45 protein-coding genes, 1 pseudogene and 2 other annotated features are annotated in these 48,161 nt (G+C 37.3%); of the genes and pseudogenes, 25 read left to right on the top strand and 21 right to left on the bottom strand.

Features of this window, described 5'->3' with window-relative positions; genetic code table 11:
- Nucleotides 1-296: 296 nt before the first annotated feature.
- Nucleotides 297-452, bottom strand: a complete 156-nt coding sequence (locus JUJ52_RS11950) for a DUF1540 domain-containing protein (RefSeq protein ID WP_080668733.1) — start codon at nucleotides 450-452, stop codon at nucleotides 297-299.
- Between the two features lie 82 nt (nucleotides 453-534).
- Nucleotides 535-1,230: a DUF421 domain-containing protein gene (locus tag JUJ52_RS11945; protein ID WP_026682387.1), complete on the bottom strand. Its 696-nt coding sequence runs from the start codon at nucleotides 1,228-1,230 to the stop codon at nucleotides 535-537.
- A 165-nt stretch (nucleotides 1,231-1,395) separates the two neighbouring features.
- On the opposite strand from JUJ52_RS11945, the gene JUJ52_RS11940 reads away from it, so the two are divergent.
- On the top strand, nucleotides 1,396-1,596 hold the full coding sequence (locus tag JUJ52_RS11940) for an SHOCT domain-containing protein (protein WP_026682388.1): 201 nt from the start codon (nucleotides 1,396-1,398) through the stop codon (nucleotides 1,594-1,596).
- Between the two features lie 265 nt (nucleotides 1,597-1,861).
- Here JUJ52_RS11940 and trpA read toward each other — a convergent pair whose 3' ends face one another.
- The 11 genes from trpA to JUJ52_RS11885 form a co-directional block, all read right to left on the bottom strand.
- Nucleotides 1,862-2,635: a tryptophan synthase subunit alpha gene (gene trpA / locus JUJ52_RS11935; protein WP_205389519.1), complete on the bottom strand. Its 774-nt coding sequence runs from the start codon at nucleotides 2,633-2,635 to the stop codon at nucleotides 1,862-1,864.
- A gap of 1 nt (nucleotide 2,636) precedes the next feature.
- The gene (gene trpB / locus JUJ52_RS11930; protein ID WP_026682390.1) at nucleotides 2,637-3,833 is read right to left on the bottom strand and encodes a tryptophan synthase subunit beta; all 1,197 of its coding nucleotides are present in this window, start codon (nucleotides 3,831-3,833) and stop codon (nucleotides 2,637-2,639) included.
- Complete coding sequence (locus tag JUJ52_RS11925; RefSeq protein WP_026682391.1) at nucleotides 3,811-4,443, bottom strand: phosphoribosylanthranilate isomerase; 633 nt, start codon at nucleotides 4,441-4,443, stop codon at nucleotides 3,811-3,813. The genes trpB and JUJ52_RS11925 overlap by 23 nt, the downstream gene beginning before the upstream one ends.
- Nucleotides 4,433-5,224: an indole-3-glycerol phosphate synthase TrpC gene (gene trpC / locus JUJ52_RS11920; protein ID WP_205389520.1), complete on the bottom strand. Its 792-nt coding sequence runs from the start codon at nucleotides 5,222-5,224 to the stop codon at nucleotides 4,433-4,435. Before trpC ends, JUJ52_RS11925 begins: the two co-directional genes overlap by 11 nt.
- Complete coding sequence (gene trpD / locus JUJ52_RS11915; protein WP_026682393.1) at nucleotides 5,225-6,250, bottom strand: anthranilate phosphoribosyltransferase; 1,026 nt, start codon at nucleotides 6,248-6,250, stop codon at nucleotides 5,225-5,227. It lies immediately after the preceding gene.
- On the bottom strand, nucleotides 6,234-6,833 hold the full coding sequence (locus JUJ52_RS11910; protein WP_026682394.1) for an anthranilate synthase component II: 600 nt from the start codon (nucleotides 6,831-6,833) through the stop codon (nucleotides 6,234-6,236). Before JUJ52_RS11910 ends, trpD begins: the two co-directional genes overlap by 17 nt.
- Nucleotides 6,814-8,220, bottom strand: coding sequence for an anthranilate synthase component I (gene trpE / locus JUJ52_RS11905; RefSeq protein ID WP_205389738.1), 1,407 nt, complete (start codon nucleotides 8,218-8,220; stop codon nucleotides 6,814-6,816). The genes JUJ52_RS11910 and trpE overlap by 20 nt, the downstream gene beginning before the upstream one ends.
- Nucleotides 8,221-8,507: 287 nt before the next feature.
- Nucleotides 8,508-8,775 (bottom strand) — a binding site (T-box leader).
- A gap of 57 nt (nucleotides 8,776-8,832) precedes the next feature.
- Nucleotides 8,833-9,082 (bottom strand) — a binding site (T-box leader).
- A 118-nt stretch (nucleotides 9,083-9,200) separates the two neighbouring features.
- The gene (locus tag JUJ52_RS11900; protein ID WP_121604462.1) at nucleotides 9,201-9,905 is read right to left on the bottom strand and encodes a hypothetical protein; all 705 of its coding nucleotides are present in this window, start codon (nucleotides 9,903-9,905) and stop codon (nucleotides 9,201-9,203) included.
- Between the two features lie 835 nt (nucleotides 9,906-10,740).
- The gene (locus tag JUJ52_RS11895; protein WP_161629283.1) at nucleotides 10,741-10,884 is read right to left on the bottom strand and encodes a hypothetical protein; all 144 of its coding nucleotides are present in this window, start codon (nucleotides 10,882-10,884) and stop codon (nucleotides 10,741-10,743) included.
- 58 nt (nucleotides 10,885-10,942) lie between these two features.
- Nucleotides 10,943-11,359, bottom strand: a complete 417-nt coding sequence (locus tag JUJ52_RS11890) for a M67 family metallopeptidase (protein ID WP_205389522.1) — start codon at nucleotides 11,357-11,359, stop codon at nucleotides 10,943-10,945.
- 1 nt (nucleotide 11,360) lies between these two features.
- Entirely contained in the window at nucleotides 11,361-12,386 is a 1,026-nt protein-coding gene (locus tag JUJ52_RS11885; protein WP_205389523.1) for a hypothetical protein, read from the bottom strand.
- Between the two features lie 304 nt (nucleotides 12,387-12,690).
- Between JUJ52_RS11885 and JUJ52_RS11880 the strand changes: the two genes are divergently transcribed.
- From JUJ52_RS11880 to ddlA, 4 genes are all read left to right on the top strand, one after another.
- Nucleotides 12,691-13,365: a BMQ_0737 family morphogenetic spore coat protein gene (locus tag JUJ52_RS11880; protein ID WP_121604466.1), complete on the top strand. Its 675-nt coding sequence runs from the start codon at nucleotides 12,691-12,693 to the stop codon at nucleotides 13,363-13,365.
- Between the two features lie 64 nt (nucleotides 13,366-13,429).
- The gene (locus JUJ52_RS11875; RefSeq protein WP_121604467.1) at nucleotides 13,430-13,999 is read left to right on the top strand and encodes a hypothetical protein; all 570 of its coding nucleotides are present in this window, start codon (nucleotides 13,430-13,432) and stop codon (nucleotides 13,997-13,999) included.
- Nucleotides 13,992-14,303, top strand: coding sequence for a hypothetical protein (locus JUJ52_RS11870; RefSeq protein ID WP_162986353.1), 312 nt, complete (start codon nucleotides 13,992-13,994; stop codon nucleotides 14,301-14,303). Before JUJ52_RS11875 ends, JUJ52_RS11870 begins: the two co-directional genes overlap by 8 nt.
- A 793-nt stretch (nucleotides 14,304-15,096) precedes the next feature.
- Nucleotides 15,097-16,197, top strand: a complete 1,101-nt coding sequence (ddlA, locus tag JUJ52_RS11865) for a D-alanine--D-alanine ligase (RefSeq protein WP_026682401.1) — start codon at nucleotides 15,097-15,099, stop codon at nucleotides 16,195-16,197.
- 180 nt (nucleotides 16,198-16,377) lie between these two features.
- Here ddlA and JUJ52_RS11860 read toward each other — a convergent pair whose 3' ends face one another.
- Nucleotides 16,378-16,932: a nitroreductase family protein gene (locus tag JUJ52_RS11860; RefSeq protein ID WP_026682402.1), complete on the bottom strand. Its 555-nt coding sequence runs from the start codon at nucleotides 16,930-16,932 to the stop codon at nucleotides 16,378-16,380.
- Between the two features lie 445 nt (nucleotides 16,933-17,377).
- Here JUJ52_RS11860 and JUJ52_RS11855 point away from each other — a divergent pair, with 445 nt between their 5' ends.
- The 4 genes from JUJ52_RS11855 (at nucleotide 17,378) to JUJ52_RS11840 (ending at nucleotide 20,999) form a co-directional block, all read left to right on the top strand.
- Nucleotides 17,378-18,415: a PTS sugar transporter subunit IIC gene (locus tag JUJ52_RS11855; protein WP_205389525.1), complete on the top strand. Its 1,038-nt coding sequence runs from the start codon at nucleotides 17,378-17,380 to the stop codon at nucleotides 18,413-18,415.
- Nucleotides 18,416-18,745: 330 nt separating this feature from the next.
- A complete protein-coding gene (locus JUJ52_RS11850) occupies nucleotides 18,746-19,561 on the top strand; it encodes a fructosamine kinase family protein (RefSeq protein WP_205389526.1) in 816 nt (271 codons plus the stop codon).
- Between the two features lie 115 nt (nucleotides 19,562-19,676).
- Nucleotides 19,677-19,994, top strand: coding sequence for a DUF2269 family protein (locus tag JUJ52_RS11845; protein ID WP_255637650.1), 318 nt, complete (start codon nucleotides 19,677-19,679; stop codon nucleotides 19,992-19,994).
- Nucleotides 19,995-20,462: 468 nt separating this feature from the next.
- Entirely contained in the window at nucleotides 20,463-20,999 is a 537-nt protein-coding gene (locus tag JUJ52_RS11840) for an HD domain-containing protein (protein WP_166530533.1), read from the top strand.
- Between the two features lie 74 nt (nucleotides 21,000-21,073).
- On the opposite strand, the gene JUJ52_RS11835 is transcribed toward JUJ52_RS11840, so the two are convergent.
- Nucleotides 21,074-22,096, bottom strand: coding sequence for a D-alanyl-D-alanine carboxypeptidase family protein (locus tag JUJ52_RS11835; RefSeq protein WP_205389528.1), 1,023 nt, complete (start codon nucleotides 22,094-22,096; stop codon nucleotides 21,074-21,076).
- 304 nt (nucleotides 22,097-22,400) lie between these two features.
- Here JUJ52_RS11835 and JUJ52_RS11830 point away from each other — a divergent pair, with 304 nt between their 5' ends.
- Entirely contained in the window at nucleotides 22,401-23,591 is a 1,191-nt protein-coding gene (locus JUJ52_RS11830) for an MFS transporter (RefSeq protein ID WP_205389529.1), read from the top strand.
- A 125-nt stretch (nucleotides 23,592-23,716) separates the two neighbouring features.
- Here the strand turns inward: JUJ52_RS11830 and pepT are convergent, their stop codons facing one another.
- Nucleotides 23,717-24,946 (bottom strand): peptidase T, encoded by a 1,230-nt coding sequence (gene pepT / locus JUJ52_RS11825; RefSeq protein ID WP_026682408.1) that lies wholly within the window; start codon nucleotides 24,944-24,946, stop codon nucleotides 23,717-23,719.
- 500 nt (nucleotides 24,947-25,446) lie between these two features.
- Here pepT and JUJ52_RS11820 point away from each other — a divergent pair, with 500 nt between their 5' ends.
- Nucleotides 25,447-26,292 (top strand): sulfurtransferase, encoded by an 846-nt coding sequence (locus JUJ52_RS11820; RefSeq protein ID WP_026682409.1) that lies wholly within the window; start codon nucleotides 25,447-25,449, stop codon nucleotides 26,290-26,292.
- A complete protein-coding gene (locus tag JUJ52_RS11815; protein WP_026682410.1) occupies nucleotides 26,289-26,852 on the top strand; it encodes a DNA-3-methyladenine glycosylase I in 564 nt (187 codons plus the stop codon). Before JUJ52_RS11820 ends, JUJ52_RS11815 begins: the two co-directional genes overlap by 4 nt.
- Nucleotides 26,853-27,471: 619 nt before the next feature.
- On the opposite strand, the gene JUJ52_RS11810 is transcribed toward JUJ52_RS11815, so the two are convergent.
- A complete protein-coding gene (locus JUJ52_RS11810; RefSeq protein ID WP_166530530.1) occupies nucleotides 27,472-29,253 on the bottom strand; it encodes a methyl-accepting chemotaxis protein in 1,782 nt (593 codons plus the stop codon).
- Between the two features lie 170 nt (nucleotides 29,254-29,423).
- Between JUJ52_RS11810 and JUJ52_RS11805 the strand changes: the two genes are divergently transcribed.
- The 5 genes from JUJ52_RS11805 (at nucleotide 29,424) to rsgA (ending at nucleotide 35,797) form a co-directional block, all read left to right on the top strand.
- Entirely contained in the window at nucleotides 29,424-29,936 is a 513-nt protein-coding gene (locus JUJ52_RS11805) for a GNAT family N-acetyltransferase (RefSeq protein WP_121604480.1), read from the top strand.
- 166 nt (nucleotides 29,937-30,102) lie between these two features.
- Nucleotides 30,103-31,521 carry a glycoside hydrolase family 18 protein gene (locus tag JUJ52_RS11800; RefSeq protein WP_121604481.1) on the top strand — a complete coding sequence of 473 codons (1,419 nt, stop codon included), beginning with the start codon at nucleotides 30,103-30,105 and terminating at the stop codon, nucleotides 31,519-31,521.
- Nucleotides 31,522-31,947: 426 nt separating this feature from the next.
- Nucleotides 31,948-33,573 carry a ribosomal protection-like ABC-F family protein gene (gene abc-f, locus JUJ52_RS11795; RefSeq protein ID WP_205389531.1) on the top strand — a complete coding sequence of 542 codons (1,626 nt, stop codon included), beginning with the start codon at nucleotides 31,948-31,950 and terminating at the stop codon, nucleotides 33,571-33,573.
- Nucleotides 33,574-33,663: 90 nt separating this feature from the next.
- Nucleotides 33,664-34,488: an aldo/keto reductase gene (locus JUJ52_RS11790; RefSeq protein ID WP_026680695.1), complete on the top strand. Its 825-nt coding sequence runs from the start codon at nucleotides 33,664-33,666 to the stop codon at nucleotides 34,486-34,488.
- A 241-nt stretch (nucleotides 34,489-34,729) separates the two neighbouring features.
- A complete protein-coding gene (gene rsgA / locus JUJ52_RS11785; protein ID WP_121604483.1) occupies nucleotides 34,730-35,797 on the top strand; it encodes a ribosome small subunit-dependent GTPase A in 1,068 nt (355 codons plus the stop codon).
- A gap of 240 nt (nucleotides 35,798-36,037) precedes the next feature.
- On the opposite strand, the gene JUJ52_RS11780 is transcribed toward rsgA, so the two are convergent.
- Together JUJ52_RS11780 and JUJ52_RS11775 are read right to left on the bottom strand one after the other, a co-directional pair.
- Entirely contained in the window at nucleotides 36,038-36,583 is a 546-nt protein-coding gene (locus tag JUJ52_RS11780) for an HD domain-containing protein (RefSeq protein WP_026680697.1), read from the bottom strand.
- Nucleotides 36,580-37,188, bottom strand: coding sequence for a TetR/AcrR family transcriptional regulator (locus JUJ52_RS11775; RefSeq protein WP_205389532.1), 609 nt, complete (start codon nucleotides 37,186-37,188; stop codon nucleotides 36,580-36,582). Before JUJ52_RS11775 ends, JUJ52_RS11780 begins: the two co-directional genes overlap by 4 nt.
- An 84-nt stretch (nucleotides 37,189-37,272) precedes the next feature.
- Between JUJ52_RS11775 and JUJ52_RS11770 the strand changes: the two genes are divergently transcribed.
- Entirely contained in the window at nucleotides 37,273-37,815 is a 543-nt protein-coding gene (locus JUJ52_RS11770; protein WP_026680699.1) for a hypothetical protein, read from the top strand.
- 202 nt (nucleotides 37,816-38,017) lie between these two features.
- Here the strand turns inward: JUJ52_RS11770 and glpT are convergent, their stop codons facing one another.
- A complete protein-coding gene (glpT, locus tag JUJ52_RS11765; protein ID WP_026680700.1) occupies nucleotides 38,018-39,379 on the bottom strand; it encodes a glycerol-3-phosphate transporter in 1,362 nt (453 codons plus the stop codon).
- Between the two features lie 652 nt (nucleotides 39,380-40,031).
- Between glpT and fni the strand changes: the two genes are divergently transcribed.
- Nucleotides 40,032-41,087: a type 2 isopentenyl-diphosphate Delta-isomerase gene (gene fni / locus JUJ52_RS11760; RefSeq protein ID WP_205389533.1), complete on the top strand. Its 1,056-nt coding sequence runs from the start codon at nucleotides 40,032-40,034 to the stop codon at nucleotides 41,085-41,087.
- Between the two features lie 277 nt (nucleotides 41,088-41,364).
- On the opposite strand, the pseudogene JUJ52_RS11755 reads toward fni, so the two are convergent.
- Nucleotides 41,365-41,961 (bottom strand): annotated as a pseudogene (locus JUJ52_RS11755) (transposase); the annotation flags it as partial.
- A gap of 252 nt (nucleotides 41,962-42,213) precedes the next feature.
- On the opposite strand from JUJ52_RS11755, the gene JUJ52_RS11750 reads away from it, so the two are divergent.
- The 6 genes from JUJ52_RS11750 (at nucleotide 42,214) to JUJ52_RS11725 (ending at nucleotide 48,089) form a co-directional block, all read left to right on the top strand.
- Nucleotides 42,214-43,083: an MBL fold metallo-hydrolase gene (locus JUJ52_RS11750; RefSeq protein WP_166531026.1), complete on the top strand. Its 870-nt coding sequence runs from the start codon at nucleotides 42,214-42,216 to the stop codon at nucleotides 43,081-43,083.
- An 83-nt stretch (nucleotides 43,084-43,166) separates the two neighbouring features.
- The gene (locus JUJ52_RS11745) at nucleotides 43,167-43,883 is read left to right on the top strand and encodes a DsbA family oxidoreductase (RefSeq protein WP_026683095.1); all 717 of its coding nucleotides are present in this window, start codon (nucleotides 43,167-43,169) and stop codon (nucleotides 43,881-43,883) included.
- Between the two features lie 303 nt (nucleotides 43,884-44,186).
- Nucleotides 44,187-45,140, top strand: a complete 954-nt coding sequence (locus tag JUJ52_RS11740) for an ABC transporter permease (RefSeq protein ID WP_026683096.1) — start codon at nucleotides 44,187-44,189, stop codon at nucleotides 45,138-45,140.
- Nucleotides 45,130-46,080, top strand: coding sequence for an iron chelate uptake ABC transporter family permease subunit (locus JUJ52_RS11735; protein ID WP_121604488.1), 951 nt, complete (start codon nucleotides 45,130-45,132; stop codon nucleotides 46,078-46,080). Before JUJ52_RS11740 ends, JUJ52_RS11735 begins: the two co-directional genes overlap by 11 nt.
- Nucleotides 46,074-46,829 (top strand): iron ABC transporter ATP-binding protein, encoded by a 756-nt coding sequence (locus tag JUJ52_RS11730; RefSeq protein ID WP_026683098.1) that lies wholly within the window; start codon nucleotides 46,074-46,076, stop codon nucleotides 46,827-46,829. Before JUJ52_RS11735 ends, JUJ52_RS11730 begins: the two co-directional genes overlap by 7 nt.
- Nucleotides 46,830-47,120: 291 nt before the next feature.
- Complete coding sequence (locus tag JUJ52_RS11725) at nucleotides 47,121-48,089, top strand: siderophore ABC transporter substrate-binding protein (protein ID WP_121604489.1); 969 nt, start codon at nucleotides 47,121-47,123, stop codon at nucleotides 48,087-48,089.
- The last annotated feature ends 72 nt before the right edge of the window (nucleotides 48,090-48,161 follow it).

Here is a 48,161-nt window from a genome sequence, read left to right as displayed (position 1 = left end):
AGAGACAAATGAAAAAGCAAGTTTATCCCACAAATAATTGGCAGTAAGCCCCCGCTTCCAGCAATAAAGGGAAGCCATTATGGATAAATAGGGGGTCTATTGCCAGTTAATGTAATGTCCGATTGGTTCAAAGGCCTAGGTCATACCCTTGTGGTACGAACAATCAGTGAGATAGAAACCAAACTGTTTATGACAAAAATAAATAACAGGGAGTCTCATTAATCCAGTTGCTGTATCTAAACGAATTATATGAGACATCCCCGGTCATACTTGTTCTTCTCTAGAGGTGAAGATGCTTAGCTTTTGGCGACAAATGTCTTACAATCCGTTTCTTCCGTTGTTTTTGCTTTCGTTTGTTTGTGCGTAACCACGTAGATTCGATCAGCATTACAAACATTTCCTTCGCCCCAATACGTGCAATTGTTTACTTCGCAAAGCACATCTTTTGCCATTTCACACACCTCCCTCTCTCTTAGCATTGACAATAAGCTCTAAAAAAATAATAGGAAGCAAATACCTGCTGTATTATGGAGGCTATTTTCCTTGTTGATGCACTTCAAGGATGCCACTACCATTATCAATGGTTAATAAATGATCTGTATCACGAACAGCAGCATAAAAAATTGTTTTTTGGTCTGGATAACCAACAGCTTCTAGCCTATTTTTTAACCATTGTTCACTTTTGTTCATAAGCTGCAAATTATGATATTGTACGGTTCCTTCGATAATGACAGCTATTGGTAGACCTTGGTATTTCGTTTCCATGTTTAAGTGCATTGGAGTGACAGGTGAAAATTCTTGTTTTAGAAGGATGCTGATTTCTCCACTAGGTTCAATAATGGCATAGTCTATATTGGATATATCGGAATACCCCTTTTCTCGAATACTTGACAATAAACCAGTTAAGGTGAAATGAGAGCGCTTTAGATTAGCTTTAATTAGTTTTCCATGTTTGATGACAATTGTTGGCTGACCGATAAAAAATTTATTTAACCAATTAACAAGTGTAAGCTTTGAAAGGATAATATGAATTGTACCAATAACAAGAAGGCCTGTTATTGCATTAGTGAAGCTATTTGTAACTAGAGGACCAGCAGCTAGTGACACAACGAAAAAAACACCGGCTAAATCATGTGCAGTTAATTGAGCAAAGGCTGATTTACCCATTAGTCGAATGATGATAATGGTAAGGAGATATAACATAATGATTTTCCCAATATATACCACCATAAAAGGCCTCCTCATAATCTTCTGGTTACGTAGTATGGATAAATATAAAAAATATATAAGTATTCACATGGTATTTTCAAAATATTAGTAGCTACATTAGAGAATGAAATGAATGTTCTCTTGGAATGATATTTAAAATAAAGCAAATAGGGTAGAGGTGGTTAAATGTATACAATTTTTATTGATCCAACCATTCGTTTTTGGTTGTCGATTGGCTTAGTACTTATCATTATCGTAATTATTATTCGCTTTCGTGCCAAAAACAATCTGAAGAGTGATTCCCTCGAGCTTTTAGAGAGGCGCTATCAGCGTGGAGAAATAAGCCAAGAGGTCTACGAAAGGGCTCGTAAGCGTAGAGGAAAATAAAATGCTAAAGGAATGTCCTTTCAGTGAAGAGCTGCGAATACTAGGAGATTCCTTGAAAAAGAAGAGTGCTTTTTCTGCTTGCGATGTATAGCTACAGAAGGCTACAGAAGCCTTCCCTTATCCTGTAGAAAGCGGGCGATCCGAGATCACACAGTGTGGTTTTTACGGGGAAGACGCGGGCGTTCACTCACACCACGCACAAAAAATGCTTGTAGAAAACACTGGGGTTTTTCTACAAGCTAAGAAATCGTGAAGACCGATCTACTTAAATACTTGCTTGGATCAGTTGTTTAATTTCTTCTGTTTTTCCTTCGTGAAAAAGGTCGACAATCTTACTTCCAACAACAACGCCATCGCAATAAGAACTAAGCTCTTTTGCTTGTTTGCTAGTGGACACGCCAAACCCCGCTAAAACAGGAACAGGGCTTTGTTGTTTTAGTTGGTGTAGATATGTCTTTACTTTAGTTTCATAAGATGTTCTTACGCCTGTTGTACCTGTAACGGTGACGGCATAAAGAAACCCTTCTGACCGATGAGCCAACGTTTTAATTCGCTCCCTAGAGCTAGTTAACGCTGCCAGCCGAATGAATGCAACAGAACTTTGTTGGAGCGCATCTGTTACCATTTTTTCTTCCTCTAGTGGGAGATCTGGTATAATTAGTCCATCTATCCCAGCATGAACACAGGATGCAGTAAAGCGTTCAATACCATACCGATATATAGGATTACTATATGCCATAATAATTATTGTTACGGTACGCTCATCCTTAAAGGATTCGAGTTCTTCTAGCACTGCTGTTAACGTCGTATCATTATCAAGTGATCGTTTTCCAGCGTTCTGTATCGTTGGTCCATCTGCGACAGGGTCAGAAAAGGGAATCCCAACTTCTATCGCAGCTACACCGCAATTTTGCAAAAACAACGTACGCTCCTTTAGCTTATTCAGTCCACCGTCACCAGCCATGATATAGGGTACAAAAAGATTTTTATTTTCATTTTGTAATTGATTGAGGTAATTAACCAGTCTCTCTTTTCCCATCCTATTTATCCTCCAATACGTGTTTTATTTGCTCAACATCTTTATCTCCGCGGCCAGAGAGGCAAATTACTAGGGTTTGTTCCGAATCCATTTGCATGGCGAGTTTTTCAGCAAAAGCAATCGCATGTGCACTTTCTAATGCCGGAATAATGCCTTCGGCTTGGCATAATGTTTGAAATGCAGTTACCGCTTCATCGTCAGTAATAGATACATATGCTACACGCCTCGTATCATTTAAATGACTATGTTCCGGGCCGACGCCAGGATAATCAAGTCCAGCGGATATCGAAAAGGCCTCTTGAATTTGACCGTGTGTATCCTGTAGTAAATTCGTCATCGTTCCATGTAATATCCCAGGGCTTGGATGTACTAATACAGATGCATGCTGGTTTGTATCTAATCCAGCTCCTCCGGCTTCGACACCATACAGCTTTACTTGCTCATCCTCAATAAAAGGATAAAACATTCCCATCGCATTACTGCCTCCACCTACACATGCAATAATAGCATCTGGTAATGAACCATCTTGCTTGAGGATTTGCTGTTTTGTTTCCTTGCCAATAATCGACTGAAAATCACGAACAATTTTCGGGAATGGATGAGGGCCAACAACAGAACCAAGAATGTAATGTGTATCCTCAACATTTGCTACCCAATATCTAAGTGCATCATTGACTGCATCTTTTAAGGTGCCACTTCCATTTTTGACGCTACGTACCTCTGCACCTAAAAGTTCCATCCGAAATACATTCAGCTTCTGTCTCCGCATATCCTCTTCACCCATAAATACAACACATTCGAGACCAAGCAAAGAGCAAACCGTTGCAGTAGCTACTCCATGTTGTCCAGCACCTGTTTCTGCAACAACCTTTTTCTTTCCCATTCGAAGTGTTAACAGAGCCTGCCCGATCGTATTATTGATTTTATGTGCCCCTGTATGGTTTAAATCTTCACGTTTTAAATAAATCTGTGGCCCCGCTAACTTCTTTGTAAGGTTCTCTGCATAATATAAAGGGGTTTCTCTACCTATATAGTGGGTTAGATAGTCGTTTAATTCCTTACAAAATGTTGGATCATTTATTGCCTCTTCATACGCCTCTTCTAACTCGAGCAAAGCAGGCATCAATGTTTCCGGAACATATCTTCCACCGAAATTTCCGAATCTCCCATGTGAATCAGGCATTGTGTAGGTTATCATGAAACTCATCCTTTCGTTTTGCATTAGCTATAAATTGTTTTATCTTTTCTGGATCTTTGTTACCGTTCGTTTCGACTCCACTTGATACATCAACAGCATATGGATGAAGTGTTCGAATGGCGTCTCCAACATTTTCCGGTGTAAGACCACCTGCGATCATGATTCTGTCTTTTGGTATTGGTAAATGATTAAATAAATTCCAATCAAATGGAATGCCATTACCACCTGGGCTTTTCTGTACGGGTCCATCTAATAAGAAGAAATCGCATGGATAGGCTTCGATACGAGATACGTGTTGAGCATCCACTGGATATGCTTTAATGATTTTGCTATTTAATTTGTTAGCAGCAGCAGCGGATTCTTCACCGTGGAGCTGGATATAATCAAGTGGCACTTGTGAAGCTATCGTATTCATTGTTTCAAGCCTTTCATTTACAAAGACACCAACCGTTTTAACTGAACGAGGAAGGATATTTACAATGTCAGCAGCAGCTTCTGGAGTGATGGACCGCTTGCTTTTGGCGAACACGAAGCCAATGAAGTCAGCCCCAGCATCAACAGCTGCTAGTGCAGCCACAACAGACTGAATGCCGCATATTTTAACGTGCATGCTTTGTACTCCTTTCCTTTGCAACTTTTAATTCATTAAAGGCTTTTGATAAGTTAGTAGCGCGCATTAATGTTTCACCAATAAGTAACACCTCTGCACCAGCATCGCGTGCCAAAAGCGCATCAGAACGGGTACGAAATCCACTTTCACTAATAATCAATGTATCTCTATGTGGAATAAGAGCTGCTAGTTTTGCTGTTGTTTGTAAATCGACCTCAAAGGTTTTTAAATTTCGGTTATTAATCCCAATTATTTCAGGGTTTAACTCTAGTAAAACTTCCAATTCTGTGACTTGATGTACTTCGCAAATAACCTCAAGCCCTTTGTTTATAGCATAATGATATAGATCGTGTAATTGTTGCTTAGATAATGCGGCAACAATTAACAGGACGATGGAAGCACCAGCGGCTTTAGCGCGATCAATTTGGATGGGATGAATAATAAAATCCTTACATAATACGGGTATTCGAACCGCTTCAGAAACTGCTTGCAAATCTTCCATCGAACCCTTAAAAAAGGTTGTATCTGTTAAGACAGATATGGCTGCTGCACCACATGCTTCATATTGTTTTGCTTGTGCAACTGGATTAATCTCTGTTCTTATATCTCCTTTGGAAGGGGAGGCACGTTTTATTTCCGAAATAATCTGTACCTCGGAGGAAGTAGCTATTGTGTCCTTAAAAGGGATCGGTTGTTTGGCAGCATGGAAGGGGATAGATACTTGCAATAGCCGCTCTACCTCGATTTGTTTGCTTGCTATAATATTCTCTAAAACAGTCATTCATACCACCTCACTTGCGTATTTCTTACTAAAGTCAATTAAGCTTGTTAAACATGCTAACGCTTTGCCAGAGCGAATACTCTCTTTCGCTAACTCTACTCCTTGCTGAATAGAGGATGCTGTCCCATGTGCATAGAGTCCAAGCCCTGCATTTAAAATGACTGTATCTAAATAAGCGCTTGAATGACCTTTTAGCACGTCTTTCGTAATCGCAGCGTTTTTCTTCGCATCCCCACCTTGAATTTCTTCATAAGAGTAAACAGGTAACCCTACTTCTTCTGGGTGTAAGCTAAAGGATTTTAGTTTTCCACCTTCAAGCAAGATAAGATGGTTTTCGCCTGAAAGTGATGCTTCATCCATACCCCCAGCACCGTTGACAACAATTGCTCGTTCTCTACCTAAGTTACGTAATGCTTGAGCTACAATCTCCAGTTTGTCTTTACGGTAAACGCCGATAAATTGCGAGTTCAACGTAACTGGGTTAGTCAATGGGCCAATGACATTGAAAATGGTCGGTAATCCTAAGTCTTTGCGAACCTTTGTAAATGGCTTTAGTGCGTTATGCACATGTGGGGCGAATAAAAAGGCGATGTTATTTTTATACAATGATTCTTCTACTTGTGCGCGTGTTAAAAATAAAGAAACACCAAGAGATTCTAAAACATCTGCACTCCCAGTTTTACTAGAAACACTACGATTTCCATGTTTAGCAACTGGAACTCCTGCACCAGCAATCACAAATGCAGAAGTGGTACTAATATTAAAACTTCCCGACATGTCACCTCCAGTTCCACAGTTATCCATGACATTTTCAATCGTTGTTGTATGATATGATGATTGAGAGCGGATGACTTCTACCAAGCCAGTTATTTCATCAGGAGTTTCTCCTTTCACCTGTAATGCGGTTAATAACGCGGCGATTTCAGATTCTGTTATCGAATTACTCAGGCAGGAAAGCGCCACCTTTTTCATTTCATCAACGGTTAAATGGTGTCCATGAAATAATTTTTCAAGATAAGTTCTCATAGGGATTCTCCTTTCTTATTCCTTGAATAAAGTTATGGATCATTTTCTTACCGACGGCTGTACCGATGGACTCTGGATGAAATTGCACCCCGTATACTTGGTAAAAGGGATGCTGTATAGCCATCACCTCTTTGTCCTCCAATGATGTTGCCACTAGTTCAAGCTGCGGAGGAAGTGATTCTTCAGCAAGGACGTACGAATGATAGCGCATGACTTCAAGCGGCTGTGATAAATATTGAAAGATACCAGCTCCATTATGTGTAACTAGTGATGTCTTTCCATGCATAATTTGGTTGGACTGCCGAAGTGAAGCACCCAATGCCTCACCGATAATTTGATGCCCCAAACAAATGCCTAAAATGGGAATTTGCTGATAGAATGCGTTGACTATTTTCAGGCAGACACCAGCTTGATCTGGCAGGCCAGGACCTGGAGAAATAATGATTGCCTGTGGTTTGAGGGCTTTTACTTCATCAACGGTAACGCAATTATTTCGGACAACTTTTACCTGGAAACCTTCTTCAGATACATATTGGTAGATGTTATACGTGAAGGAATCATAATTATCCAGTAGTAAAATCATTAGTAGACACCTCCATAAGTGATTTAGCCTTAAACAGTGTTTCCAAATATTCTTTATCAGGTTCGGAATCATGTACAATTCCAGCCCCAGTCTGTAGGTAAGCATGCTTCTCCTTGACTACAAGTGAGCGAATTGCCAGCGCCATCGTTACGTCATGATTATAATTAATAAAGCCTATGCCTCCACCATAGACACCTCTTTTTGTTCCTTCTAATTCATTAATGATCTGCATCGCCCTAATTTTAGGTGCTCCAGATACCGTTCCTGCGGGCAGACAGGATATTAATGCAGTAAAGGAGCTACAACCTTTTCGAAGCTTTCCGTGCACCTCTGAGACGATGTGCATGACATGCTGATATTTTTCAATGGTCATGTAGGTTGGAATGTGAATACTTCCAATCTCACATATACGACCAAGATCATTTCTACTCAAATCGACGAGCATACGATGTTCGGCAATTTCTTTATCATCCTTTAATAGTTCCTTCATAAGCCGCTCATCTTCAACCGGTGTTTTCCCACGAGGTCTTGTTCCTGCAATTGGATTCGTCATTACATTCCTACCGCGCGTTTCTATTAAGCTTTCTGGCGATGCTCCAAGAATTAAATACTCACCAAAATCGATATAAAACATATACGGAGATGGATTTACTTTCCGGAGCTGACGATAAAAGGAAAAGGTATCACCCTCGAATGTTGCCTTCATGCGTTGAGATAACACAACCTGGAAAATATCACCCTGCTGAATATGCTTTTTTGCTGCTACAACTTGTTGCTGAAAAGCTTCTTTTGATATTTCAGGATAAAAGGTAAATGGTGTTTCTTGCTGATTACTAGTAGGGTTCGTTTGCTGAATCTGTTTTCGTAAATGCTCCAATTGATAATCCAAATCATTTGCTTGATCTGCATCGACCCGGATTGCGATCACATAAAGAATTTCACTAGCATGATCGAATACAAGGATATTTTTATATAGCATAAAATGAATGTCCGGCATGGCTAAATCATTCGTTAACGTTTCACCAATATCTTCTATCGATCGAATCGCATCATAGCCAACATAGCCAATTGCTCCGCCGTAAAAGGGAAGCGGTAAATCAATGGAAATGTGAGGTAAATGTTCCTCCAAGTAGGTTAAAGCGTTTTGATCGATTGTCTTATCTGTATGGTTGATATAATCAATATGTTCTGTTGTATCATCATAGCCAATAATCTCTCCGTATGGATGACAGCCAATAAAGGAATACTTTCCTTTCGTTTCATGTTGAAAGGTACTTTCCAGTAGGAATTTTTTCTCACCTGTTAATCGTTGGAATAATTCAATAGGGGTTAATGTATCTGCATTTAGTTTCATAAGCTTATACGTTGCTTCTTTTTTCAAAGCCATTTCATCCTTTCTTAGATTAATCATTCGTTTTGTTGTGATTAGATCATGCATCCCTAGATGATGAAGTAAGCACAAAAGCGTAAGCGCTCAATTAGAAACGTAGCGACTGGAGTGAGTCAACCGAGATAAAGGAATCACGGTGAGCTTACGAGCTGATGATGACTTAGCTTAGGGCGAGTCGCCTAGTTTCTGGGTACTGGAGCTGGACATGGCTCAACACCACATGGACAAATTTTATACTTTCCTAGACTATAAAAAAATCCTCTATAAACACATGATTTGTGTTTATAGAGGACGATAGGGGACCGCGGTGCCACCTCTGTTAAAAAGTGTAGACTTTTTATCTTTATTCGAATACGGGAAAATGCTTTCGAAAAATTGAAATGCTTGATCCGATATTCTATCCGTATAACGGCGGAGCTCCGTGCATCCCTACTTCTGTTCAGGAGGCCTCTTGTAAGTCCATTCAGCACAGTTCCACATACTAGCATCCCACCACCGCTAGCTCTCTTTAATGCTTTTACAATGCTTACTTCTCTTACGCAACGATTTCCATTCTATTTACTTTTCAACAGCAGTTTTCCATTTTAAATGCAAAAAGTCCCTCATCCGACAAAGGACGAGGGACCGTGGTACCACCTTTATTAGCTGAAATACAGCTCACTTTAGCAATATCAAGCTTTACGTAGCTTCATATATGTATCTCAGATAACGATGAGATTAATTCGCCAAAGCCTACTGCACGTATGGTTCGGTTTGGAAGCTCAGAAGTCCATTCATCTAATGAAGCACACTGATTCTCACCAGCCATCAGCTCTCTTCTGTGTTCGATTAGATTACTACTCTTCATCATTGCTAGTATTCATGGTTATTGGAATTAATATTAAGAGAAATTAGGTTGGAAGTCAACCCTTATTTTATACAATAGATGAATCGGTGACACTATTTTGTCACCGATTCTGTTGGATGACTAGTTTTTATTAGCCTCCTCCATTACCATTTGGTGGTGTTGGTAGCATAAATGATGGAGGAGTAGCTGTTTTCTCGCAGCGATTAGGATCTACATCACAGAAGTTCCCCTCCGGATCTTTGATGACCTGGCGTGTAACGGTAATCGTTGTACGTAATACAATCTTTACTAATATACCTTCGATAAGTCCTGTACCAGTGGCATCGACAACTTCAACTCCTGGTTGCGTGAAGATGCCTTCGACTTCAAGTGGCGTTTCCTGTAGCATATCCTGTGGACAAGCTCCTGGGAAGTCCGTATGCGCTTGGAATGGGATAGTTGTAGTAAGAACGTCAGGTAAAGCTACACCGGCAATCGAGACAGAAATAGTTGCTGGTACAACGCCAATATTTACTACTTTATCCTTGATTATTCTAGCGTTTTGCGTAATATTATCTAAATCTGGTACAACAGTAATTGACACAATATCACCTATAACAGGTAAGTTAGGGAATAATGTGATCGGAAGTGTTGTCTCTGCTACCTTCTGAACGGTTTTTGAACCTACCAAGGAATTCACTACGAAACAATCACTGTTTAGTTTAGTTACTTTAGGTTCTGGTTTCTTGAAATTACATTTACAAGTTTCACGTTTACAGCATGAATGATGTTTTTGTGGTTTGTGCTTTTTCTTTTTGTCAACCACTACAACGTTTTTGAAACATTTAGAGGACATTACATCCCCCCTCCTTTCACGAATTCTGTTTCGAAAATAAAATATTATTTTCAAGATTATACTATTAGCTAAAGGTGCTTTGTGATTGGACTTTTTAATTATTAAGTCATCTCCCCAGCATACATATAATTCGAGGACTTGGAACATAGGTGGTTGTATGATGTACTGCAGATCTTTTGGTCTATTTATCCCACCTATAACTGGCAGTAAGACCCCCGCTTCAGGCAATAAAGGAAAACCACTATTGGTAAGTGGAGGGTCGACTGCCAGTACATGTCCGATTGGTTCAAAGGCCTTTAGGTCATACCCTTTTGGTACGAACAATCCGTGGGGGATAAATAAAACCCCCACGGATGGAGGGTTCACTTTATTTATCACATTAGCGGTTATGTTAAAGGGCTGTCCAAAGTTATGATTTCCTGTAATCAACATATGGTCTAACTGGAGAATTCTTTGGAGTCTTGTTAATAATAACCACGGATGTTTTAGTTATGTAGATAAGGAGCGGACTTTTAGACCAGCTCCACTTTTTTAAGCTCATGTTTTCGGAGAGGTATATATAATAGGCATTTGATAAATCTGTCTTTGCTGTTTCAAAAGAGTGATTTGGGTTATGAAAATATAAAGAAGGAGGCTCCTTAGAGAAATAGGGTTATCGTCTAATCGTGTATATAGATAAATAATAAGTAGGTACTATATACATTTCAATGTACTATAACCCTAGTTTCCAATAAGGTAGCCTCTAGAAATAAGTGTTATTTAAATGAGTGTAAAATCTTTATTCTAGACCGTTCTTATAACCTATTCGGAGGATGTAATAGGTTTTCTCGTAAATTTATTTTATTTTACCGCAACAGCCGCCTCTTCGAAACATTCCTCTTTTAATTGATGAAGATGAATTTAATACAATTGGCTTCGTTGGCGTCTTTAATTTTTTATAGCTGCTTTTTGCTTTCTTTATTTCTTTTGCCTTCAACATATCTCAACTCCTTAGGTTTTATAATGTATTATAGTATTATTTTGTGGGAATGGTCGGGCTATCGTGAGGATTCTATGCGAAAAAGGCATTCTTCATAGTTCGTATCACGTATTCGATACCATCTCACAGTGGGAGAACCTCTTTTAAAGGATATAATGATCATTTTTATATCGGTATCGGGGTGGTTAATCATATCTAATGTGGAAGGTATTGGTGCTGTAAAAGGGTGAGAATGATAGATAGCTAAAACATCTTGCTTTTCTTCATTAATTCTGTTCAACGTACGTTCAACATTATGCTTACTTACAAAAAAACGTCTATCAGACTTACATTCATTTTTTAATTGCCAAATAGATTGAACGTTCGTCTGATTTCCTGCTAACAAGCCACATGCCTCATAGGGTAAGGTTGAGACGCCGTGTTCAACCATTTGATTGTGTATGGATAGTGGGATAATGATCTGCTTACAGTTCATCTCACCCTCTTTTGAAAATGGAAAGAAGTGAAGTGAAGTCTGATTTTTTAGTTGATTCGTCTGATTGCTCTGAGTTACTTTTCGTTGCCTCTATTGGCATTTCTTCACTGGATTCTGTAATACTTTCTAGTGGCTCTTTTTCTATTTCCGTACTTGGTATATTTTCTTCTGTTACGTTATTTTCAATGGATAGATTATTTTCAACAGGAGTAGTGTCTTCAGTAGTAGGTAAGGTGCTGTCTGTATCGAGGCTTTCTTCTTTTTGCTCTTGTGATTTATTTTTGGGAGTTACTGTGCGAGTAATAATATTTTTATTTAATTCGTATTGAGCATTTCGGTACGTCTTCTTTGCCTTACTCATGGATATTGTTTCAGATTCCTGTGAGTTAGCATGTGTATAATAAGATTTTTCGTTGTTTGGTTTTGTACGACTATAGTGCTGTCTATTTACTTGGTTATTTTTTTTTTTGTTTAAGGGTTGCTCGACATTGTTGGGGAATTGTAGTATGCCCTGTAATTGTTTGTAGTCTGACCTCTTAGCTGAACGATTATTTTTAGCAGTATTATCCTCCTTAGGCTTCAATAATTCTTTGATTTGCGAGATTTCTTCTTTCAAACGTTCCAGTTCTATTTTCTGTTCCATGGCATTTGTGTTTTGGTTACTTATTAATTGATTTATCTTTTCCGAAAGCTCGACAAATGGCAGTTGTTCAAATTGCTGTTTAATCAGTCGTGCGTCTTGCCTTAATTGCTGTAAGAAATCAGTAATAGATGTAAGCTGGTTAGTGAGATGCTGCTCTTCCATTTGATGATTGGAAATTTCTTCTTGATAATTATTTTCCATAGCCTTCATGTCTCCTTCTAATTCAAAAATTTTCATCTTTAAATCGTAAAAGTCATCTTTCGTTTTAAAATAATCTTCAAATAATTTTCCCTCTGTCATGGCTCTAACTGTTTGTTTGTAGGCATCGAGCTCCTTTTTTAATTGATCAATATCATCAACATTATACAGTTCATATCGATACATTTTCATTCACCCTTTTACAGCACATTAATATACTATTTATGAAACATCAATATGTGACAAATGTGCATTTTTGAAATAGCAGAACATAATTGTTTTGACATACTCATTTTATGCACAACTTTCACGATTTAAGCTAAATACAGTCACATTTGATGTTTAAATTGTACGGATGCCGTTATGATTATGACATTTACCTAAATCCACGATTATCATGACAATTCCGCTATATCACTATACCGTTTGGGGGCTTTATTCATAGGCTACCAGTGAAAGAAATTAATCTTATTCGGAGGTGTTTGCAATAATGCAAGCAAATAATTTATCTGGAGGTCAGGAACTCCTATGTATTAATACAGAGAAGGTATATGACTGGATTCTTAATGAAGCAACATTTGATTTAAACCTAATGGATTTGGAATTGCCGCATAATCCAAATACTGGGGAGCAATTAACATGTGAGGATATCGATATCGATACAGTAACATGTACAGTTACGCCTGCTGCTATGGAGCCAATTGTCATTTTGGATCGAGTAGATCAGGAGTTAGTCATTGATGGCACGGAGGTAACCTTACAACTGGTAAACATTCGTAAAAACTTTGAAGTAACTGTTTTTGTTGATCTAATACCAGAACTTGGAGGAGGGACAGTAGAGGTAACGGAGGCAGAATTCACTCGTTGTGAACAAGTGATTCTTTGTGCACCAGAAGGAACAGATATTGATGTAAGTTACACAGATTTAGATTGCTTTGTATGTACAGCTTGTTGTGACGATACAATGCATCCTAATGAGCTTGATGTCACGCTTACTGTTCGTTTATGTCAAAGCATTCAATCAACATTTGATGTGACACTTGAAATTGTTGCTGAATTCTGTGAACCGAGAGATATGCTTCCAATTCCTCCATGCCCTGCACCAACAATTCCGCCGCAGTGTCCAGTAGTGTTTCCAAACAATGATGATGGTGATAACGATTAAGTTTCCAGCATAGTTATAAAGAGAGGAGCAGCTCCTCTCTTTAACTTTTTTGGAGGTGATCGGATTGGGGAGCATAGAAGAAGTAAGGCAGCTGATTACGGAATGGAAAGAAATGAATCATTCATACATGAAGGAAATAAAATGGTTGGCTTCCGAGGCAAAGAAAAATGTAGACTTGCGCGTTATTAGTTATTTTACCTATTCCTTAAATGTTCAACATGAAATGGGATTCGATAATTTTGCACTTGGGTCGTATCATATTCAAAATGTGGGAGAGAAACCGTTAACTAATCTCTATATTTGTCTAAAGGTATCTCCTAATAATGTGTTTGACTTTTCAGGAAAATATGTATATAAGGACTCAAAGCAGAAAATGAAATTAGCCAATGCATGGGAGCGAATAAATGACCCTACCGATAAACAAGAATTTTGGCTTAAGCCGATTCAATCACAAGCATTAAATCCAACAGAGACGCTGTCATTCGCAAATTTTCAAGTGAAGTGGAATCCGCAATCCTCCTACACAGGAAGTATGATGGGATTCACTTATGGTGATGAAATCGAAGGTGGGATGGAGGCTCTTAACCATATAAATATTAGTGGTAAGGTAGAAGGGGATGATGAAAGTGAATAATCAAGAAATGCATACACATTTTAAACGATTTCTTCAACAGTATATAAAAGAGAACATGGAAGAGTTAAGTGTAAACAGGGAGGATCAGAATAATAGCTTTATTTTTTTAGAAGATCGTACACTTCAATTGATCATAACGTATATGTTCATGAAACTAGATAGTGGCCTGTATAGGGGCGATAGGAATGAGAAAGTTGAATCAGCCAAGATCGATGAGATCATTTCCGAGCTTGATGTAGGATTGGCGGAAAGTAGAGAGGGGTTTGAAGAAGTTATTCGCGTTTTAAGGGAAGGGAGCTCATGAGAATGAGAGAGTTTTGTGTAATGGTAGATTTTACGATGAATACCTAACTTTTCTCCGTAAACGATCATTCATTTATTATATAACTAGCAGTAAAACCCCCACAGATTGAAGTTTCACTTTATTCATCTTCCATTCTACCCCGTGTAGGTAACTACATACTTCAAATAAAGCAAAGCCAATACTATTTTCAATTGAAATACAAAATGCTATGGAATCCAGATCTATAGAGAAGTAATAGCAATGGTGAACAGCTAAAGATGAATTTTAAGCAATCCAATTCTGCAACACTTAAGGAAACGTACTTGTTTAATGAATACGATTAGTAAAGGCATAAACAATAAATCCGTATTGCGATTTAATACAATTTTAGTAGTAAAACTTCTTATCCAAGCTAATTTGTGCTATTTTTATTATATCGCTATAATCCTAGTATATGATAGAATTATTGACCATATCCCTTACCTCCAAAGCAACATTTTGAAATTGAAGGGATAGCTGTCAGTAATTAATTTAGTTTATTCAAGTCTACATGGATTTAGGTTATAAAGGCGTTGCCACCGATGTGGTGAAGTTTTTATCCCGCATATAACTGGCAGTAAGACACCACACTCCAAGCAAAAAGTGAAACCAATATGAGTAGATGTAGGGTCGACTGCCAGTAAATGTCCGATTGGTTCTAGGGCCTTTAGCTCATACCCTTGTGGTACTAACAATCAGTGGGGAATAAACAAAACCCCACAGATTGAAGTTTCACTTTATTTAAAGTTTTGTATGCAGGAAAGGACGGAGGAGAATGGTAAAGAAAAAGGTAGGTATCATATTTGGCGGAAAGTCTGCTGAACATGAAGTATCCCTTCAATCAGCTAAAAATATTGTTGAGGCAATTGATAAAGATAAGTATGACGTAGTGCTAATTGGGATTGATAAAGAAGGGAAATGGCATTTAAATGATCAGTCATCCTATTTACTTCACGAAGAAAATCCAAAGCTTATTCAATTAAATAAATCGAACGATACCGTGGCTATAGTTCCTGGTGAACGAGATAACCAATTGATTCACGCATCAAATGCAATCCAAATTGATCAACTCGATGCAGTTTTTCCAATCGTTCACGGTACTTTAGGTGAAGATGGTAGTCTACAAGGAATGCTGAGATTAGCTAATATTCCTTTTGTTGGTTCCAGTGTATTAGGTTCTTCCGTTTGTATGGACAAGGATATAGCAAAGCGCCTTTTAAAGGCTGTAGGAATAAATGTAGCTAAAGGGCTTGTTTATTCCAAAGCTAAGAAACAGCAAATCTCTTATTCATATGCAGTAGAACAATTGAGTACGCCAATTTTCATCAAACCGGCTAATCAAGGTTCGTCTGTTGGGGTAAGTAAAGTAACAACAGAGGAAGAGTTTTATAAAGGGATCGAAGAAGCCTTCCAGTATGATCATAAAGTGATCTTGGAAGAAAATATTATTGGCAGGGAAATTGAATGCTCTGTCTTAGGAAATGCAGAACCAAAGGCTTCATTGCTAGGAGAAATCTTACCGCAATCCGAATTCTATTCCTATGAATCAAAATATATCGATGAAAAAGGGGCAGAATTAGCCATTCCTGCTGATGTACCTAAGGAAACGACAGAACGTGTGCAGGAAGTGGCGATAAGGGCATTTGAGGCACTGGCTTGTGAAGGGTTGGCTAGAGTTGATTTCTTCATAACCGAGGATGAAGAAATTTATGTGAATGAGGTGAATACATTACCAGGTTTCACGAAAATAAGTATGTATCCAAAGCTTTGGGAAGTAAGTGGGCTTCCATATAAGGAGTTAATTCATACATTAATTGAGCTTGCCATTGAACGGCATGAGCAGGATAACCAATTAAAGAGTACGAAATGGGATTAATAGGATGGTAGATGGGGATATCAAAAAAAGATATCTTAATATAGGCACTTCTTGTGGAGAGCAATGTATGAAGACACTGGAATAGCAGGATATTGCTCACGACAAGGGGAGGCTGAACCATTGTCGGTGAAACAAGCTGTATAGAAAAAAGGGCTGTCTTTTGCGACTGCCCTTTTTATGTTAGTATGTGGTGAATTTTTCTGCTATCGGTGTTCGTTCTTTGATAGCTGGTTTTTCATCAAAATAACCTAAATGAAGGAATCCGATGATCTTTTCATTTTCTTTCAGTTTTAATATATCCTTAACAGCTGGATCATAGATATGTGGGTTGGTTTTCCAAACGACGCCGAGCTGTTTTTCCCAAGCTAATAACCAAAAGTTCTGGATCATACAAGCAACGGCACCATAATTCTCTTCCCATTGCTTCTGTATTTCTGCTTCTTCCATGACAACCACCAAAATTGCATTTGGTTCATTCAAATAATCTTCCCGATTTTGTTGTTTTTCTTCAGGATAAGTGGAAGCAACTTTTTTTGCGAAGTCAGGCCGCCTATCTTGTCCAACAAAGATAAAGCGCCATGGCTGCCGCATGCCGTGGTTTGGAGCCCAGATAGCATCTTGGAGCAAAGCAAATACCGTTTCTTCTTTTACTTCTTCATGGTTATAGCCTTTTTTAACTGCGCGACGCTCCCGAATAACTTTGGCAAGCTGCGATTTAGTTGCAGTAAATTCCATGGTTTACATCTCCTTATATTTGTGTTGCATTATTCTCAGTTAATTGATAATTATTTTCAGTTAAATTGTAGCCGATTAAAAGAAGAAAAGCAAATTAGCTCAAAAATTGCAGTATTTTGTTCAGTAATCAGTTTATCCCGCATATAACTGGAGACCTCCACTCCAAGCAAAAGTGAAACCAATGAAGTTCCACTTTATGAAGCCATCTTTTATACTTCAATGCGAAATAAGGCATGAACAATCATTATCATTTCTATTGGTTTTTCTTTGAATAAATATTTTTGCTCAGTCCTATTAGCTTTGTTTTCTAATCTGTTGTTTCGTTGCTAGAATATTTCTACTTGATACGAGAAACGTTTAACGCAATAATAGATAGTGAATTAAACAGCAAAGCTGTCGTTCATTGGAAAATATGTGAATTAATTCACAAAAATGGGAGGTCAGCATGAAAAATTTTCTGACGCGTAAAGGGGTTTCGCTATCTGGAAAAACGTATTTTATAACAGCGTTAAGTTATATGGCATTAGGTTTGTTTTCGTCTCTAATTATTGGGCTCATTATAAAAACAGCAGGAGAAAAGATTATTATTTTGGCTTCTCCTGATTTGGCAAATGCACTAATTGAGATGGGTAATTTTGCAATGGATACGAAAGTAATGGGAGGTGCTATAGGGGTAGCGATCGCCTATGGATTGAAAGCGCCACCGCTTGTTTTGTTCTCAGCATTATTCGCAGGTGCCTTTGGTGCCGAATTAGGAGGACCAGCTGGGAGTTATGTTACTGCGCTAATAGCTACAGAGTTTGGTAAAATGGTATATCAAGAAACGCGTGTAGATATTATAATAACACCTTTGGTAACAATTATATCTGGCTTTGCAGTTGGTACATTTATTGGTCCTGCTATCAATAAATTTATGGTAGGATTTGGCGAGATGATAAACTGGTCCACAGAACAGCAGCCGTTCATTATGGGAATCTTAGTAGCTGTGCTAATGGGACTTGCCTTAACGGCGCCCATATCATCAGCGGCGATTGCAATTATGCTATCTTTGGATGGTGTAGCGGCTGGAGCGGCAACGATTGGTTGCTCTGCCCAGATGGTCGGTTTTGCAATTGCTAGTTATCGGGATAACGGTTTTGGCGGAGTTATAGCTCAAGGAATTGGAACATCGATGCTGCAAGTTGCTAATATTTTAAAAAAACCAATTATCCTGTTGCCACCAACAATTGCTGGGGCAATACTCGCACCATTTGCTACGGTATGGTTAGAATTAACGAATAATCCTTCTGGAGCAGGGATGGGTACAAGCGGCTTTGTAGGTCAGATTATGACTTTTGAATCCATGGGCTTCTCCATGCATGTGGTTTGGAGTGTCATTGTTTTACATATTATAGCCCCAGCTTTTATCAGTCTACTGAGTGCTGAATACCTAAGAAAGAAGGGTTTGATTAAACCTGGTGATATGAAGATTACGTATGAATAGATTCAAAGAATAAATAGGTTTTAGAGGCTAGTTATTGTAATTCAAGCTTGTTTTGGCTATTAAATTTATCGCCACATATGACTGGCAGTAAGCCCCCGGTCAAGCAATAAAGAGAAACCGAAATGGGAAGTGTGGAACAACTGCCAGTAAATGTCCGATTGGTTCGGGCCTACATGGAAGTAGGTCACAAAGGCGTTGCCACAGGACGTGGCGAATGAAGCCTTTGTACGTATTTGTTTCAGTAAAAACCGGATGGAAGCTTCACTAAACATGAGATTTGATAAATCACATGTTTAGTTTTACACAACGTTTTTGCAAAGGGGGATTACAATGAATCCATTATTGAAAGAGGCAGTGAAACAAGCAGGAGATGAAAGTTCTATCTATAAGATTAAGCGCGTAGCAGGTGGGTCTATCAATGAGAGCTATTTTGTAAAAACAGATCGAAACAACTATTTTATTAAATATCATCCAAATGCCCCAAACCGTTTTTTTGAGCTGGAAGCCAAGGGTCTTCAATTGATAAAGGATACAAATACCATTGATGTACCAAAAGTAATTGCTTATTCCGATCAACAAGAGAGAGCATACTTAGTATTGGAGTGGGTTAGTGGGCAAGAACATAAGGATACGGAAAGACTATTGGGTGAACGATTAGCAAGCATGCATTGTCATAAAGGAGACAAGCATGGGTTCTCTAGTAATACTTATGTGGGAACACTCTCGCAAGTAAATGGCCTTTATACAAGTTGGCAAGCGTATTATCGAGAATGCCGTTTATATAGCCAACTAGAACTGGGGATACAGCGAAATCAAATTACCGGTAAACGAAGAAGACAGTTGAATAAATTAATAGATAAATTAGATTTGTTTGTTCCCGATCATGTTACTCCATCTTATTTACACGGTGATTTATGGGGAGGGAATTGGATTGTAGGAAGTAATGGATCTCCATTCTTAATTGACCCTTCGTTCTTATTTGGGGACAGGCATTTTGAATTAGCATTTACTGAGCTATTCGGCGGGTTTTCGAATTCATTTTACCAAGCTTACGAGGAAAGATTCCCAGTGAGTAGTTATTATGAGGATTGTAAAGCCATTTATCAACTTTATTATTTACCGGAGTGGTGGTCAAGCAAGCAGTAGCTATTATTCCATAATAGCTACTAGAGGAAGCGTAAATCTGAGCATTTAGTGATAAGGACTGAGCGAATTTTACTCAGTTTTTCTTATGATATCGGTTGTTTCAAGGGCAAAGACCATGGAAGAGCTACGCCATGCCTATGAAATTAGAAGTATGTTGCATCGGTTCGTGATGATAGGCGGTACGCTTTTGTTAATAACAGGCCTCGTAATGGGAGTAATTAGGCCATATTTATTTTCGCAAGGCTGGTACGTGTTGAGCCTTGTTCTTTTTATAGTTGGATTAGCATTTGGATCGCTTGTATTATCTCCTCGCTCTAAACCAATTAAAGCATTGCTGGATACATATGTGGGTGTAGCTATACCGCCTGTGTATCTAGAGCTATCGAGAAAGTTATTTTTCTTTGAAAGAATCGAAAATATCTTTTTCTACTAATCATTGTCCTGATGATTGTAAAACCATTCTAAATCGAACATGGCAACATCAGCTCGGAGAGAGAAACGAATCTTTCTTCTAGAAGAAAAGGATATTTGCTTTCTATGGCAACATTTCAGCTTCCTCAGGAGTAAAACCTGCTCGTTGTGCGAGCTAACGCTGTTGCTGTAACTGGTTTAAGTCGACAGTTCATTTTATCCCACATATAACAGGAAGCAAGACCCCCACTGATTGAAGTTTCAATGTATAGGTGGCTTAACAAGCTTTGATAGGAAAATAATGAAAAAGGCTGAAAATCGTAAAGACCGGGTGAAGCAGGTGTTAAGATATGTTTAAGAATTGAAAAAAAGGGAAATATCTATTGCAAAGTGTAGGTAATTTATGCTATATTCAATAAAATTTATCCTGCATGCTTATTTATAAAAGGTGGGGATAGATTCAAATAAATTTAGAAAGGAGAATGATCTAATGAGAAATGTCACATTAGAAGATGTATTTACACACCCCGTAACACAAAGATATTTAAAACGATCAGGTATCGCTCATGCTATTTCCGTAGCGGAATATGCATTTATGCTTGCTAAAAAACATGATGTAAATCCTGATCACGCAACAAAAGCGGCATTACTACATGATATTGGTCATTACACGTGGTATCGTGAGGGGAAATGGGATTATGAGCTTTATAAGGAAAATGATATTCATGCTATCAAAGGTGCAAGTCGTGCGCATAAGCTTTTAATTCGAATTGGAGAAGATCGCCAAGCAGCAAAAGAGATTGCTGTAGCTATATTACTTCATACGGATTCGTATCTTCCTAAAGGGGAATTGCAATTAAAACCACTACAGCAAGTAGTGAACATGGCTGATGAAGCAGATGAAGAAATTGGTGGTAATCATCACTATAAGGTGATAGAGGACCACGTTGCATTAGAACGTATCCGTGTTTTAGATATGCAAATAGATGAATATATAAATAAAAACCAGACAAAAGAAATTGTCTGATTTTCTCTTTAATTCCTCATTATAATCTTCGTGCAATCCTTCCTTGGGAGTCCTTCTTTCCCCTGCAACCTTGATTAATTCGATAAATATTCCTCTAAAGTTAAGTCATTATTCATTATGTCTTCGGCTGCTTTTTTGCCTACATAACGAATGTGCCATGGCTCGTATTGGTAGTGGGTTATTGCTTCTTTACCTTCTGGATAACGAATAATAAACCCAAAGTCAGCAGCATGTTCTTTTAGCCACTTGCCTTCATCTGTTTCTCCGAATTCGATGATCAATTGATAGTTTACATCAGGACTTGTTACATCCATTGTTAAACCAGTTTGATGTTCACTTTCCCCAGGACGAGCACTGAAATTATTAGCAGCTTCTTCACCATGTTCATTCACATTTGCTGTAAAAATCGACACTTGTCTATCATAGGAACGATATCCTGATTGGGCAAATAAATCAAGTCCTGCTTTATCAGCAGCGTGGAATAGCTTCTCTAAAGAAGATGCAGCAATTTCACGCATCTGCTTCTTGGGTAGGTCTTCTGTAAATGGGAATCGAACATCCGGAATCACGAGATCTTCAGGTATATAATCTTCGGGGAGGGCATGTTCTTTATTTACTAATGCCAGTTGTTCATAAGGATTAGCTAATATTTCTGAACCATGCTTTGTTGCTGCAGGCTCTGCTTTAAATGGCAACCCTTCTCCCGGAACATATTCCTTCGAATCTTGCAGAAGCGAATGAACAACTTCAGCTGTATCCTCTGAATAAATACCAGTTATAGGTAATGATTCATGCTGTAATTGGATATCTGTAATTGCCCATATCGTAGATTCATCAAATTTTCCAGTATTTTTAATATCATAGCCGATGGCACTTAAGACTTTTTGTAAAGCTTTAACAGACTCACCGCTGTCTTTCTTTTGCATTTCAGTTTTTGGAACCTGTAAAGTTCCACTATCGGATTTCTTCGGTTGCTCCTTAGCCTGTGTCGCTGTATCTTCTTCATTTGATTTCTCTTTGTCATCATTAGTACATGCTGTAATTACTAACGATATAATTAGCAGTGCACTAATAATTATAAATGTCTTTCGTTTCATGATGCTTTTCTCTCCCTGCATGATAGTTTACTGCTTGTTCTAAAACAAGGCAATAGCCTTGAGGTTGTCTCATAAGGATGGTCTATAGATTAATTACAATAACGCTTTTTATACCGATGGTACGAAAGGAATTATTCCATTTTCATATTGTACAACTTTGCAATTTAACTAACCTATATTTTCTCATAAATGATAAGAATTCGCCAATACAAATGATAATATATTCATAGAATGCAGATAGGCACAATTTACAACAGACTTTCATATAAATACATGAGGTGAAGAGGAAAGCGAGTGTACTATCATGAAAGATCTACTTGTTTCAGCAGCAACAAGATATTATTTATATACCATGATCTTATTTTGGTGTGCACTGATCGTCGTTTCTAGTGTGTATGTCAGTACCCCACTATCGCATACATTTTCCATGTATTTTCATATTTTATTAAGTGAGGCAGCGTGGATAAGTAGTAGTTTTTCTATGTTTTATGCAATCGGCTTCTTGTTTTTTACACCTTTTACGAATCGAATTGGTGAAAAACAAATGATTGTCTTTGGTTTAGTTATGCTTACAATATGTACAGTATCGATTGGTTATAGCGATAATTTTCAAACACTCTTAGTTCTTAGAGCTTTACAGGGATTCTTTGCAGCTACGTTTGCGCCAACAGCACTTTCTTATGTATTTGAAGTTTTTCCACCAAGCAAACGGATAATGGTTATTGGTTATATTAGTTTTGGATATGTACTAGCTGGAATTATTGGACAATCGTTATCTGATGTTATTAATCAAACGCTTGATTGGCATGCTGTATTCTATTTTTTTGCTTGTATTTATGGTCTAAGTGCAATACTGGTAGCTTGGTTACTGCCTGCAACGTCTCCATCCAAAAAAGACGGTATGATGAAGAAATATATCAAGCAGCTATCACGTATTTTTAGGCGGAAGCAATTATTATATTGTTACTTGATAACAATTATGCTGCTACTAACATTTCTGGGTATGTATACCGTATTAGGAGACTATTTACGGTCCTCTCCTTATCATCTCACTACTCAGGAGGTATTTTATGTGCGGGTACTTGGTGTGATTGGTATGCTATGCTCTCCATTTGCTGTTAAGGCTGTAAAAATTATTGGGGAACTAGCTATGTTACGCTGTAGCTTAGCAATGGCCAGCTCGGGATTACTGTTGTTGTCTCTTAGTAACCATTTGATAGTAACTATATTAACAAGTATCTGGTATGTTGCTGGAATATCTTTTACCTTCCCTATAATTATGATGATTATCGGGAACCTTGGTGGGAAGGAACGTGCAGCCGCTTCTTCGATGTATGCTTTTATCCTATTTGTAGGTGCTTCGCTAGGTCCCATCATTTCACTAAAGTTATTAGAGATAGGCGGATATATACTTACATTCCTTATACTGTCGTGCTGCTTACTTATTGCATTAGGTGCGGGATTTTTATTGAAAATATCAAGACCAAAAGCGTAAGCACCCGATTAGAAACGTAGCGACTGTCAACGGAGATAAAGGAAGCATGGGCTAATTTTATAATTTCCTAGACTATAAAAAAAGCCAGTTACCATGTAATGGACCTGGCTAATTATCGCTATCGTTTAACGTTGTTCGAAAAGTTTACAGATTTCAATAATCGTTTTTGTTGATTGAACCATATTATCCACTGAAACATATTCAAATTTCCCATGGAAATTCTCTCCTCCAGTAAAGATATTTGGTGTAGGTAAACCCATGTAGGATAGCTGAGATCCATCGGTACCTCCACGGATTGGTTCCACAATTGGTTTAATGTTAAGGTTTTCCATTGCCTGGTAGGCAATATCAACAATCTCTTTGACAGGTTCAATTTTTTCTCGCATATTATAATATTGGTCTTCCATCTCTATAGTAATGCATGCTTGACCATATTTTTTCTTCATTTCCTTCGTGAACGTTCTGACCATATCTTTTCTTTGTTGAAATTTTTCTTTATCAAAATCTCGTATAATATAAGTTACTTCTGCTGCTTCAACATCACCATTGACTGCAATGAGATGAAAGAAGCCTTCATAGTTTTCGGTGTGTTCAGGTGCCTCTGCCTCTGGGAACTTACTTATAAATTCAGCGGCCATTTTTCCGGCGTTTTTCATTTTATCTTTAGCTGTTCCTGGATGAACACTATTGCCTTTGAAGGTAATTCGTGCTTCAGCAGCATGAAAGCTTTCATATTGTAATTCGCCTAAAGGACCACCATCTATCGTATAGGCATAGGTTGCGTCAAATCGTTCAACATCGAATTTTTCTGGTCCCTTGCCAATCTCTTCATCAGGAGTAAACCCTACACGGATTCTACCGTGTTTGATTTCAGGATGTTGAATCAGATAATCCATCGCAGTCATAATTTCTGCAATTCCTGCTTTATTATCAGCACCTAATAACGTAGTACCGTCTGTCGTAATGATAGTATGTCCCTTGTAGTTAGGAAGCTCAGGGAAATCTTTTGCAGATAATACAATATCTAGTTCTGGATTTAATAAAATGTCTTTACCATCAAAGGATTCAATTACTTGTGGGTTCACATTTTTTCCAGTGAAGTCAGTAGCAGTATCTATATGTGCTAGGAAGCCAATCGTAGGAATATCTTTATCAGTGTTTGCTGGTAATGTAGCCATTACATATCCGAAATCATCAACCATTACGTCAACCATTCCGATCTGTCTAAGCTCTTCGACTAATTGTTTTGCAAGTACCAACTGTCCTGGAGTAGAAGGTGTTTGACCCGTCCCCGCTTTAGATTGTGTATCCATTTTTACATAGGTTGTAAAACGTTGTATTAACTCTTCCTTCATCTCGAATTTTCATCTCCTATTTAACAAGATAACCAAAGCTAATGTCGAAATATGGTTGTTTCTAATTAGTGTTCTTATTATTATAGCTTATTCATTAATTTTTTCTAAATAAAAACTTTTTTGATTATGTGCTAAAGGAGAGTATATCACCGTTAGAAAGGGATATGGACGATAGTTGCTTTACGGAAATAATGGGTAGGAATACAAAGTAAGATCGTTTAAAATAAAAATAATACGTGGTAATTTATCCCGCATATAACTGGCAGTAAGCTCCCACTTTAAGTAATAAGGTGAAGCTAATATAGGATAAGTGGGGCTCAACTGCCAGTAAATGTCCGATTGGTTCGGGCCTACATGGAAGTAGGTCACAAAGGCGTTGCCACAGGACGTGGCGAATGAAGCCTTTGTACGCATTTGTTTTAGTAAAAACGGATGGAAGTTTCACTTTATTCTATGCTTACAATTAAAATACATCTTATTTCAGAATGGAGGGTCTAGAGTTGTCTTATGTAATCAGTATCCAGCGTTTGAAACATCGTTTGAATAATAGTCAGGATAATACCGTAATTATTGACACACGTTTTGATCTAATGAATTCGGATGCAGGTAGAAAAGCTTACTTAACTGATCATATTCCTGAAGCAGTGTATATGGATTTGGAGAAGGATCTATCTGGAAAAAAACAAAAGCATGGTGGAAATCATCCGCTGCCAGATGTTGAGATGTTGTCAGCTAAAATTGGGAAAATTGGTATCGATCATACGACGACAGTTATTATTTATGATCAGAAAAATGATATGTTTGCTGCTAGAGCATGGTGGTTATTTCATTATTTGGGACATGAAAAAGTGTATGTGTTAGATGGTGGTTATGAGCGATGGAAGGAAGAAGGAAATGAGACGACAGATGTTATCCCTCAGTTAACGGAAAAACAGTTTATCCCTAACATTCGATCTGACCAAACAGTTGATATGGAAACGGTGAAAGAAAAAGTGATGAGTAAATCAGCCGTGCTTATCGACTCACGTTCTAAAGATCGTTATTTAGGTGATAGTGAACCTCTCTATGCAAGAGCAGGGCATATTCCTGGAGCAGAGAACTATTTTTGGAAGGATGTGCTTTCGGCAGATGGAAAATGGAAAAATAAAGAAAGCTTAGAAAAGCAATTTGCCAATATAGCAAAGGACGAAGAAGTAATAGTTTCTTGTGGGTCGGGAGTATCCGCTTGTCCAAACATACTTGCCTTGAAATCGCTTGGTTATAAAAATGTAAAATTGTATCCAGGAAGCTTCAGTGATTGGATATCATATGAAAAAAATGAAGTTGCGATAGGAGAAGAATCATGAACAAATGTCGTTGTGAATGGGTAACCGATGATGATATATATATCCACTATCATGATAATGAATGGGGCAAGCCAGTATATGATGATAAAAAATTATTTGAGATGCTTAGTTTAGAGGGGGCACAGGCTGGCTTAAGTTGGATAACTATATTAAAAAGGCGTGAAAATTACTTGGCAGCATTCGATGAGTTTGATCCTGTCAAAGTAAGTGCGTATAATGAATCGAAAATAAATGATTTAATAGAGAATGAAGGCATTATTAGGAATAAGCGAAAAGTTAATTCGGTTGTAACAAATGCCCAAGCTTTTCTTGAAGTGCAAAAAGAGTTTGGAAGTTTTAGTAACTATATTTGGTCATTTGTTCAAGGTGAGCCTTTAATAAATAACTGGAAAGAACATAAAGATGTTCCTGCTACTACGAGGGAATCGGAACAAATGAGTAAAGACTTAAAACGTCGTGGCTTCAGCTTTGTAGGTCCAACTATTTGTTATGCCTTCATGCAAGCAACTGGGATGGTAAATGATCATACGAAGGATTGCTTTCTTTATCAAGGGAAGTAAATAAAATGCAACAAAAAATCGCTTCAACCTTTACTGAAGCGATTTTTTATAGTTTTAGCGTGTTGAGCCGTGTCCAGTTCCAGCACCCAGAAACTAGGCGACTTCACGAATCGCCCTAAGCTAAGTCATCATCGGCTCGCAAGCTCACCGTGATTCCTTTCTCTCGCTCTAGTCGCTATGTTTCTAATCGGGCGCTTGCGCTTTGTTCTAAGTTAAGAAAGTATAAAATCAGTGCAATGACTGCGTTAAGCCAAGTAGTTATTTTGAAATGGTTGATGTATATTGGCAATGCTCCGACTAATTACTTCGCTTTCCGCGGGCACGGCCTCAACTAACTTTGCAAAGAAGAACACGTTGCAAAGTTAGCTGAAGGACAAACCCCACGGAAAGGGAAGTGGGCAGCCGGAGTGGTGGTCAAGCAGTAGCTATTATTCCATAATAGCTACTAGAGGAAGCGTAAATCTGAGCATTTAGTGATAAGGAATGAGCGAATTTTGCTCAGTTTTTCTTAAAAGATAAGAAAGTATAAAAATTTGGCTATACCAGAGTGTTTCTTAGCTTATCCTTGTCTATCCCGCATATAATTGGCAGTAAAATCCCACTGATTGCTAGTCAAACTTTATAGTTTAAACGTATTTATTTCTTCATTTAATTTTTCAGCTAGTTCTGCTAGCTCATTTGCATTAGAAGATACTTCTTCCATAGAACTAGATGTTTGTTGGGCAGATGCGGCAGCCTGTTCCACGCCAGCAGCAGATTCTTCGGAGACAGAGGCAATCTCTTCAATTAGCTGATTCATATCTACGCTATTTGCTGCAATTTCCTTTAAATTTTCAGAAATTGTATTTATCTTATTTGTCATATCTCTCACTGCATGATTGATGGTAGTAAAGTTCTTACCAGTAGTTTCAATTTGTGCAGTTCCTTCTTTTACTTCATGATAGCCACTATTTAATGACCCAACCACTTGGGTGGTTTCTGATTGGATATTTTGAACAATCGTAGTTATTTCTCCAACTGATGATGCAACTTGCTCGGATAGCCTACGTACCTCATCAGCTACAACTGCGAATCCTTTTCCGTGTTCACCAGCTCTAGCTGCTTCTATGGCAGCGTTTAAGGATAGCAAGTTCGTTTGATCTGCAATATCTTTAATAACAAGAACTAGCTTGGAAATCTCGTTTGACTGATGATCGAGCCCTTGGACTTTTTCTACTGCTTCCGCAACAATCGAGTCTATTTGCTTCATTTGTGATACGGATTGTTTCATCAGTTCTGTACCTTCAGAAGTTAACTGTTGAACTTTCTGAGAGCTTTGCATCACTTCTTGACCATTTGCTTCTGATGATTGAACTTTTCGTACAAAATCATTCATATTTTCCGATAAATCGCCTGCACTTGTTGCCTGTGTCTCCGCACCTGAGGACAGTTCTTCCATTGTGGATGCAATTTGATTACTTCCTTCTCTTACCTCGTTAGCTGATTGAGTCAATTCCTCACTGCGAGATGAGACAGAATTGGAAGCGTTTTGAACTTTGAAAAGGATCCCTTTAATATTGTCCTTCATTTGATTAACTGACTGTGCAAGTTGCCCGATCTCGTCTTTTCCTTGATAATTCATCGATGTGGCTTGGAGGTTTCCATTTGCTACTTCTGAAGTAATTTTTACAACGTTGCTCAAATGGAGGGATGTCTTCTTACTAATTAGAATCATAAGTAAAATTCCAACGATAATAGCTGTTAAATTGGCTATCATTAATACTATTGTACTATAATTCATTGTTTCTGAAGCTTGATTCACAGATGTTTCTTGTTCTTGGCGAACGATCTTGCTTAAATCATTAACGAGCTGGATTGTTTCTGTTCGTAGTCTTGTTGAATAAGAGCGTAATGAATTTGCCATCGTATCTTCTCCACTTTGTACGGAAGCAACCATCTCATTAAAAAACGTATCATTTATACTAGCATCATTTTCTACAATCTTTTTAAATATTTCTTTTTGCTTGTTTGTTTTCATCGTGGGTTTAATTTTCTTAACAAGTGCATCAAATTCCGCTTGGTATTCTTTGAACATGTTTACATATTTATAATCCTCGGAAAGTAAATAGTCCGCAATTTGTACATCTTTTCCTTGGATCAGAGAAGATAGCTGAGTCATCTCGTTCACACGTATACTTTGCTCGCTGATTTGATCCATATTCTTTTGTCCTTTCGTTAATTGTACATAAACGATCGTGGTTGCAGCGATAAACAGAGCCGCTGTTATAAGAAAAATAGCTACATACTTTTGACCTATTTTTACATTTTTCCAATTAATAGGGCTTTTGTTCTTTTGTTTAATTGTCTTTTCTTTCTTTTGTTTTACTTTAGGTTTTATTTTTTTGACCTTATTTTTCTTCATATATATCCCCCAGTTATATTAAGAAAAGCATTTTCTTTCATTATCGACATAAAAGAACTGAGTATGAAGTACTATTTAAAATTTTTTAACATTTGCTTCATTTAATGCGTATCATGTAAAATGTGAAATTGTGGTTTGAATTGAAATAACTATAAATACAGGTGATATATATGAACTATTCAGCTTTTTTAACCGTGGAGAAGGATAAAAATGAATTAAAGCAAGAGCTAGACTCATTAGAAGTCCAATTATTTCGCATGCAAAATAGTATAAAAGAAATAGCTAAAAAGTCTGACGTTATTAGTATTGACCAAACACAAGATGACAATTGGGTTATCATTTATGCAGATAAACAATCAAATTCTTTCCAAATTATGCTCCATGAATGTACCAAGCCTTTTCGAGGTAATTGGGATTCAGCTATTCAAGCAGAATATAAAAATACAAGTACCCTTCATATTTCAGATATAAAAGGGGAACAGAACAAGGGATTTGGCTCTGTATTAATGAGGCATTTAAAGGAAATAGCTAGAGATGAGAATAAGCAGTACATCACTGGTGACATTGTTCAGCGGGATTTTGATCATGTAAATCGGCTGAAGCATTTTTATAGTAAACATTATTTTGATGTGAAAATAGATTATCAAGAACAATATGGTGAAATACTTTGGATTAATAATTGATGCTGTTCCGTAAAAACGGAGCAGTTTTTTTGAAATAAACACAGTTTGTAATAACAGGACAAACACCTAATGAATAAGATAGTCAATAGAAACAATGAGACTATATTCATGGGGTCTTGCTAATTTCTATGAATAGTAGTTACTTGAATTGGGAGCGTATATACAAATGCAAATTCATGTGATTAAACGAAATGATACATTATGGAACATTGCGGAGCGTTATGGTTCTGATTATCGACAAATAGCTGTATTAAATCAATTGAATAATCCAAATATATTAGTGATTGGGCAAGCACTTGTCATTCCAGATCCACGTAGAGAATATGTTGTGCAGTCTGGAGATACATTGTGGATGATAGCCCAACGATATCAAATACCTGTACAGGAGATTGCGGCAGTCAATCAAATAACAGACCCTAATTTGTTATTTGTAGGACAGATGTTAGAAATACCTTATTATCCATATATCGTACAGCTTGGAGATTCGTTATGGGAAATAGCCCAACAGACTGGTGTTACAGTTAATGAATTAATGAGGATGAATGCAATTACCAATCCATCGCTTATTTATCCAGGTCAAGTATTAAAAATTCCTCAACCATCCAGGCCGGTTAAAGAAATAAATGCATATGCTACAAAAACGGGAGCACAAGGTGCTCAGGAAATATTGGCCTATGGAAGGCTACTAACGTACGTAACACCATTTACGTATAGTATTCGATCAGATGGTACGATTACCGAGCTAAACGATTTACCTATTCTTGAAGCGGCAGAGGCAACAAATGTGCTGCCACTTTTAGTATTAACAAATTTCGTTGAAGGGGACTTTGACTCTGATTTAGCAGCAACATTATTACGGAGCCCTGAGTTACAAGAGAAGTTAATAACGATTCTATTAGAAGAAATGCAAGAAAAAGGATATCAAGGAGTAAATTTTGATTTTGAATATGTTTATCCTGAGGATCGAGAGAACTATAACAACTTTTTACGGCGTGTTGTAGCTCGCCTTCATCCTAATGGATATCTGGTTACTACGGCTCTTGCTCCCAAAATTAGAAGTGATCAAGAAGGATTGCTCTATGAGGCTCATGATTATAAAACACAGGGAGAAATTGTTGATTTTATTGTGCTCATGACTTATGAATGGGGATGGGCAGGAGGAAGACCATTAGCGATAGCGCCAATTAATGAGGTACGTAAGGTACTAGATTATGCAATTACAGTCATACCTCGTGATAAAATTATGATGGGAATACCGTTGTATGGAAGAGACTGGAGAATTCCGTGGCAAGAAGGTACTGTAGCTCGAACAGTTAGTTCACAAGAAGCCATCCAACTAGCTGCAACTTATGGAGCGGAGATCCAATATAATGATACCTATCAATCACCATACTTCCGTTATACGGATGGAGATGGTCAGCAGCATGAAGTATGGTTTGAGGATGCAAGAAGTATCCAAGCAAAATACGATATACTAAGAGATTATGATATAAGAGGGGCTAGTTACTGGGTATTAGGTATTCCATTTCCCCAAAATTGGCCTGTTTTGCAAAATAACTTTATCGTAAAAAAAGGTGACGTTTAGCATTGACACCTTTCTGAATTTTTAAGTATACTAGACATAATTAAAAAGGAGGTGGGTTAGATGAATCATACTGGTAGTGTAACGAAGATTAAAGAATATCTTTGGTTTCGTTATGCGATTTTTTCCGGAAATGTTGCTTGAGGGATAAGTATGCCCTTTTTTACTACAACATTAGGAAAAATACCAGTAAGAGACATCTACCTACAAGCGGATTCGTATGGAAAATCGTTGGCTTCCTCTGAAGTGGAATAGACTAACGCTTCCATATATCTAGTGAAAAAGGCGTGTAAGGGGAGAACTCTTTGCGTCTTTTTTTGGTGTTTTTAAAAGATTGTTCTTTATGATGTAAAAATTGAATAGCAATCTAATAAAAATACTTCTTTCTATGTGTAGTAAGTGTCTCTTCGGCAAACGGAGGAAGAGAAGATGATTATTAGCAGTTTACAGCAAGTGACGCAAATATTAGGTGCAAATATTATATTTAAGGATATTACAGTTGAAATTAAAGAAGGAGAACGAATTGGGTTAATTGGAAGGAATGGAGAAGGAAAGACAACCTTACTAGATTTATTGGCAAAGAAGTCGGAGCCAGCAGAAGGTACGATTACATGGAAAAAGAATTTATCCGTTGGTTTATTACAGCAAGCCCCATCTTTAGAAGCTGAAGCTGAGGTTGAATCACTGTTATTTCAAGTTTTTACAAAGCTTAATCGACTAAAATCACAAATGCTTGAATTGGAAGCTAGTATGTCTTCGGAAACGGAAGCTGATCAATTAATGCTTCTTATTGAAAAGTACGGAAAGCTTCAAGAGCAATTCCAGGATCAAGGTGGTTACGAAATGGATGCTCAAGTAAGGCGTGTAATGAATGGCTTACAAATGGAGCATTTAGCCAATAAGAAGTGGAAGAACCTAAGTGGTGGAGAAAGAACAAAGGTTGGTTTAGCGCAGCTATTATTAACAGCGCCAGATCTTCTGCTGTTGGATGAGCCGACGAATCATTTGGATTTCCTTGCGATTGAATGGCTAACAAATTTTATAAATCAATACCATGGAACAGTTGTCATTGTTTCTCATGACCGTTATTTTCTAGATGAAACAGTAACTACTATATTAGAGATGGACCAAGGAGAACTGTTGAAATATCATACGAATTATACGGATTATGTAAAAGAAAGAGAAACGCGTTTACTGCAAGAATTCCAGCAATACCAGGATCAACAGAAAAAAATAAAGAAGATGAAGGAAACGATTAAACGTTTAAAAGAGTGGGCAAATCAAGCAAATCCACCAAATGATGGCTTGCATCGTCGAGCCAAAAGTATGGAAAAAGCTTTAGAGAAAATGACTGTCTTGAAACGTCCGATTTTGGAGAAAAAGCGTATTAATTTGGATTTTCAAATGGAAAAACGTAGTGGGAAGGATGTTATTCTGCTGGATAATGTGTATAAGCGTTTTCCGAGTAAACCATTATTTTCGGCAGCCAATATGCATATTCGCTTTCAAGATCGTGTTGCTATTATAGGTGAAAACGGAACTGGGAAATCAACTCTGTTAAGAATGTTATTAGGGAAAGATGAACCAGATCAGGGTGCGATCCAACTAGGAAGCAATTTATCTATTGGTTTCTTATCACAGCATATGTTAGAAATGGATGGATCTCGATCTGTTCTGGAAGAATTTCGTGATCAAGTACCTGTTACAGAGGGAGAAGCGAGGGGGATTTTAGCAAGGTTTCTTTTCTTTGGTCCGAGTGTTTTCCGTAAGGTTAAGCAATTAAGTGGTGGAGAAAAAATGCGTCTACGTTTGGCGGAACTTGTGTACCAGAATCATAATTTGCTTATTTTAGATGAGCCAACGAATCATCTTGATATTGAATCCAAAGAGGTTCTAGAAGAAGCATTAGAACAATTTGATGGAACAATTATTGCAGTATCACATGATCGATACTTTTTAGATAGACTCTTTCCTGTAACCTATTTAATTGATCAGGAACGCTTATCGAGATATGAAGGAAATTACACGTTCGCTCGGAGAAAATGGAGAGATTAAGGATGGTCATTACGAATGCATATTGATTAAATCCAATAAGCAGCTGTGATAATATAAGAATAATATTCCAAAATGAAAGGGAGTTAAAAGATGCAGTATATAACACTTAACAACGGTTTGAAAATGCCACAATTAGGATTTGGTGTTTGGCAAGTACCGGATGAAGAAGCGACCCCTGCAGTGGAAAAGGCACTAGAAATTGGTTACCGCTCTATTGATACGGCAAAAGTTTATGAAAACGAAAATGGTGTTGGTAAGGCACTAGCAAACAGTAATGTTGCACGTGAAGACCTTTTTATCACTACTAAAGTTTGGAATTCGGATCAAGGCTATGAGAATACGCTACAGGCATTTGACAAAAGCTTAGAACGATTAGGCTTAGATTATGTTGATCTTTACCTTATTCACTGGCCGACGCCTGAGTATGATGACTATGTGGAAACATATAAAGCTTTGGAAAAGCTATATAAGGATGGTCGTGTGAAAGCGATTGGTGTTTGTAACTTTAATGTGGAGCACTTGCAACGATTAATAGATGAATGTGATGTTGTTCCTGCGGTTAATCAAGTAGAGTGTCACCCATACTTGCAGCAAAAAGAAGTAAAGGAATTCTGTGAAAAACACAATATATATCTTGAAGCTTGGAGTCCATTAATGCAAGGTGGCGAAGTATTAAAAAATGATGTAATTACTAGTATTGCTGGTAGTTATAGTAAAACACCTGCTCAGGTAATTCTTCGCTGGCATCTGCAATATAATAATATTGTAATACCTAAATCAGTTACACCATCTAGAATGGAAGAGAATTTTAACGTGTTTGATTTTGAACTAACGACTGATGATATGAAAAGGATCGAAGGATTGGATCGAAATGAGCGTAAAGGCCCGGAGCCGAGCGAAATGAATATTAGATAGGCAGAGAAGCCAGACGTGTTTTTTACGTCTGGCTTTTTGCTGAATTGTACAGAAGAACTTTACTAAGTAAGTAATATAGGGTATAACTATTGTAGGTTAACACCGATAGGTCCATTTTGAAAGGAGTGATGTTTTATGAGTGCAACTGTAAAACGAAATTTATGTACGTACACATCAAACAAAATGGAGGAACGGTCGGTATAATGAGGGTGCTTTCTCCATTATAGGAGGAATTTTCATAGTGAACGATTTGGTAAAGTTAGGATGGGAGGAATCATCTTCACCATCTGTCAATTTGAATACAATTGCACGTGTTATTACGGTGCAACGGAATAGCTATCGCATATCTGATGGTCGATATGAGTATATAGCGCATGTTAGTGGGAAATTCTTTAATGAGGTTAATTCATCAATGGATTTTCCTGCTGTTGGTGATTGGGTGGTTGTGGAGAAACTAATTGATGAGAAAAAAGCAGTAATAAAGGAACTATTACCACGTAAAACTCAATTTGTTCGCCAAGCGGCTGGTGATAAGACAGAAGCGCAGTTAGTTGCTGCAAATTTGGATACTATTTTTATCGTAGGTTCGTTAAATGATGATCTTAATGTACGAAGGATGGAAAGATATATTATCTCAGCCTATGAGAGTGGAGCTTCACCAGTTATAGTGCTTACGAAAAAAGATATGTGTAAAGCTGATGAAATAGCTACGATCATGTCTGAGCTTGAAGAGGTTGCAATTGGGATTCCGATTGTTACATTGAGCAGTATAACGGGAGAAGGTATAACGGAATTTATGTCTTATTTGCCTCCACGTAAAACTGCAGCGCTTTTAGGTTCATCTGGCGTAGGAAAATCAACATTGGTAAATGTGCTACTGGAAGAACAGGTTCAACTTACAAATGCTATACGGGAGAATGATAGTAAAGGTCGTCATACAACAACACATCGTGAAATGTTTTTATTGAAAAATGGTGGATTACTTATTGATACACCTGGTATGCGTGAGCTGCAGCTTTGGGAAGGTGAACATGCTATTGATACGGCATTTGAGGATATTGAAGCCTTCGTTACCGCATGTTATTTTACCGACTGCAAGCATGATACGGAGCCTGGCTGTAGAGTGAAGGATGCCCTTAATTCAGGTGAATTGTCTGAAGCACGTTTCCAGAGCTATCTAAAATTACAGCGTGAGTTAGCTTATGAAAAGAGAAAGCAGGATCAAAAAGCACAACTCGAAGAAAAAAATAAGTGGAAGCAGCTTACCAAAAATATGAAGACAAGATATAAAAATCGTAGATATAAATAAAAGAAAGACAGCCTCCATTCCTCATTGGAAATCGGAGGCTGCTTTATTATCTATAAAAAATGAAGTGGAAGTCGAGTAATCATCAAGAACAGTACTGTATGCGAGTCAAGGCATATAGTTGATTGCCACTCTTTCCGGAAGATTATAATATATCCCAGATGTAACAGACAGAAAGAGCCTTACTAAAGCAATGTTTTCCTCAAGAATTCTGTGGAAAAAACACAATGGAATACTACTTTATTATTTTCCTTCAAACACTCTAGCAACAGTTTCTTCATATAATCTAAAGTAATTGGGGATTTCTTCAGAACGTAAACCATAGTACATTACTTCAACTAATGACTGATTGTACCATTTTTGCTTTTCGAAAGGAGCGTTAAAATGGTCCCAAACAATTGCACCTTGACCTCTCAAGTCCTGTTCTAAGCTTAGTAAATTATCTAGTTTATCAGCAATAATTAAATATTTTATCTCCTTTTCCGCAGATTTCAAGTTGTCAATTGTATGCTGTTTTCTTTCCTGCCAACTTAGAGATTTATTTTCTGTATTGGCTGCAACCAAGTGAGCTATTGAATCACCAAATTGTTCCTTAATATCCTTAATAGTATAAGAAGTGTCTTCCGCCACATCGTGTAAATATCCAGCACTAATTAATTCATCACGAAAACCAGCTGCTGCTAACCTTGCTGCTACACGGATGGGATGAGTGATATAAGGATCATTGGAACTCTTTCTTCGTTGTCCATCATGTGCCTTTGTTGCGAACGCTTTAGCTTTTTGTCTCATTTATCCAAAACCTCCTGTTTACATAAACTCTTTAGATGATGTTGGATCACAGAGGTCATCATTTCTTTAGACAGGCTATCTGGTTGTAGCAAATGATGAATAGCAAGTCCATCAATGAGTGCATATAACCGTTCAGTTTCAATCTCAGTAGCAAACTGATCAGGTACGAATTGCAGGGAGATAAGATGATCAATAACAGCAATAATAACACGTCGTAAGTCATGATATACCTTTTGATTCAACTGCATTAAATCTGGGTCAACAAGACTTCTTGCTGAAAAACTTAACCATACCTCCATCTCTATTTTTCTGTCTTTATCTAAAGGTATAAATTCAAAAAGAACTTCCTCCATGACTTGTAGTGGTGGACCATCGTACTGTTGACTGGCCATTCTTTCTCGAGCTCTATCGGAGACTAGTTGCATGGAATAAAGCAACAACTCCGATTGGGTTGTGAAATAGTGCCTTAAAGCGCCTACTGATAAATCAGCAGCATGAGCGATATTACGAACGGTTGCTTGCTCTATTCCTTCTTCTACAATTATTTTCCATGTTGCTTCTGCTATTATAATTTTTCTTTTTTCATGATCTACTTTTTTTGGCATGTCATTATTATAACACAGTTGTATTATTTAAATAAGTAACGTATAATTTAATTAATACGATTGTACTAAAAAGAGGTGGATTCTTTGATTGGTTGGTTAATTATTGCTTGTGAGATCGGTTTTTGGATATTTGTTTTAGCTGGTTTAATCGCAAGATATGTATTTAAAAAGAGACGGCTTGGGGCTATATTACTTATCCTTACTCCAGTTGTTGACTTTATCTTGTTAATGGCAACAGTAATTGATTTGAAAAACGGGGCAATTGCCACAACAGTTCACGGTATTGCTGCTATTTATATTGGTGTAAGCATAGGCTATGGTCATAGTATGATCAAATGGGCGGATCAACAATTTGCCTATCGGTTTGCTGATGGTGAGAAGCCGTCTAAAAAGAAAAAGTATGGAAAGGAATTCGCTAAAAGCGAACGAGTTGGTTGGTATCGTCATTTGTTAGCTTGGTGCATAGGGAGTGTATTTTTAGGAGGTATCATTTTATATATAAATAATCCGGAACAGACAAATGCGTTATTTGAAACCTTTCGTCTCTGGTCACTAATATTGCTGATTGATTTTGTTATTAGCTTTAGTTATACATTATTTCCAAAGAAGTCTAGTTCTCACGTTTAGCACGATATTATATTTTTTTAGGTTCCTGTTGTTCCACTATATTTACACGATACAAGGATGGTCACATTAGGTAAAATAAATCAGCTATAGGTGTCCTGTTCTAGCGTTTGACAAAGGATTGTTTCATTTGAACTTTAGATATATAAAAAGGGGAGCCCTTTAGCCATTTTCCATAGCTTTTGGAACTCCCTATAATTTATTATTAATGCTTAACTACTTCTTGTCCGCGAACATTCCAAGTTAACGTAAATAATAGAATGGCTAATATGCAAGAACCAGTTAATAAAAGGAAACCTGCATTCCAGCCTGCATGTTGTACAATAAATCCCATAAGTGCATTTGCCATTACAGCACCACCAAGATAGCCAAACAAACCTGTTAGGCCAGCAGCGGTTCCGGCAGCTTTCTTTGGTACAAAGTCTAATGCTTGTAAGCCGATAAGCATAACCGGTCCATATATAAGGAAACCTATTGCTATAAGTGCTAAGTTGTCAATTAAAGGGTTTCCTGCTGGATTAAGCCAATAAACAACAACAGAGAGTAGAACTCCTACCATGAAGATGACACCTGCAGGACCACGACGCCCTTTAAATACCTTATCGGAAATATATCCACATAATAATGTCCCAGGGATTCCAGCCCACTCGTATAAGAAATAGGCTAAACTAGATTCTTCCATATTAAAGGATTTTTCTTCACTTAAATACGTCGGTGCCCAGTCAAGTACACCATAGCGCACAAAGTATACAAACACATTTGCTAATGCAATTGTCCATACCCATTTATTATTTAAAACATATTTAAACAATATTTCTTTTGTAGTTAGTTCTGTTTCGTATGTTTTTTTATCCTTGCTTTGATAATCATTACGGTACTCCTCGATCGGTGGTAAACCGACGGATTGTGGCGTATCTCTCATTAACAAGAACGCAATGATAGCAACCACGATTGCAACAAGAGCTGGTAGAATAAATATTCCTTCGTAGCCGACAAACACAGCACCAAAATAAGTAGTGCAAATGGATACACCTGCTATCGCTAGTGGTGCCATTAACCCGCCACCAACGTTGTGTGCTACATTCCAAATCGAGGTTTTCGTGCCTCTTTCACTAACGCTAAACCAGTGTACTAATATTCTTCCGGAAGGTGGCCACCCCATACCTTGTGCCCATCCATTTAAAAATAGCATTATAAACATGATAGTCACTGTTGAAGTAAAGAATGGCACGAAGCCAATTAGTAAGTTGATAATAGCTGATAATATGAGTCCAATGGTGAGGAAATATCTAGCATTACTGCGATCTGATACAGTCCCCATCACAAACTTACTTACACCATAAGCAATGGAAATTGCTGCTAAAGCAATCCCTAATTCCCCTTTGGTAAAGCCTTCCTCTGTTAAATAAGGTATCGCAAGCGAAAAGTTTTTACGAATTAAATAATATCCTGCATAGCCAATAAATATTCCTAAAAATACTTGCAACCGAAGCTTTTTATAGGAAGAGTCGATTTTTTCTTCTGGCATCCTTTCTTTATGAGGTGCAGGCTTTAAAAATTTGAACATTTGTTCTCCCTTCTTTCCCTATATTTAAGTTAAATGAGTCAAGTTTATAATGGTAGCCTAATCCGAGTGATCTTGAATGTGAATAGTGAATACAGTAAATTTCATCTACAGGCACACGCTTACCGTGAGTCATCTCATCGATTCATGCCAATTAAGTCTCATCTGAGCACTCTTCCTGTAGAGTCACCACCATATGTTACAATCGATGAAATCAGCATCTTTCAATCACGAGTTATTTTAAATTTACCCGAATAAAATCGCTAATATTCCTCCCCTGGTTGAAGCTTCCCTTTTTATAGATTGTTCGGATAAGCACTTATGAAATTGATTCCAATAGGCATGGGTGTAAATTACGAAAAAAAAAGACATGCTTAAACGCCTCTTCTATAAAAGAAAAGAGGAATAAAGCTGTCTCTCCATTATCTCCGACCCATATATTAACTTATTAATTTAATGTAAACTGTAATGCAATCGCTGTCAATATATTTTTGGAAGAAAGCATTTTTTCATTAGCCTCGTATTTGGAATTAACCACTCAAAATAAGCGATTAGCTGAGTCTGCAAAATTATTAAAGAAAGATCATTACAATACGAACAATTGGTCAAGGTATGTTATGATATGGATGGAGTTCTAAAATTGGAGGTCTATAAAATGGAAGAAGGAATTAACCGTAGAAAGACAGAGCATATTCGACTTTGTTTAACCGAAAATGTAGAAGGCATCAATAAATCAACAGGGTTAGAGGGAATTTCATTTATACATAATGCACTTCCAGAAATTAATTTTGATTCTATCGAGACAACTACTACGTTTTTACATAAATCACTGCAGGCCCCATTCTTAGTAAGTTCAATGACTGGAGGGTCTGAGCTAGCAGCACAAATTAATCAAAACTTATCATTAGCAGCGGAAGAAAAAAGATGGGCGGTGGCACTTGGATCTACAAGGGCGCTATTGGAAAGTGACTCGCATAAGGATTCTTTTTTAATACGTAAGCAAGCACCAACTGTTCCATTAATTGCTAATTTAGGTGCTGTTCAATTAAATTATGGGTATGGTGTCGAAGAAGCACAACGAATTGTAGATTTGACGGAGGCGGATTCTCTCGTTCTGCATTTAAATAGCTTACAGGAAGCAGTACAAGATGAAGGGGATCTGAATTTCAATGAACTATTGCCGAAAATCGAGAAGATATGTGAGCGTCTAGATGTTCCAGTTGGAGCGAAAGAAGTAGGATTTGGGATAGATGGTACGGTAGCTAAGCGACTATACGATGCAGGGATTTCGTACATTGATGTAGCTGGAGCTGGTGGCACATCATGGAGTCAAGTCGAAAAGCTAAGATCTCAAGATTCACTTAAGAAGGCTGCAGCAGAAGCATTTAATAACTGGGGAATACCTACAAAGGATTGTATTGTGTCCGTAAAAAGTAAGCTACCGAACATACCACTCGTAGCAAGTGGTGGTATGAAAACAGGCGTAGACGCAGCAAAAGCAATTACGATTGGAGCCGATGTGATTGGATTTGCTAGGCAATTATTGCAAGCTGCAACAGAATCAGTGGAATCTGTAATGCAAACAATGGAACAAATCGAATTGGAATTGAAAATGGTGATGTTTGGAATTGGTGTTACTTCTTTAAACGAGTTAAAAAATACAAAACGTCTAACGATTATGGGGAAATCCTTGCTTGATGAAAGCAGCTAAGCCATTAGGTTTTAGCTGTTTTTATTTTAGTCTAGGAATTATAAAATTAGCCCATGTGGATAAAAATGGGCGAGTTGAGCCGCGTCCAGCTCCAGCGCCCACAAACTGGTCGATTTCACGAATCATCTTACGATAAGTCATTATCGGCTCGCAAGCATACCATGATTCTTTTATCTCCGTTGACTCGCTCCAGTCCTAATCGGGCGCTTGCGCTTTTGTTCAAAGATAAGAAAGTATAAAAATTTGGCTATACCAGAGTGTTGGTATCTTTTCTTCTTCATGACACATGAAACAATGATAGTTGACGTAGGTCTTCTTTGGACGTAAGTGGTCGGTTCCTTTTTTCTTCTTCCCTTTTTTGCGTCGTTTGTTGGTCTGTGCGATAGTGAATCAACCTTTCTAAATAATTCCTTGCTTCTTTTGTTAATGCAATCTTTATTTCTAATTTCCCATTCTCTAGACACACTTCTCCCTTGTATTCATAGTAATTGTCGCAATGCGAGCACACAAGGGGATCTTTTTGACCACTAGAAATAATACGCTCTCTCCAGGTTTGGCGGCGTAATGTCTTCTTCACTTTTACTATCCATTTCCTTGTACCTTGTTGCCATGTAGCTAATAGCTTTTTGCTTAAGCTCTTACTCCTTCTAGAATACACCCCATAGTGACGAATTGTCTTGAACTGTTCATTAGGAATATGACGTATTAATCGAATAATAAATTCTTCTACCGTTACGGTCTCATGTTTTTCTTTACCGTCTACTTTATCCATATATTTGAATGTCACATGTTGACCATCATATTCCTCGATACGATTGTTCCCAATCGCTGGTCGAGTATAACGTAGTAGAAGAGTTTGATTTGATGGATGGCGGAGACCCAACTACGCCACCAAGATTCAGCTGTGAACAATGTGGAGGAGAAATGTATCCGGAGTATTATAAAGGAGTACAAGGACACGAATACAAACTATCGGATGTGCTCTAGCTATGGCAAACAGGAAAGGACCGGGCTGGTTTTTGCCCGGTTTTTCTTATTGCTTAGTCAAAAAACATGTAACTCCTGCATGAAGTTTCTAGATATGTTAAATACTATTCTTATTAATTAGCAAAGGAGTCGTGTTTAGATGGATCAAGATTTTCATCAAAAGGAACATCATAAATTCATTCCGATGACATCTATTACAAGTGGTGGTGGTATTCAAGTAAAAAGTGATGTTTATTACTATACAGATCAAATAGTTAATATTGGTTTTATCGGATATCCCGATAAGGGAGAATGGGTGCTTATAGATGCAGGATTACCCAATGCAGCTCCTGAGATAAAATCCGTTGTAGTTGATCGCTTTGGTAAGGGAAGTAAACCAAAAGCAATCCTTTTAACACATGGGCATTTTGATCATGTAGGAGGGCTAGCAGATTTAGCAGAAGAGTGGGAGGTACCTATTTATACACATGCAAACGAATTACCTTTTTTACGTGGCGAAAAAAGTTATCCGGAACCAGACACAACAGTTGATAGTGGAATATTAGCCAAGATATCTTCGTTATATCCAAATGAGCCAATTGACTTAGGAGATGTAGTTCAGCCCTTACCTGATAATCATCAAGTTCCCTATTTAGATGGTTGGAGATGGATTCACACGCCAGGACATTCGCCTGGGCATGTATCCTATTTTCGTGAAAGTGATTCCCTTTTATTTTCTGGTGATGCATTCATTACAGTTCGTCAGGAATCTTTCTCTCGTGTATTTATGCAAACAGCAGAGGTGAGTGGTCCACCTAAGTACTTTACGACGGATTGGAAAGCTGCACAAGCATCTGTTGAGAAACTAGCAGCGCTTGATCCACAAGTTGTTATACCTGGACATGGTGTCGCTATGGAAGGTGAAAAACTAACAAAAGGATTACAAAAGCTTGTTGATTATTTTGAAGACATCGCTGTTCCAAATCAGGGAAGATATGTAGATACAGATCGCTCTTCACCTAAACATTAAGACATAGCTGCTACGAAACAAGCACAATTCTTCATTCCTTTAGAATAGCTATGCTACAATGTAAGGAGAAATGAGGTGTAGTTATGAAAATCGAAGTTTGGTCGGATTTTGTATGCCCTTTTTGTTATATTGGAAAAAGAAGACTAGAAAATGCAATGAAAACTTTTCCACATGAAAATCAAATAATACTTGAGTTTAAAAGCTATGAACTGGATCCAAATACCGAAGCAACTCCTAATAAATCAATTCATGAATATCTATCAGAAAAAAAAGGAATGTCGATAGAACAAGCGAAGCAAATGAATGAGAGTGTTGGAAAGCAAGCGGCTGAAGTTGGTTTAACCTATCATTTTGATACGATGCAACATACCAATACTTTTGACGCTCATCGTATTGCAAAATATGCGGAACAACAAGGAAAAGGTATAGAAATGGCAGAACGCTTGATGCATGCTTACTTTACAGAGTCAAAGTTAATTAGTGATTATGAAACATTAATTGCGCTTGCGATTGACGTGGGCTTGGATGAAAATGCGGTTACAACGTTGCTTAAAGTAGATGATTACGCGATTCATGTGCGCGCAGATGAGGAACAAGCCCGACAAATTGGTGTGCAGGGTGTACCCTTTTTTGTGTTTAATGAAAAGTACGCCCTTTCAGGAGCACAGCCACAGGAAGTATTTGCGGAAGTACTTGAACAAGTATGGGAAGAAGAGCAACAAGAAAGCAAATTAAAATCACTAAACCCTAAATCCTCAAAAACGACCTATTGCACAGACGAAGGCTGCGAGACAGAATAAGCCGTTCTCAAAGGATTATTGAGAAGTTCCTTCTTAATAATCCTTTTATCACATTCTCCATACTATAGCACGCGAAGATTTTTAAATAAAAAATGTACTTTCCCACATATATAAGAAAGCGCTTCATTCTTTTGGCTTATTTGTGAATAAAATATAAACGAAAGCCTTTTTTTATTGACGTGAAGGGGAAATCTGTTATACTTATAGAAGAATCTAATTGATAATGAATATCATTATTAATTAGAACGATTCAAAAGTAAGAATAATTATTAATATAGGAAAGTTGGAAGAGAAGGTCAGTCTATGAAAATACGTTACTTAGTACTAGCACTTATACTACTTTCCTTTGTATCTTTATTTATTGGTGTTTCTGATATATCTCCATTAGATATATTTGGATTATCAGAGGATCAGGCAAAAGTATTAATGGTATCAAGAGTTCCAAGACTTATTAGTATATTAATAGCTGGAATGAGCATGAGCATATGTGGACTAATTATGCAACAGTTAAGTAGAAACAAATTTGTTTCACCTACAACTGCTGGTACATTAGATGCAGCAAGGCTTGGTATCCTCGTTTCCATGGTTGTATTTACAGCTGCCAATCCATTTCAAAAAATGCTTGTATCATTCGCATTTGCGCTTTTAGGTACATTTGCATTTATGAAGATACTGGAAAAGATAAAATTTAAAGATGCCATATTCATTCCGCTTATTGGACTGATGTTTGGAAATATCATTAGCTCCATGTCCACTTTCATCGCATACAAGTATGATTTAATTCAAAATATATCGTCATGGATGCAGGGCGATTTTTCTATGATTATGAGTGGAAACTACGAGTTAATGTATGTTAGCATTCCGATCCTGCTATTGGCTTTTTTTTATGCCAATAAATTTACCATTGCTGGAATGGGTGAGGACTTCTCCAAAAACTTGGGTTTAAATTATCGACAAGTAGTTAATTTAGGTCTAATTATAGTAGCATTAGTTACTGCATCCGTAGTCTTGGCGGTAGGTGTGATTCCATTCCTTGGTTTGATTATTCCGAATATCGTAACCATCTATCAAGGTGATCATTTAAAGAAGAGCTTGGTACATACAGCATTATTAGGGGCTTTATTCGTTCTTATATGTGATATTATTGGCAGAGTAATTATATATCCATATGAAATACCAATTAGCTTAACCGTTGGCGTGATAGGTAGTGGGTTATTTATCTATCTGCTGTTTAGGAGAAAAAAATATGGGATATAAAAAGAAAACACTCGTACTAGCCATAATTGCTGTTTTATTAACAATGCTCTATATCTTTTATGATCTAAGTGGAAATATTGGCTATATCCTACCAAGGCGAATTATGAAAGTAGTTGCTATATTACTTACAGGTGGTGCAATTGCTTTTGCAACAACCATCTTTATGACCATAACAAATAATCGCATCTTGACACCAAGTGTATTAGGACTGGATTCACTGTACTTACTTATCCAAACGTTAATTATTTTTACCATAGGTTCCAATTCATTAATAATGATGAATAGTAATGTTAACTACCTCGTGTCAATTGGAGGAATGGTTGTTTTCTCTTTATTACTCTACCAAGTACTTTTTAAAGGAGAAAGCAACAATATCTATTTTCTCTTGCTCGTTGGTATGATATTGGGAACGTTCTTTAGCAGTATCACTTCCTTTATGCAAGTTCTGATCGATCCAAATGAATTTATGGTAGCACAGGATCGTATGTTTGCAAGTATTAACAATGTAAATACCAATCTTGTTTATATCTCCATTGTGATATTTGTACTGCTTATTATTTATTTAATGCGGTATTATAAATATTTAGATGTATTGGGGTTAGGGAAGGATAATGCAATTAATTTAGGTGTGCCCTATAATCGTGTTGTTAAACATTTACTAATCATTGTTGCCATATTTATTTCCATGGCAACAGCACTAGTTGGACCCATGACGTTTCTTGGGTTGCTCGTCGTAAACTTAGCTTATGAGTTTTTAAAAACGTTCCGTCATTTTTACATTCTTATTGGTTCGATGCTAATTAGCATTATCGCATTACTAGGTGGTCAATTTATTGTGGAGAAAGTATTTACTTTCCAAACAACTATTAGTGTCATCATTAACTTTATTGGTGGTATTTACTTTATATATCTTTTGTTAAAGGAGAATAAATCATGGTAGACATAAAAAATGTATTTAAGTCGTATAACCAGAAGAAAGTGATTGAAGATGTTTCTTTAAACATTGAAAAAGGGACCATTACTTCTTTCATCGGACCGAATGGTGCTGGGAAAAGTACGTTGATCTCTATGGTTAGTCGTCTTATCGCAAAAGATAATGGAAATATATCCATTGATGGCAAAGACATTATGGAAACTAAAAACAATGAGCTGGCTAAGAAGATATCGATACTAAAACAATCTAATTCGATCAACTTAAAACTAACAGTTCGGGAGCTCGTATCATTTGGACGATTTCCTTACTCTCAAGGTAAGCTCAATAGCTATGATTGGGAAAAAGTGGATGAAGCCATTGATTATATGGAGCTTCGTGAGATGCAGGATAAGTTTTTAGATGAACTAAGTGGTGGTCAACGTCAACGTGCACATATTGCCATGGTAATTGCACAGGATACAGAGTACATTCTTTTGGATGAGCCATTAAATAATCTGGATATGCGCCATTCCGTTCAAATCATGAAGACACTAAGAAATTTAGTAGATGAGCTTGGGAAAACAATATTAATTGTTATTCATGATATTAATTTTGCGTCATGCTACTCAGATAATATTGTGGCTTTGAAGGATGGAAAGGTAGTAAAACAAGGTAAGGCTTGTGATGTCATTGATAAATGTGTCCTAAAAGATATTTATGATATGGACATTGATATTCAAGACATTGATGATAAACGTATATGTGTTTATTTTTAATCATCTACATGGCTTAATACCATTTGAAGTGATTCCAATATAAAAAATCCCCCCATCATGATGTTAGAGAAAACTAAGGTCATGATGAAGGAATGCTGACAATTTTAATTTTATCGTATGTTTTGGCACAGGTAAATAGGTTTAAGAAAAAAAGCTCTTGGAATGCTTTCATATAACGAGCCCGGTACAAAAGAGATTGGGCAAAAATGACACTGGAAATCTACTTTGAATGGTAAGAAGCGGTATGGTTAATATAAAAAATATTAAATTAAAAAGATTGGGGAGTTTATGATGAAGAAATTACTATTGTTACTATTCATGAGCATAATGGTCTTCGCATTGGCTGCTTGTGGTTCAGATGAAGAAAAAAGTAGTGATGAAGGGAATAGCGGAAGTAAGGAAAAGGAAACTGCTGAAACAGAAAATATAAAGATAACGCAAGAACTTGGCGATACAGAAGTACCGCAGAATCCTGAAAAAGTAGTTGTTTTTGATTATGGTGTACTTGATTCATTAGATAAATTAGGAGTAGAAGTAGCGGGTGTTGCCAAAGGTAATATCCCATCGTATTTAGAAAAATATGAAGGGGAAGAATATGAAAATATCGGAAGCTTAAAGGAACCAGATTTTGAGAAAATTGCTGAAATTGATCCGGATGTCATCTTTATCTCAGGGCGTCAGTCATCTGTATATGATCAGCTATCAGAATTAGCTCCTACTGTTTACTTAGGTGTTGATACTACTCGTTACATGGAATCATTTAAAGAAAACATGAGTACACTTGGTAAGATTTTTGATAAACAGTCTGAAGTAGAAGAAGAACTAGCAACAATCGATGAATCGATTGCAGGAATACAAGAAAAAGCAAAACAAGCTGATGAGAATGCATTAATCATTCTAGCAAATGATGATAAGATTAGCGCATATGGTCCTAGTTCACGTTTTGGTATTATTCACGATGTGTTTAATGTGCCTGCAGTAGATAAAGATATCGAAGCATCTACTCATGGTCAAAATGTTTCATTTGAATATGTAGTTGAAAAGAATCCTGATTTACTTTATGTTATTGATCGTAGTGCAGCAATTGGAGAAGAATCTTCTGCAAAGCAAATTGTGGAGAACGAACTAGTTCAAGGCACGAAAGCTTATGAAAATGATAATATCGTGTACCTTGATCCTGAATTCTGGTACTTATCTGGTGGCGGACTTGTATCTGTTCAGGGTATGGTTGATGAAATTCAAGCAAGCTTAGAAAAATAATTACAAAAAGCATGTCTTAGTAAATTGGTAGAGACAGAGACAAAAGAATGAAGAAACAATAAAAGACGAACG

Source organism: Virgibacillus sp. AGTR (assembly GCF_016919725.2).
Classification (GTDB): domain Bacteria; phylum Bacillota; class Bacilli; order Bacillales; family Amphibacillaceae; genus Virgibacillus; species Virgibacillus salarius.
This window is presented reverse-complemented; position numbering and strand designations above follow the sequence as displayed.

Excerpts from the sequence above, each read along its gene's own strand:
- JUJ52_RS11950 (WP_080668733.1), bottom strand. The coding sequence starts at position 452 with ATGGCAAAAGATGTGCTTTGCGAAGTAAACAATTGCACGTATTGGGGC.
- JUJ52_RS11945 (WP_026682387.1), bottom strand. The coding sequence starts at position 1,230 with ATGGTGGTATATATTGGGAAAATCATTATGTTATATCTCCTTACCATT.
- JUJ52_RS11940 (WP_026682388.1), top strand. The coding sequence starts at position 1,396 with ATGTATACAATTTTTATTGATCCAACCATTCGTTTTTGGTTGTCGATT.
- trpA (WP_205389519.1), bottom strand. The coding sequence starts at position 2,635 with ATGGGAAAAGAGAGACTGGTTAATTACCTCAATCAATTACAAAATGAA.
- trpB (WP_026682390.1), bottom strand. The coding sequence starts at position 3,833 with ATGATAACCTACACAATGCCTGATTCACATGGGAGATTCGGAAATTTC.
- JUJ52_RS11925 (WP_026682391.1), bottom strand. The coding sequence starts at position 4,443 with ATGCACGTTAAAATATGCGGCATTCAGTCTGTTGTGGCTGCACTAGCA.
- trpC (WP_205389520.1), bottom strand. The coding sequence starts at position 5,224 with ATGACTGTTTTAGAGAATATTATAGCAAGCAAACAAATCGAGGTAGAG.
- trpD (WP_026682393.1), bottom strand. The coding sequence starts at position 6,250 with ATGAGAACTTATCTTGAAAAATTATTTCATGGACACCATTTAACCGTT.
- JUJ52_RS11910 (WP_026682394.1), bottom strand. The coding sequence starts at position 6,833 with ATGATTTTACTACTGGATAATTATGATTCCTTCACGTATAACATCTAC.
- trpE (WP_205389738.1), bottom strand. The coding sequence starts at position 8,220 with ATGGCTTTGAAAAAAGAAGCAACGTATAAGCTTATGAAACTAAATGCA.
- JUJ52_RS11900 (WP_121604462.1), bottom strand. The coding sequence starts at position 9,905 with ATGTCCTCTAAATGTTTCAAAAACGTTGTAGTGGTTGACAAAAAGAAA.
- JUJ52_RS11895 (WP_161629283.1), bottom strand. The coding sequence starts at position 10,884 with ATGTTGAAGGCAAAAGAAATAAAGAAAGCAAAAAGCAGCTATAAAAAA.
- JUJ52_RS11890 (WP_205389522.1), bottom strand. The coding sequence starts at position 11,359 with ATGAACTGTAAGCAGATCATTATCCCACTATCCATACACAATCAAATG.
- JUJ52_RS11885 (WP_205389523.1), bottom strand. The coding sequence starts at position 12,386 with ATGTATCGATATGAACTGTATAATGTTGATGATATTGATCAATTAAAA.
- JUJ52_RS11880 (WP_121604466.1), top strand. The coding sequence starts at position 12,691 with ATGCAAGCAAATAATTTATCTGGAGGTCAGGAACTCCTATGTATTAAT.
- ddlA (WP_026682401.1), top strand. The coding sequence starts at position 15,097 with ATGGTAAAGAAAAAGGTAGGTATCATATTTGGCGGAAAGTCTGCTGAA.
- JUJ52_RS11860 (WP_026682402.1), bottom strand. The coding sequence starts at position 16,932 with ATGGAATTTACTGCAACTAAATCGCAGCTTGCCAAAGTTATTCGGGAG.
- JUJ52_RS11855 (WP_205389525.1), top strand. The coding sequence starts at position 17,378 with ATGAAAAATTTTCTGACGCGTAAAGGGGTTTCGCTATCTGGAAAAACG.
- JUJ52_RS11850 (WP_205389526.1), top strand. The coding sequence starts at position 18,746 with ATGAATCCATTATTGAAAGAGGCAGTGAAACAAGCAGGAGATGAAAGT.
- JUJ52_RS11845 (WP_255637650.1), top strand. The coding sequence starts at position 19,677 with ATGGAAGAGCTACGCCATGCCTATGAAATTAGAAGTATGTTGCATCGG.
- JUJ52_RS11840 (WP_166530533.1), top strand. The coding sequence starts at position 20,463 with ATGAGAAATGTCACATTAGAAGATGTATTTACACACCCCGTAACACAA.
- JUJ52_RS11835 (WP_205389528.1), bottom strand. The coding sequence starts at position 22,096 with ATGAAACGAAAGACATTTATAATTATTAGTGCACTGCTAATTATATCG.
- JUJ52_RS11830 (WP_205389529.1), top strand. The coding sequence starts at position 22,401 with ATGAAAGATCTACTTGTTTCAGCAGCAACAAGATATTATTTATATACC.
- pepT (WP_026682408.1), bottom strand. The coding sequence starts at position 24,946 with ATGAAGGAAGAGTTAATACAACGTTTTACAACCTATGTAAAAATGGAT.
- JUJ52_RS11815 (WP_026682410.1), top strand. The coding sequence starts at position 26,289 with ATGAACAAATGTCGTTGTGAATGGGTAACCGATGATGATATATATATC.
- JUJ52_RS11810 (WP_166530530.1), bottom strand. The coding sequence starts at position 29,253 with ATGAAGAAAAATAAGGTCAAAAAAATAAAACCTAAAGTAAAACAAAAG.
- JUJ52_RS11805 (WP_121604480.1), top strand. The coding sequence starts at position 29,424 with ATGAACTATTCAGCTTTTTTAACCGTGGAGAAGGATAAAAATGAATTA.
- JUJ52_RS11800 (WP_121604481.1), top strand. The coding sequence starts at position 30,103 with ATGCAAATTCATGTGATTAAACGAAATGATACATTATGGAACATTGCG.
- abc-f (WP_205389531.1), top strand. The coding sequence starts at position 31,948 with ATGATTATTAGCAGTTTACAGCAAGTGACGCAAATATTAGGTGCAAAT.
- JUJ52_RS11790 (WP_026680695.1), top strand. The coding sequence starts at position 33,664 with ATGCAGTATATAACACTTAACAACGGTTTGAAAATGCCACAATTAGGA.
- JUJ52_RS11780 (WP_026680697.1), bottom strand. The coding sequence starts at position 36,583 with ATGAGACAAAAAGCTAAAGCGTTCGCAACAAAGGCACATGATGGACAA.
- JUJ52_RS11775 (WP_205389532.1), bottom strand. The coding sequence starts at position 37,188 with ATGCCAAAAAAAGTAGATCATGAAAAAAGAAAAATTATAATAGCAGAA.
- glpT (WP_026680700.1), bottom strand. The coding sequence starts at position 39,379 with ATGTTCAAATTTTTAAAGCCTGCACCTCATAAAGAAAGGATGCCAGAA.
- fni (WP_205389533.1), top strand. The coding sequence starts at position 40,032 with ATGGAAGAAGGAATTAACCGTAGAAAGACAGAGCATATTCGACTTTGT.
- JUJ52_RS11750 (WP_166531026.1), top strand. The coding sequence starts at position 42,214 with ATGGATCAAGATTTTCATCAAAAGGAACATCATAAATTCATTCCGATG.
- JUJ52_RS11745 (WP_026683095.1), top strand. The coding sequence starts at position 43,167 with ATGAAAATCGAAGTTTGGTCGGATTTTGTATGCCCTTTTTGTTATATT.
- JUJ52_RS11740 (WP_026683096.1), top strand. The coding sequence starts at position 44,187 with ATGAAAATACGTTACTTAGTACTAGCACTTATACTACTTTCCTTTGTA.
- JUJ52_RS11735 (WP_121604488.1), top strand. The coding sequence starts at position 45,130 with ATGGGATATAAAAAGAAAACACTCGTACTAGCCATAATTGCTGTTTTA.
- JUJ52_RS11730 (WP_026683098.1), top strand. The coding sequence starts at position 46,074 with ATGGTAGACATAAAAAATGTATTTAAGTCGTATAACCAGAAGAAAGTG.
- JUJ52_RS11725 (WP_121604489.1), top strand. The coding sequence starts at position 47,121 with ATGAAGAAATTACTATTGTTACTATTCATGAGCATAATGGTCTTCGCA.